We start from the raw sequence: 57,671 nt of genomic DNA on the forward strand, positions 1-57,671 counted from the left end.
GTCGGAGCGCTCGGCGGCGGTGTCGCGGACGGTGCGTGACGGGGGATGCGCGTTTTGCGGGTGTGGGACGCCGCCAGGATGGTGCGATGCGCATCATGTCGTGCCTTGGGCCGGTTGTGCACTCGTATCGGTGGACGCGACGATGGTGGGCCGACGGGTCTCGGCAATGTTGATTCTTCTGTGATGCATCATCATCGGACGGTGCTTCACGGTCAGTGGGTTGTCGCGATCGGGGAGAATCGGTGGCCGGTGTTCTATCCGTCGGTGTCGGTGTCGGTGTCGGTGGACTGCGAGATCACTCTGTTTCGGAAGACCCGGAAATCCCCGAAACTTCCGGTGAGCGCCTGCGAGAGTTCACTGCCGCTCTCCACCCAGGCTGTATCGTCGAGGTCGGGAAGGTCGTCGGGCATGTGGTTGCGATGGGGCACGACATACGTCGGACTACCTTGCGGGTTGACGATCAAGAACCCGGCAGCAACACACAGATCGTAGACGAACTCGCACTCGTCGTTCGTCAGGGTGGCGTGGTCGATGCCGCCGGTCAGCGGCTTGTCCTGTTCGAGCGAGTCGATGAGCAGGTCCGAGTGGTAGCCGTCGAATTTCACGGGCACACCCTCGTTATCGAGGATCGAGCACCCGTGAGGATTGGCTACGACGTGCAAGCCCCGTCGGTCGAGGAAATCGACTATGCCGTCCCGGTCGGCGTCAAGTTGCCGGTCCTGTGCTACCCGCATGAAGTATATCGAAAATCCCATGTCAGAACTCCAGTGTGAGAAGGCCGTTCGCGTCGTGCACACGAACGGTACGCCCGATTGCCGGGGGATTGTCTCCGTGCAACTGAGCCAAGGCGGCCGCCTCGGCAGGCCCGGTGTGGCCGGCCAGTCGTCGACCGTCCGGCGTTGTGGCCACCACGAATCCGGTTTCCGGTTCACCACCTCGACCGTATTCCACTGTTGCAGTGACGATATCCGCACTACCGGAGTAGTCGAGCACCTGATCGGGTGCGGACGAGGACAATGCGCGAGTTTCAGGATCGCCGACGTATCCGTCCGAGTGTGCCGATGACGACAGCAGAAGCGTGTGTTGACAGGTGAGGAAGCCGCCGTTGCCGTGCACCAGCGCCAGATCCGCACCGGCACGTAGACGTCTGGTCACCTCGGCCACGGAATGAAGGGTGTAGCTGTTCAATGGACCGCCGAAGAAGGAGTGCCCACCGGTGACGCTCGGTATCGTGGTGTCGGGCAGGTTCAGTTCGCGGATCAGTAGTTTCGGCACGACGGGGAAGCAACTGTAGGCGTCGACGATGTCGAGGGAGTCCGAGCTGACCCCGGCGCCGTCGAGGGTGCGCCGGACGACGTCGCTCAGAGCGGACGAGGAGTGGAAGTTGCTGCGGCTCAAAACATCGAGTGGATCGGAGGCTCCGGCCCCGCCCCACAGGTACACGAATCTGTCCTCGTCGATACCGGCCTCGCGGGCCTTGTCGAGTGAGCACACCACCACCGCGGCGGCCTGATCGACGAACGGCATGGCATTGAGCATCAGCGGATACGGTTCGCCGATCATCCGATTGCCTGGGCCGACGGTCGAGATCTCCTCGGCGGTATGAACCGTCGACGTCCAGGAAGCTGGATGTGCTGCAGCCAGTTTCGAGAACTCGGCGTACATCCGGGCGGACCAGGCCGGCGACTCGGCGGCGTCGTGTCCTTCGGATGCACTGAAGCTGTTCTCGAACAACGGGTACACGCGAGTGGGCACCATGAGTCCGGTGCGTTGCATCTGCGGGCTACCCAAGTCGGACGGGTTGAAACCGGGCGGTCCACCCGGTGCGTGAGTCCAACCCGCCGAGTCGAGGTCGGTTCCGGCTTTTCGGAGTGCGGCGGTGGTGGCCGAGCATTCCCCGCCGACGAGCAAGGCGACAGAGGACCGCCCGGCTGCGATATCCGCGCCGATGCGGTCGAGAAGGGCGGCGGGCCAGTGCCCGCCGATCGGCGACGTCGAGGTGGTGGCCGGTGCGGCGCCCAAGCGGGCGGCGAGCAGTTCAGGGAGGTTCTCGTACGACCAGCTGACCGTTTTGACGGCGTGTACCGCATCGAGCTGTGACGCGAGTGCCCGGTGGCCGGTGTCGTCGAGGGCCAGCACGGCGGCATCGTGGATGAGGTCCAATGGTTCGCGTACGTCGGCGGGGTCACCTTTCAGATCGCCGATGCCGACGATGACGGGAATTCGCGAAGTGTCAGTCATGATGTGCCTCTCTGCCGGCAAGGAGGTAAGGGGTCACCATGATTGTCCGGGCAACGGGAGAATGCCGAGGTTCGCGTCGAGCCCGCCGTCCACCACGAGGGTGGTTCCGGTGATGTAGGACGCTGCCGGTGACGACAAGAACCAGATCGCTTCGGCTTGCTCGTCGGGTTCAGCGAAGCGTCCCAGGGGAATCCGTCGTTCGATCCTCGACAGCAGAGCCGGATCACCGGTGACGTCGACGGTGATCCCGGACCGTGTCAGACCGGGTGCCAGTGCGTTGATTCGGACGCCCGCGCTTGCATAGTCGACGGCGAATGCGCGTACGAGATTGATCAGCGCACCTTTTGTCGCGTTGTATGCCCAGTTCCCCGGATCGCCTCGCAGCCCAGCCACCGACGCGGTGAATACAGCACTCCCTCTGGTTTCCTTCAACGCCGAGATGGAGGCGCGGAGGCCGTGGATGGGTCCACGGAGATTGACGCCGATGATGTGATCGGCCTTGTCCATGGCTCCCGAGGATTCGAGTGCCGGTGTGCCGCCGATTCCGGCGTTGAGGATCACGGTGTCGACGCGACCGAATTCTTCGAGGGCAACTGCAACGGCCTCTTTGTTGACGGCTTCTTCGGACACGTCGCCCACCACGGTCACGACATGATCGATATCGGCCAAGTCTGCGAGTCCGGGCGCGGAGAGGTCCACGGCGACGACATCGTGGCCTCGCGCGGCGAACAGTTCGACACTTGCGCGCCCGATTCCCGATCCGGCACCGGTCACGACTGCCACCCGCCGCGTTGCGGCTGACGTCGGTGATGCGTCTGTCATGATGCGCCTTTCTCCCGGCCGTGAACGGGGCGTCCCGGCCACGATATCGGCTACCCGAATATCTGTAACGGTGAGATGCAATAAAAAATTGTCGTGTCAGGCTATTTAGGTATGCCTAACCGTGCCTCTATACTCCACCTCATGACAGCTGTGGTGGAGAGAGTGTCTGTGCCGGTGGGTCCACGCGCGATCGACGATCCCTATTCGATGACCACGGTTACGTTGAAAGTTCCCCACAAACGAAGTTGGGTGGCGCACCGGCATCCCGAGCACGAGCTGCTCTGGGGAAGTTCGGGGGGCTTGCTCCGGGTTGTCGTCGACGGTGTCACCTGGGATGTCCCGCCGTCAGCCGGACTGTGGCTCCCGGCGGGGTCGTTGCATCAGGTGACCGCGGGCGCCGGAACCGAATTCTTCTGCACGTATTTCCGGCCGGAGGCGCACGCGGCGCCGTCGCACTGTCCCGGACTGTTCGGGGTCAGCGCGCTCCTACGTGAGGTACTGCTGCACATGCATCGGCGGAACATGCCGGACGAGGCTCGAAGGCGGGCCGAGCAGGTCGCTTTCGACATGCTGCAGCCGCTCGAGGTCGCTGCGGTGGAGGTTCCGATGCCCACCGATCCGCGCGCGCTGTTCGTGGCGCGTGCCCTGGTGGCGAACCCGGCCGATCAACGTTCGCTCTCCGAATGGGCACTGACGGCCGGTGGCAGCGTACGCACCCTGACGCGGGTGTTCGCTCAGGGGACGGGTATGACGTTTGCCCAGTGGAGGATTCAAGTGCGCGTCCGAGCTGCCCTCACGTACCTGGCGGCGGGAATGCCGGTGTCCGTAGTCAGCAGACGGGTCGGGTACGAGACTCCGAGTGCGTTTGTCGCCGTGTTCAGGCGGGTCACGGGGCGCACTCCCGGTGCGGTGATGGGCAGGCCCGGCACCGCACCGGAGCCGTACTTACTGCGCGCCTGAGGACGTCTCCGTCGTGCGGCGTGGCGCAGACCATGCCGTCCACAACGCGGCATAGCGTCCGTCCAGATCGAGGAGTTGTCGATGCGATCCCTGCTCGACCACGCGGCCGTCGTCCATCACGACGATGTGATCGGCAGCAGCGGCTTGGGAGAGGCGATGTGCAACCGTGATCGCGGTGCGGCCGATGGTCAGGGCAAGCGCGGCGTCGTCGAGCATCCGAGCTCCGGCACTTCCGGCCTCGGCGCCGGCTTCGTCGAGGATGAGCAACGGGGGGTCGAGCAATTCGATACGAGCGAGCGCCAGTTGTTGAGCCTGAGTGGCGGTCAGCCGGTGTCCACCCGCGCCGACGACGGTCTCGACACCGTCGGGGAGCGCATGCACCCATCCGGTGGCGCCCACCTTGTCGAGCGCGTCGGCTATCTCGGCGTCGGTGGCGTGGGGGGCAGCCAATCGTAAGTCCTCTGCCACGGTTCCGGCGAAGACGTGCACTTCTTGAGTGAGCAGAGCGACCGCTCTGCGGGAAGTGTTACGAGAGAGCCGATCTCGGTCGACGTTTCCGATGCGCACGGTGCCGGCGGTCGGCTCGTAGATGCCTGCGATCAGTTTCGCGACCGTCGACTTTCCGGCTCCGGTGGCCCCGACGATCGCGGTCGACGTTCCCGCCGCGATTGTCAGGTCCACATCGTGCAGTACCGGCGCGTCGCCTGGCCGGTACGCGAAGGTGACATCGCTCAGTGATGCGGAATTCTCCTGCGGCTCGAGTGGATCGGCCGGCTCGGACGGAACCGGTGCCAGTGTCACGCCGATCAGTCTGGCCAGGGCGATGGTGCCTTCTTGTAGTTCGTCGAAGACGCTCAGTACCGCGCCGACGGGGTCGAACAGGCGGTGGAAGAACAGTGCCGCTGCGGTAGCCGCACCCAGACTGATCCGGCCGTCCTGCACCAGCCAGAATCCGGTGACGAGAACTGCTGCGAGGCCGATGAATTCGGCTATGTTGAGGCGTCCGAAGAATCGCGTCCGTAGCCGGGTGGCCGTCAGGCTCAGTCGAACCGCTGCCAGCGACCTGGATTCGATCTGTCCCAGGTGCGCATTCTCGAGCCGGAGCGAACCGACGGTGTCGGAGTTGGAGAGTGAGTCGAGCAATTGCTGTGCACGTGATCCCTCTGCCTCGCGTTCTTCGCGGTAGACCGGGGCAGATTTCCCGAGATACCAACGCAGCGCTTGGATCTGGATCGGTGCGGCGACTACCGCGGCGACGGCGAATCGCCAATCCAGAGTGCCGAGTCCGACCAGGGTGAGAAGGATGGTCAGCGCGGCGGTGGCGAAGATCGGCAGTGCATCGGACACCGCTCGCGTCACCAACCGGACGTCTCCGGTGATGCGCGAGACGAGGTCGCCGCGGCCTGCCCGCTCGACGTCGCTCTGGGGTAGGTCGAGTACCCGTAGCACTACTTCCTCGCGGAGATCGGCGACCGCCCGCTCTCCCAGGCTCGCAAGTAGATAGTTGCCGACCCCCACCAGTATCGAGGATGCGGCAGCGATAGCGACCAAAGCGATGGTGAGAGAGCCGATTCGGGAGACCGCGTCGTTACCGCCGTCGGTGACGGCGTCCACCATGGCGCCCAGAACGAACGGCGTGAGCAGCGAGATCGCGGTCGACGCGATCAGCGTGATCATCGCTGCGGCTACGCTGCCGCGGTGCGGACGGAGCAGGCGTAGTGCAGCGGTGCGCGACTGTCTCGGCGTCGCGGTGGGCAGCAGGTCGTTCACAGTTCGATCACCCGATCACAAATGGCGAGCAGCGCCGGGCTGCCGGTGAGAATGAGAGTGGCGTGCTCACGCCGAATCTCCGCGATCCCGGCGGCGATGCGGGCTTCGGTGACGGAGTCGACGGCAGTGGTGGGGTTGTGCAGAACCAGCACCGGTGGTTGCCCGGCCAGGGCGCGGGCGAGGGCGATGCGTTGCCGTTGGCCGCCGGAGAGCGAGTTGCCTTGCTCGGTCACTGTGGTCTCGAGTCCTCGGGGGAGAGAGTCGATTACCTGATCTGTTGCCGAGGCCGTGATCGCGGCGTCGACGGACGTGCCGGGCGCGGTCAGGGCTGCGATGTTGTCTCTCACGGTGCCGATGAACAGTGCAGCCTCGTGCGGTGCGGCGAGAAGGTGCTTGCGTAGGTCGCCTATCTCGAGGCGGTCGATTCGGTGCTCACCCAGGTGCATCGTTCCCGAGGTGGGTTCGATTCGGCGGGCGAGGAGGTCCACGAGTCCATCGGCCAGAGCGGAGTTCTCCGTGACGAGTCCGACGGTCTCGCCCGGGCGTACGTCCAGGTCGAACGGATCAGATCCGGCAATCACCACCTGGCGCAGTGTCAGCGAATCGGCCCCGCACACTGCGAGTGGTGTGTCGGGGGCGGTGACGGAACGCTCCGTCGTCAGCAGTGCCGACACACGGTTGGCGGAGGCCCGCGCCCGAGCGAGCCCGGCGCCGAAGTAGCCGACGTCGATCAGGGGCCCACGCAGGAACTGGGCGAGTCCGACCACGGCGACGAACTCGCCGATCGAGATGGAGCCCTGCGCAGTCATGCGGCCGCCGACGTAGGCGATCACGGCGAGGAAGGCCCCGGCGATCGCGACGTTGGCGGCCGAGTACATCGCCTGGTACCGCTGGGCGCGCAGCGTGGCTCCGAGCGAGGTGCGGCTCGCGGTCCGGTATCGCCGAGCCGCGTTGTCGCCGGCGCCGATCCCGGACAGGATTCGGAGCCCGGCCAGCAGATCGGCGGCGAGTGCACCGGCCCGTGCTCCCTGTTGCTGGTCGGTTTCGGCGCGGCGTTCGAGGGGCCGGCTGACCATCTGCATCAGTATCAGCACGGGCGGGGTGCCGAGGATGACGAGCAGTCCGAGCGGCACCGAGATCACCAGCAGTGAGACGGCGGCGGTCAGCACTCCGCAGGCCGCCGCGAGTTTAGTGCTCAACGTATGGGTGAAATCTGCCACCGCGCCGGCGTCGGAGGTGGCGATGGCGTACACCTCGCCGGGGATTCGGCGGGGCGTCATGCCGTGCGGATCGAGACCGCGGCGCGCGATGTCCATCCGCAGCCGATGGGCGCCGTATTCACTGACCGAATCGGCGATGCGTGCCGCGAATCGCCAGCTCAGCAACAGACCCGTGAAGAGAATGCCGAGGACGAGTATCCATTTTCCGAGCGCGGCAGCGTCACTGGTGGCGATGGCGCGGTCGATCACGGCTCCGATCACGACGGGCACGAGAGCTTCGGCGACCTGGTGGCCGGTGAAGCCGACGGAGGCAGTTGCCAGCTTCGCGCCGCGGCCGTCGGCGGTGATCGCGTCGGCCAGCACCTGCCGTGGGGTGGGCCCGTCCCGATAGGGGGCTGATTGTGGTGTTGATGGCACCGTGCCAACGCTAGGGAGGGAGACGCTTGATACAGAAGTCACAGCTGGGACAGACCCTGTCGTGAACTGGCCATACGCCCACTGGTGGCCGAATCGCGACAGGACTTGGCCCCGATACGTCGGTCGATATGCCGACTGGTCTGCCACACTGCAATAAATTAAGGTCCACCTTACTTAGTGCAGGGTATCCATGTTCGGGCGTTTGTGTCCGTGCGTGTTGCGTCGATGTTGGAGATGGTTGTGAGTCTTGTGTTCGGAGAGGTGCTCGAGAAGGAGTACCTGACGCCGGGAATGGTCAGGATCGTGTTCGGCGGGACGGAGCTGGCAGCCTTCGAGTCCAGCGGCATCGGCGACGAGTATCTACGCTTGCACTTCCCCGTTCCCGAGACCGGCAAGTTCGTGTTGCCGGTCGAAGATCCGGACGCGCCTCGTGGTTGGCGATATCCGGAAGGTGTGGCGGTGTCGCCGTGCCAGCCGTACACGGTGCGCCGGTTCGACGCGGATACGAACCACGTCACCATCGACTTCGTCGTTCACGAGGGTGGTGTCGCCAGCGAATGGGCGCAAGCCGCCGTCGTCGGTGACACGCTGGCGCTGACCGAGCCGCGCGGGCTGTACGAGCCGCCCGAGGGCGCACACCGCCAGATATTCGTCGCCGACGCAACCGGGCTCCCGGCCCTGGGCCGGTTGATCGAACAACTACCGTCCGGTACCTCGGTGAAAGCGATCGTCGAGGTGGTGGACGAGTCCCACAAGCAGCAGATCGACTCGGCCGCGGACGTGGAGTTCATCTGGCTGGTCGGCAGTGGCAACGGCGTCGGACCGTCCCAGCTGCCGAACGTGATTCGGGCGATGAATCTGCCTACCGACCTCGGCTACATCTGGGTGGCCGGCGAAAGTTCGATGCTGCGCGACATTCGTAAATACCTGCGCCACGAATTGAAGTTGCCCGCCGCGCGGTACAAGATCATCGGGTACTGGACGTACAAGGCCGAGGCGTGGCTCGCGAAGTACGAGGCGCTCGACGAGAACATTCGCAACGCCATCGACGCGGCGTGGGAGTCCGACCGCGACGAGGAAGAGATCCGCGACGAGGTCGAGAAGACACTCGAGAGTGCCGGGTTGTGAGCACGGATTTCGACAAGACCCGTCTCGAGCAACAGACCGAGGACCTGATCGACCAGTCGATGCAGAAGAAGCTCGAGCAGCCGGACGGGTTGGTCTCGAGCAACTCTCGGCGGGCCGTCGGCTTGGCAGTATGCCTGGGAATCCTGGGTGTCGTCCTGATCGTCAGCATCGCGATCGGTTCCAAGACGATTCCGTTCGGTACCGTCGTGGATGCTCTACTGCATTTCGACGATTCCAACGATCACGTGATCATTCGTGACTTGCGGCTGCCCCGAACAGTTCTCGGCCTCATGGTCGGTATGGCTCTCGGCGTTGCCGGTGCCCTGATTCAGGCCATGACCCGAAACCCGCTGGCCGACCCGGGAATTCTGGGTGTCAACGCTGGTGCCGGCTTCGCGATGGTCGTCGCGGTGGCGGTGTTCGGATTGACGAGCATCTGGTCGTACATCTGGTTCGCCTTCCTCGGAGCGGTGATCACCACGGCGATCGTCTACGCGTTGGGGTCGATCGGGCGCGGGGGAGCGACGCCGATCCGACTGACACTCGCGGGTGTCGCGATAGGTTCGGTGCTCGGCGGAATCTCCTCCGGTATCACCCTTCTCAATCCGACGGCTTTCGATCAGATGCGTCAGTGGAACGCCGGTTCGCTCAGTGGACGGTCGATGGAGATCGTCCTGGCGGTCTCGCCGTTCATCCTGATCGGGCTGTTCCTCGCGCTCGCCCTGGCCCGCCAACTCAACGCGGTGGCGCTCGGTGACGACTTGGCTCGCTCACTCGGCGCCAACATCACCCGTACCCGCATTCTCGGTGTGATCGCGGTGACACTCCTCTGTGGTGCGGCCACCGCAGCCGCAGGCCCTATTGGATTCGTCGGCCTCATGGTGCCGCACGTCGCCCGGTGGTTCGTCGGTCCCGACCAACGCTGGATCCTCCCGTACACCTTGGTGTGTGCCCCGATCCTGCTACTCGCTTCCGACGTGGTCGGCCGGATCGTCCTGCGTCCGGGTGAACTTCAGGTAGGCATCGTCACCGCCTTCATCGGAGCTCCGGTTCTGATTCTGTTGGTGCGACGGAGCAAGGTGAGTGGCCTGTGAGTATCGACTTCGGGCGTCCCACTGCGGTGGTGCGCTCACGCAAAGAGGGCTGGTCGGCTCGCGTCGACGTGCGCACGATCACCGTCTGTCTGGTTCTGACGGCCCTCGCACTGGCTATCGGTGTGATCGCGCTCGCCAGTGGCGACTACCAGGTACCGATTCGAGACGTCGTCGGTGCGCTGTTCGGTGAGGCACCGGCGCGTATCCACATGGTGGTGGTCGAGTGGCGACTGCCGCGCGTGCTGCTGGCGTTGATCCTCGGTGCCGCGCTCGGGATGAGCGGCGCGATCTTCCAGTCGCTGACCCGCAATCCATTGGGCAGCCCCGATATCATCGGCTTCAACTCCGGTGCGTACACCGGAGCGCTCATCGTCATTCTGCTGATCGGCGGCACGTACTACGAGGTTGCGGTGGGAGCTCTAGTCGGCGGTATCGCGACCGCCGCCGTCGTGTACCTGCTGGCGTACAAGCGCGGTGTCCAGGGCTTCCGGTTGATCATCGTCGGTATCGCGATCAGCGCGATGCTGGGTTCGGTCAATACCTGGATGATCCTCAAGGCGAAACTCGCCGACGCCATGGCAGCTGCAGTGTGGGGAGCCGGGTCACTCAACGGCCTCGGCTGGACCCAATTGTGGCCGGTGGTGATCGTGCTGGCCATTCTGATTCCGGTGATCCTCGTTTTGGGTCGGCGTATGCAGATGCTCGAAATGGGCGACGACGCCGCCAAAGCCCTCGGCGTCCGAGCGGAACCCACGCGGTTGTCGCTGGTTGTTCTCGGTGTGGCGCTGACGGCCATCGTGACAGCGGCCGCCGGCCCCATCGGCTTCGTCTCCCTCGCCGCCCCGCAACTGGTGCGGCGCCTGACCGGCAGCGCCGGGGTGAGCCTGTTGCCGTCGGCGGCGATGGGTGGGGCGTTGCTGATGATCAGTGATTGGGTGGCGCAGCGCGCTTTCGCGCCTACCCAGTTGCCGGTGGGCATCGTCACGGTGTCGATCGGTGGCATTTATTTCGTCTGGCTTCTCGCACGTGAGGCCCGCAAGCAGTGACAGAAACGAGGGACGCCGTGAGCGAGACGGACGTGAAATCCGTTGGTACCAGTCGGCTACGGGCCGAGAACGTCACGATCGGGTACGACAAGAGTGTCATCTCGAAAAATCTGAACGTCGAGATCCCGGACGGCGGCTTCACCGTCATCGTCGGGCCCAACGCCTGCGGGAAGTCGACGCTGCTGCGGGCGTTGTCGCGGTTGCTCAAGCCCAGTACCGGCCAGGTGTTGCTCGACGGCAAGGCGATCACGTCGTATCCGGCCAAAGAAGTGGCGCGCCGTCTCGGACTGCTGCCGCAGACGTCGATCGCTCCGGACGGCATCAAGGTCGCCGATCTGGTCGCGCGGGGCCGCTACCCACATCAGAAGCTTATTCGGCAATGGTCACGGGAGGACGAGGCCGCGGTGATCACGGCGATGGCGGCCACCAAGGTCACCGAACTCTCGGCCCGCCCGGTCGACGAGCTGTCGGGCGGGCAGCGCCAGCGTGTCTGGGTGGCCATGGTTCTGGCGCAGCAGACTCCGCTGGTTCTCCTCGACGAGCCCACCACGTTTCTCGACATCGCGCACCAGATCGAATTGCTCGAACTGTGCCGCGATCTCAACGAGAACGACGGCCACACCCTGGTCGCCGTTCTGCATGATCTCAATCATGCGTGCCGCTACGGAACCCACATCATCGCCATGAAGGACGGCGCTGTGGTGGCCGAGGGCCCGCCGGCGGAGATCATCACCGAAGAACTGGTTCACGAGGTGTTCGGCATGGCGTGCCGCATCATCGACGATCCGGTTTCCCATACCCCGCTCGTGATCCCCCTGGGGCGTGAACGCGAGCGGCGAAACGAAGGAGTGACCGCGTGACCCTGATTGTGGATACGAGCGTTCCACAGGCCCACTGGGACGAGTTGGTCGCGTCCATCACCCGCCGCCAGTTCTTCAGTGGGGTAGCGGGAGTCGCTACCGCGGTGGCTCTCACCGCGTGTGGAACATCCGACGGCAGTTCGGCTTCGGGCAATGAGAGGTTGCCGTACACCTGGGGCGAGTTCAGTGCAGACGTGCCACGTGACCCGAAGCGAGTCGTGGTTCTCGACGGCCGGGTAGACCTCGAGTTCGCGATGATGATGGACTATCCCGTCGTCGGGTCGGGCAATTCCTGGTTCCCGGATGCGAAGATCGGGGCGCAGTTCCCGGGCCGGACCATCGAATCGGCCACCGCAGTGAACAACATCGGTGACTACACCATCAATTTCGAGAATCTGTTGGTGCTCGATCCTGACCTGATCGTGATGACGGAGGTCGGGTATCTCAGCGACTGGTACGGCAACGACAGGTTGGCAACCATCGCCCCACTGTTGGTGGTGGGCGACGACAAGCAGAGCACCCCGAGCAGCGCAGTCGACTGGCGTGGCGCGCTACTCGAACAGGCGAACCAGCTCGACCGTAAGTCGGCCGCCGAGGCGATGATCAGCGAGTACGAGACCAAGCTGAACGGTCTGCGCCCGACTCTGGCCGCCGCTCTGGGCGGGAAGAACGTCGTGTTCGGCGTTCTCTCGGACAGCGGGTTCCTCGTTCACCAGCGGAGCTTGCCGCTCAGCGTCTGCCTCGACGCGGGCCTGACGGTTCCGTTCCGCGACGATACCAACGCGGACAACGGTTTCGAGCTCGGTTTCGAACAGCTCGATCAGTTGGCATCCGCCGATGTGATCATCGCGCAGGCGGGCCGGCCGGAGGTGGTCGGCATCGTCGGCGCGCAGCCGACCTGGCAGCGTCTACCTGCAGTCCAGGCAGGCAACGTGGTCACGGTCGACGCTCGGTACAACCAGGGCTTCGCGCTGACCGCCTCGATCTTCCTCGATGTCCTGGTCGAGGCTGCCGAGAAGTTCACTGCGGCATAGGTGCTCGGGAGGCGGTGACCTGCCGAGATTTCCCGACAAGTCACCGCCGGTCGCAGCTCAGACACCGGTAGTGTCGTGGGGGTGACTGAGTTTCGTTGAACGACAAGCGCAAACTTGTGGCCGGTCGTGTGCGCTCAGATCTTCGTGATCGTAGTGCTGTTCGGTGTACTGGACGGTGGTCTCGCTGCGATTCCCATCGTCGTGCTGATCGCGCTGCCGGTCGGGGTCTTTCTCGGCGGAATCGCGGTTGCCGGTGCGTACGCGGCCGGCACTCCTCAACGGCGAACTCGTGGGCCGAAGCCGAGTGGGGCGCGTGCTGGTCTTTGCCGTCGTCACGGTTGTCTCGGTGACGGGAGTCGCGACGTTGGTGTTGCTGTCGGTGGCTCCGCCGGTTTCGTCTGCTCGGACCCCTCTCGGTGTTGTTCGGCGCCGCGGGGATCAGCGTCGGAAAAACCAGCGGGCATGAGCTCCGCTCCAGCGGGATCGAGTGCACAAGCGCGGCTCCGCGCATCGTCCTCGGCCAGTGACCTGATCCGTCGCGCTCGAATGGTGGCGATAATCGCTGCCCTGACAGCGAGCAACCCCACCGCCTGACAGCCCGAGACAACCTGCGAGCTTGGCTGTACCCAGCATCGGGAGCCATGACGGTGGTACGCGGACTTGCGCGGAGTTGGCGTGCACGAATTTCGCGTGGACGTACTCGGCGATGTGACTCTACCGACTCGCAGAAGAGCAACCACATGATCGAAAAAGTCTATCCTACAAGATTGTTCGCAAAATCCGCACTGAAGAGTACGCCGGATGTGAAAACAAGTGCCCTAGGAATTGCGCTAAGTAGCGACGCGGATGGCCGATGCTTCGGGGGGTGTTCCGAAATCCGACCAACCTTCTCGCAGTCGGGTGAATATCTTCGTTAACGTCGATCGTGGTTCCGATCCGTATGTGACGACGAAGTCAGCGTCGAGCACGTACCGGGCCAAGACTGTTGCCAAAATATCGCCCTGTGGTAGTCCGGCGGCGTCGGCAAGGGCTGCGGCGAGAGACGCTTCCCACCGCCGTTGCATCCTCGATGCGTAGTCCAGGAGTGATGGAGTGGAGTTCACCAGACCGACAAGAGCCGCGGCGGTCTCGTCGCTGCCGCGGTGGGGTACCGCGAGGAAGAAGCCCTCGAGCGCGTCAAGAATTGACGCGTTTTGGTCACGTTCCCGAACGGCCGTAACCAACGCCTGCTCGTAGCTGTCGTCCTCGTCGAAGACCAGAGACTCCTTGCTGGGAAAATAAGAGAACAGCGTGCTGACAGCAGCGTCCACTGAACTCGCGACCTCTGCGACCGTGACGTTGTCGAACCCACGCTCACAGAACAGTGAAAGCGCCGCGTCGGCAAGGCGTTTGCGAGTCTGAGCCTTCTTCTTCTCGCGCAGCCCCGTCATCAAGCACACTCCTCCAGTCGTCATACGATAGTCGACTGCAAGTATACAGCGTAATCTTTAAAACAGTGACTCGTTTTTTGTAACTACTCTGGTTTGAGGGAGGGGGGTCGCATGCGCCTGCGGTAGCCCCGTAATCGGAAGGCCCCGGGTCTCGGACTTACAGCATTCTGTCAGGAAATCTAGACATGCACTTTGCACTGTTGTGAGGCGAACCAGTCACGGTTAGCTTCACGTCGGGACAGATTTTCGCATCTCGTGTAGATACTTGTGATGCTGATATGTGATTCTTTTCTTGTGTACGAGCGCACGTAAGCAGTGTCGGCTCTATTTGATAACCCGCTCGAGCTTGCACGATTCCTGACTTTGGTGCGCATCGTCTAGCCGCCGCCGATGTTCAGGTCGGAGATGTTCTCGTTAAGAAGGGTGAAGCTGTAATTGCATCAACATTTTCCGCAAATCGGGACCCCGCAGCATTCGAGAATCCTGAGAACATGAATATCAATCGGACGGCAGTCCACCCGCCGAAGTCGGTCAAATCCGCTGGCGTTCGGAAGAAGTGAGTCGACCGGTCATCTGGTGCCAAGCGGGCGATCCGCGATGACAATTACCGACCCAGCTACTGGCATGCCGCTATCCCCAGGCCCTGAGAAAATTGTTGTTGCATCATCTGAGGCGGAGGTTGAGCGTGTACACCTGCAGACCAGTGCCGGCGTACTTTCCGCTTTGTTCGTTGCTCCGATCGGTCCGCCCCGCGCAACTATCGTCGCGCTTCACGGGGCGGGGATGACCGCGCGATAATTCCACGGACGCTTGTTGCCAGGGCAGTCGTTAGTGGCACTCGCCGTCCAGTTGGGTTACAACGTCCTCTGCGTCGACCGCCCAGGCTACGGAGCGTCGGCCATCCAATTCAGCGAGGGACTACTTGTCGATGAACAGGCTGATGTCATATGGGATGGCGTACAACACTTTTTGTCGTCCCGGTCGAAAGGCCGGGGGATAGTGCTCGCCGCGCATTCCTTCGGCGGCAAAATCGCGATGGTGATGGGTGCGCGTCAGTTGGTCCCGAACTTGTTGGGAATCGAGATATCGGGGTGCGGCTACCGGTTCGCCGATTCGGGATACTCCGCGATCTCGCCACAACGTAACTGGGGGCCGCTTCGCCTGTACCCACCCCACACCTTCACGACGTCCAAGGAAATCGTCACTCTCGCGCCTGCACGCGAACTGAACGAGACTGCGATCTGGGCGACAAGAATGCCCGATGTCGCTGCGCGGCTTAGTATTCCAGTTCGGATGACCTTCGCCGAGTATGAGGGATGGTGGCAGCACGACGAGAGAGCAATCGGCGAGATACGTGAGTTGCTCGTTGGTTCTCCTCGTGTGCAAATCGAGCACCATCGCCACGCCGGCCATGACATCAGCCTAGGGCGGCCCGCCCGTGCTTATCACCTCAAGGAGCTGGTCTTCGCTGATGAATGCGCTGCAGCCTGACCAAACCCGACATCAGGCCCGCGCTTCAAGAGCGGCAATCCGACCCTTGTGGGGTCGGGCCTAGCTTGTCTGGCTGCGGGGCCGAAATTCTGTGCACTACCTCACCGGTCGAACCCTTGTCAGTCCGATTCGAGGATCGGAGTGCGGCAAGGCAGGCAGCTCCTCAAGAAATTCTGTAGTTATTGCAATATTGTAGTCACTACGGATATCGTTGGTGATGCCGCACTCGAGAATGAAGGAGGCCACTGATGGGCTCGACCGTTCAGACAGCCGCACCCAGTGCACCGCAAGAAGCAAGTAGTCGAAGCCTCAATCTGACAATCCTGGCTCTAGGAATCGGTGCAATCGCCAGCATCCTCGACTCGACGATCGTCAACGTCGCTGTGGACCACCTGTCGCAGGTGTTCGGGGCAAGCCTTACTCACACCCAATGGGTGATCACAGGTTTTCTGCTGGCGATGGCCGCAATCGTTCCGCTGTCGGGGTGGATGATCGATCGACTCGGTGGTCGCACCACCTGGATGATCGCTCTTTCGACCTTCCTTGCCGGTTCAATTGCCTGCGGACTGGCATGGAATCTTAATTCTCTCATTGTGTTCCGAATTGTCCAGGGCCTCGGCGCCGGCCTTATCATCCCCGTGCTCATGACTCTCATGACGCAGGTTGCCGGACCAGCCAGGCTAATGACAGCCATGGGAAGCTTTTCACTGCTCGTACAGGTCGGGCCCATCCTAGGGCCTGTGATCGGCGGCGTGCTGGTGCAAGGCGCCACCTGGAGATGGCTTTTCCTCGTGAATATCCCCTTCTGTGTAGTGGGGCTAATTTTGGCTCAACTCATACTCCCGCCCCGGGACCGGGCAACACAGAAAAGGTCGCTCGATGTGGTAGGTCTCGTGCTACTCGCGCCGTCACTGGCCGCCCTGGTATACGCACTGAGCAACATCACCGCCGACCACGGCCTCGGGCCTGCCAATGTTTGGATACCGCTTGCGCTCGGTGTCGTCGGAATCCTCGGATTTATCGGCTGGTCGCTACACGACGGCGCCAGAGCCCTCATTGACGTCCGCCTCTACTCGGACCGCGGTTTCAGCGTGGCCAACGGACTCAGCGTCTTATCCGGGTTCACGATGTTCGCCGGCATGCTTCTGCTGCCCTTGTACTTTCAGGCCGTCCATGGTTCCTCGATCGTAGAGGCAGGCTTGTTCCTCGTTCCCCAAGGTCTCGGCGCGGCAGCACTAATCGTCGGGGGCAAAAAGCTGACCAAGAAAATATCTGCCCGTACGAAAGTCATCGCGGGCTTCATGCTGATGGCGATCGGAACCCTGCCCTTCGTGTTCCCCGAGCTGCGCGATATGACATGGCTATTGATTGTCGCGCTCTTCGTCCGCGGCGTCGGCATCGGAGCTAGTACGCCCTCTCTCAACGCTGTTGCCATGATCGGCCTTCCAAAGGATCAACTTGCGCGGGGTACCACGGCATTCAATATTGTTCAGCGTATTGGCGCCCCGTTCGGAACTACAGTCGTAGCAGTGATCCTTGCTCGCGCCACCGCGAGCGCACCGCACACTGATCTCGGCACTGCGCAGGCATTCGGAACAGCATTTTGGTGGACTATCGCATTTACTGTGCTGCCGGTTGTCGTGGCCTTGCTGCTGCCGCGCGCGAAGACGTCGAGCCCCGCTGCAACAAAACAACCAGTCGACGCCGTGAAGTAGCGTTGCGGCGGCTGGAGATATACAGCGTCGACATCCTGCACTCAGCGCCCGACCTGGGTCAGGCTTCGTGCGAGATTGCCGCCTTGGGCAGAACTGGTTCACCGACTGATCACATTCGTCCGAGAAACAACTCTGGCAGCCCAAGGTCGAAGATTGCTTCGGCGATTGTGGATCAGGGCTGGCGCTCCGACACGCTGCCGAGCGATCTCGGTGTTCGGCGCGAATGTGAAGAAATGGTTGATACCGTTGGGTCGACATTCATCACGATCCGGACCTTGTAGTTCTGGATCTGGACCTTCCTGACCTCGACGGTCCAGAGGTCTGTCGGGTAATTCGATCTTCTTGTGACACTCCTGTTGTCGTTGTCACATCGCGTGACACAGAAGTGGATTGCGTGTTGGCGCTACAGGCCGGCGCCGACTACTACACTACGAATCCATACGGCCGCCGTGAGCTCATCGCGCGACTTGAAGCGATAATGCGTAGAGTCACCCATGAGTGGGCCCGACCTCCCGATAGCGTTGTGGACTGCGGACCATCACCATCGACGGCGTGAAATGGGTTGTCTACCAAGCCCAGTGACGACGGCGGTGCGAGGCCGAAGCAGCATCTCGACCCCGCACCGCGCTGTGCGGGTATGCCGTACCGGCATACCCGCGCCATCTCTTCTATTCCGCTCGACCACCTGACGCTGTCAAGATCGGCATCATGTCGGACGGACTGGAGCAGCGATTGTCTCAATGACTGTATATATGTGGTTTGCACATAATGCGCATTTGACGACGCTTAGGGCTATCCTGTAGCCACACCAGCGGGTCTGTGCTGTACCACCGAGAGGCGAGCACGATGGATCTCGAAGCGATTATCCGTATCGAACAGCTCAAACATCGGTACACGCGTGCATTGGACAGCAAGTCGTGGGTCGAGTTCGCCGATACCCTCACCGAGGACGCCACGGCGATCTACGGCGAGCAACTCAGTTTCGACTCCCGCGATTCCTTCGTCTCGTTTCTCGAGAACACCCTGGGCTCGCACGTCATTTCCGAGCATCAGTGCGGTCAACCGGAAATCGAGGTGAACGGTGCCACCGCCACCGGAACCTGGCGCTTGTCGGACACAGTCGTGATCCCGGAGGACGGGATGATGCTCCGAGGTTCGGCGTTCTACCACGACCGGTACGTGCTCTGCAGTGACGGTCGATGGAGAATCGCACATACCGGTTACGAGCGTCTCTGGGAGTCCGCGGTCGCGTTGTCGGACATCCCCAGCTTCCAGCTGACTTCGAATCCGTGGGCGGTTGCGGCCCAGAATTCGGTGATACGTAACGCGTCCTGACGTAAGCGAGTTGGCAGGTTTCGACACGGCATCCGGTCTCGACATGACATCCGGTCTCGACATGACATGGGATTAGAGTCGAAGCATGGCTGAGACGAACCGGATACACGACACACGGCGCTGGATCAGGGCGCTCCCCACGCTGACGGGCACCCCACCTCCTGCGCCCGCCACCTTTCCCGCGACACCGGCCGAGCTGTTTCTGGATTGGCTTGCCCGAGCCGTCGACGACGCAGTCGTCGAACCCCACGTGTGTGCCCTGTCGACCGTCGACGACGCCGGTCTACCCGATTCCCGGTATCTGATCCTGAAAGATGTCGATACCGCCGGATTCTGGTTTTCGGGATCGGCTCGGTCACCGAAAGGCGTCGAACTCCAAGCCTCTCCGCGAGCCGCTCTGGCGTTCTACTGGCGTGAAACCGGCCAACAGGTCCGGGTGCGCGGGACCGTCTCCGAGGGTGACGAGTCGGTGCGCAGCCGGGATTTTCTCGAACGCTCCGTCACTGCGCGGGCAGTGGCGACTGCCAGCGAACAAAGTCGAATACTCACCGATCCATCCGAATACGACGCCGCAGTCAGTTCAGCCATCGAAATGTTCGAGGGCGATCCTGACCACATGTCTTCGGACTGGCGGGCGTGGTGCCTCGAGCCGGAGTCGGTGGAGTTCTGGCAGGCTGACTCCGGTCGCCGGCATCAACGGTGGTTGTATCGGCGTGATCCAGAGGGGTTGTGGACGACGTCCGTCCTCTGGCCGTGATTCAACTGGCGCTGATCTCCGGCGACACCAGGTTGACCACGATCGACTGACCACCGAGCTTGGCATGGATCTCGGGGTGCTCGAATCCGGAAGACAGAAGGTAGCTGCCGAGCATTGTGAGGAGCTCGTCCAGATCCGTGGTCGGATCGGACGAATGTGTACTCGACGCGGTGGCATGATTGCCGATCAACTCGGTATGGGTGAGTCGCCCGGCCACCCGTACCGCGGCTACACCCATTGCGTCGCGACGAACGACGGTGTGGCTGCGGGTCTCGAGATTTCTGGACGACTCACGAGTCGGTGTGGGCATTGAAATGTCCTCTCCACTGCTGTGTGCGGCCGAACTGCGGGCTGGCGGCGGAAAAGTGAACGAGTCCGACGGCTTGGGCACGTTCGAGCTCGGTCCACCGTCCGTCGTTGTAGTGCTGCCACCCGTACGAAGCGAGGTGGAGCTGGAGCCTCCGGTACTCGACCCCGTCGTGAATCCGCTGCTGGTCCCGTTGGTTCCAGCTGCGCCGTGCGAAGTTGCGTTTTCCATCGTTTCGCTCCTGATGCCCGTAAACAGACCACTGGTTTGCTCAATCGAGGCAAACATACCAGTAGTTGGTTTCAGATCACACCGATAGCGGGGGAAGGCCGACTGACGTCCCGATCAGTCCGCGGCGGCGACGAGCGGTTCGAGAGTGAGCTCGGGGAGTTCTTTCTGGATGTACTGCAGGCGCCATTTGTCACTGACCAGAGCCAGGAGAACCCCGTCGGATCGGGTGAACACCTCGACGCCGCGCTGCCGATTCAGTTCGACCTCGGACTCGGCATCGGTACGGCGAGCGAGCGCGTAACCGAGCGGCTCCATCTTGGCTTCGACGTTGAACTCGGCCTTCATCCGGGCGGCCACCACCTCGAACTGCATAGGGCCGACGGCCGCCATCACCGGTGAGGCGTCGCCGCGGATGTCGTTGCGCAGAATCTGCACCACGCCTTCGGAATCCAACTGATCGACGGCGCGGCGAAACTGCTTGTACTTGCCGGCGCTCTCGGCCCGCAGGATCGAGAAGTGTTCCGGTGCAAAGGACGGGATCGGAGGGAACTCCACCTTCTTCTCGGTGTACAGGGTGTGGCCGGGAGCCAGCGCGGTGGCGTTGACGAGACCGACGACGTCGCCGGGGAACGCGGATTCGACGGTGGACCGCTCCCGGCCGAAAACAGTCTGGGCGTATTTGGTGGTGAACGGCTTTCCGGTCTGAGCGTGCGTGACCACCATGCCGCGCTCGAAAACGCCGGAGACGATCCGCATGAACGCGAGGCGGTCACGGTGGGCAGTGTCCATTCCGGCCTGCACCTTGAACACCACGGCGCTGAACGGATCGGTGACCTCCCGAGCCTTACCGCCCAGGTCGTCGCGGCCACGCGGCGCCGGCGCCAATTCGACCAGGGTGTCGAGGATTTGGCGCACCCCGAAGTTGAGCATCGCGGATGCGAAGATCACCGGTGACGTCTGACCGGCGAGGAACATCTCCTGATCGTGATCCTGGCCGGTGGCCGAGAGCAGTTCGCTCTCCTCCGCTGCGGTCTCCCATTCGGAGCCCTCCTTGGCCAGGGCCGAATCGGCGTCCATGACCTCTTCGGGGGCGATCTTCGCGCCGCCTGCTGTGCGGGTGAAGCGGATGTACTCGCGCGCTGCACCGTCCTCGCCGCGTCGGAGCAGGCCGCGGAAATCGCCGGCGATGCCGACGGGCCAGTACAGGGGCGTGGGGGTCAGCCCGATACGTTCGCTGATCTCGTCGAGAAGTTCGAGCGGCGTCTGGCCAGGTCGGTCCCACTTGTTGATCACCGTGATCACCGGGATTCCGCGGTGGCGGCACACCTGGAACAGCTTCAGGGTCTGCGGCTCGAGGCCCTTGGCCGCGTCGATGAGCATCACCGCCGCGTCGACAGCCGTCAGGACGCGGTAGGTGTCCTCGGAGAAGTCGGAGTGACCGGGGGTGTCGACGAGGTTGATCACGTTGATCGTCTCGTCGGGCGTCTCGGACGAGTGGTAGTTGAACTGCAAAGCCGTGGAACTGACGGAAATGCCGCGTGCCTTCTCCATTTCCATCCAGTCCGAGACCGTCGACTTGCGCCCGGCTTTACCGTGTACGGCGCCGGCCTCGGAAATCTTCTTCGCGTGCAGTGCGAGCGCCTCGGTGAGAGTGGACTTACCCGCGTCGGGGTGCGAGATGACTGCGAACGTACGCCGACGGTCGGCCTCGGCTGCCACACCCTTCGGTGTAGCGGCGACCGACACCGGATCGATGACCGCCGTGTCGGACTGGACGGTCGGCTCGGTGGGGACTGTCGCGTCGGACGGGGTAGTCAACGAAGAACCTCTCGCAGTGGGTATTGCGCGGTGATGCGCAGGTCGGGGGCCTGAGCGCTGGCGCTCTCGGGTGTGTCGAGTATCGCGAGACACCCGGTCAAGGATACTCGGCGTCCGGCTGGCCGTAACACTCGGCGAACAGTCTCTGATTATCACTTTGTGTGTACGTCCGCCCCGACGGCGCTCGAACGCCCGTGGTGACGGAAACCCGAATGTTCCGAGGAGTTGCTGTGAGCAGGTTTACCGACGAGATGTACGAGACTGCACTGGTCAGCGACCGAGGGCTGGTGACCGGGGAACCCGAAACCGCGCTTCGCCAGAGCTGGGGTGAGATCCATGACGAAGCCCGTCGGATGGCGGGTGGGCTTGCGGCGGCAGGCATCGACCACGGCGCCGCGATCGGCGTACTCGCCGGGCAACCTGTCGACATTGCTCCGGCGTGCCAGGCCACGTGGATGCGCGGCGCGTCGGTGACGATGCTGCACCAGCCGACCCCCCGTACCGATCTTGCCGTATGGGCGCAGGACACCGAGACAGTGATCGAGATGATCGCGGCGAAAGCCGTGATCTTGGGGGCTCCGTTCGACGCGGCCAAGCCGCTTCTCGAAGAGCGGGGCATCACCGTGGTGACGGTGGACGAACTTCGGCGGGGTACCGCAATCGACCCGGTGGAGACGGTAGAGTCCGATATTGCGTTGCAGCAGTTGACGTCCGGCTCTACCGGGTCGCCCAAAGCGGTACAGATCACGCATCAGAACTTCTTCACCAACGCCTACGCGATGATCAATCGGATCAAGTTCTCGGTCGACGACGACGTCATGGTCAGTTGGCTACCGCTCTTCCACGACATGGGAATGGTCGGCTTCCTGACCGTGCCCATGCAGGTCGGCGCCGAAGTCGTCAGCATCACGCCGATGGACTTCCTGCGCAGCCCGATGTTGTGGGCGGAATTGATGGACAAGTACGGCGGAACCGTGACGGCCGCGCCGAACTTCGCGTACTCGCTGTTGGCGCGGCGTCTTGCCCAAGCGGACGACGGAGTGGTCGATCTCTCGCGAGTTCGGTACATGTGGAACGGTGCCGAACCCGTGGATCCCGAGACGATGAACACGCTCGCCGCGGCCGGTGCGCGCTTCGGACTCGATCCGACGGCGTTGGCGCCGGTGTACGGCATGGCCGAAACCACACTGGCAGTGTCGATTCCCGATCCGAGCAAGGGACAGGTTCTCGACCACGTCGACCCGGACTTCCTCGAGTCGATGTCTCGCGCCGTACCGTCGAACCGGCCCAATGCGCGTGCTCTCGCGACTCTGGGAAAGCTGGTCGACGATCTGGAAGGGCGCGTCGTCGATGCAGACCGAAACGTTCTACCCGCGCGCGGAGTGGGAATCATCGAGGTGCGTGGCAAAGCGGTCACCCCTGGCTACGTGACCGTCGACGGCCACGTGAGCGCGCAGGACGCCGACGGGTGGCTCGACACCGGAGACGTCGGGTATTTCACCGAAGAAGACCTGGTGGTGATCTGTGGTCGGGTCAAGGACGTCATCATCATGGGCGGACGCAACGTCTATCCCACTGACATCGAACGCGCCGCGGGCACGATCACCGGGGTGCGGCCGGGCAACGCCGTCGCGATCCGGTTGGACGCCGGTCAGAAGCGGGAGAGTTTTGCCGTCGCGGTGGAGACCAACGCGTACGAGGATCCTGCCGAGGTCAAGCGTATCGAGAGGGAAGTGGTGCGCGCGGTACTGGCCGACATCGGTGTGCGCCCGCGCGTGGTGGCAGTACTCGGCCCCGGAAGTATCCCGAAGACCTCGTCCGGAAAGCTGCGCCGCGCCAATTCCGCCGCCCTGATCGGACGCTGACAGCGGTAGATCAGTGCAGTCGGTTCTGGGCTGCCTCGAGGCCCAGGTGCAGGAGTAGTTCGACCGCGTCGGCTGCTTGCTCGCAGACCAGGTCGAGTTCCTTGCGTTCGGGTGTGGAGAACGGCTTGAGTACGTAGTCCGCCGGGTCCTGACGGCCCGGCGGGCGGCCGATCCCGACGCGGGTGCGCAGATAGTCCTTGGTGGTCAGGGAACTCGAGATCGAACGCAAACCGTTGTGGCCGCCCTCACCGCCACCGAGCTTGAGCCGGATGGTCCCGAAATCGAGATCGAGTTCGTCGTGGACTACGACGATGTTTGCCGGCTCGACAGAGAAGAACCGGGCCAGCCCGGCAACGGCGCCACCGGAGAGATTCATGTAGGAGCGCGGCTTACCCAGGATCACCCGTCGGCCGGCCAGTCGCCCTTCGACTGTCTCGGCTCCGCTTTTCTTGTGCACGTTGAACTTTCCCCCCATCCGGCCCGCGAGTGTGCCGGCTACCATGAAGCCGACGTTGTGCCGGGTCTTCTCGTATTGAGTGCCGGGGTTGCCGAGCCCGATCACGAGGGCGGTATCTGTGCTCACGGGTGTGTTCCTTCCGGGCAAAGCTGTCAGAGGTGAAAACGATTCCTACGCGGAAACGGCGCGTCACCTCCGGGAATCGGAAGTGACGCGCCGTCCGGCGGGGAACGCTTCGAGGATCAGGCCTCGGCGGCGTCCTCGGCTGCTTCGTCTTCGGAAGCCTCGGAGGTTGCGGCGACGACGTTGACGATCAGCGTGTCGACGTCAGCCTGAAGGGTCGAGCCTGCAGGCAGCTCGAGCTGGCTCGCGAGGATCTGAGTACCGACCTCGAGGCCCTCGACCGAAACCTCGATCGACTCGGGAATGTGCAGTGCGTCGGCTTCGAGGGAGATGGTGGCGGCGTCCTGAGCGACCATGGTGCCCGGAGCTGCGTCACCGACGACGACGACGGGAACGTCGATGGTGACCTTCTCGCCCTTCTTGATGACGAGGAGGTCGGCGTGCTCGATGTAGTTGCGGATGGGGTGCACGACGACCGACTTGGTCAGTGCAACCTGCTCGGTGCCCTCGATGTCGAGGGTGAGGATCGCGTTGGTGCCGTGTGCGCGCAGGATGGCGGCGAACTGGCGAGCCGGCACGTTGAGGTGGCGGGGATCTTCGCCGTGGCCGTACAGAACCGCGGGGACCTGGCCGTCGCGGCGTGCGCGGCGAGCTGCGCCCTTGCCGAATTCGGTACGGGTGACGGCGACGAGGTTGTTCTCTTCAGACATGTGAAACGGCTCCTACAACTCACGGGTGCGTGCTCGGGTACTGGTGTGGTTCTTCGCTCCGACGAGGACGGACGCGCACACGGCCAGGAGCGAATCGCTCGAGCTGAGCCGTAGCCGCGTCGATCACGGTGAACGTGCGATCGTGTGGTGCCCGTTATGTCCGGACATCGATCGCTGCTCACCCTCGCCGAGACAACTCGGGACACGTTACCGGATTTCGGGCGCTGCTGCTAATCCCGGCGGCTGTCGGTCCGATCGATCGGACGTGGTTCGCGTCACACTCCACGCGGTAGCCTGAGGGGGTGACATCCGTACGGAGCGCACCGGAGAGCGGTCGGCTGGGCGCTGTGATGCCCGGAACCGACCTGTCGCAGCACGCTCGACTGCTCAGCCGGGTTCACGACGCCGTCCTGTCCGGCCAGGAACCGCCCGCGCAACCGCGCACGGTGGTCGCCCGATCGTGGTCGAGGGTGGCGGCAGGCGGGTTGAGCCCCGATCATTGTGACGGATTCTCGCCTACCGATTTCTCGGAGCTCGAGTCCCGACGCAGTCGGACGGCCTTGCGCGCCGTGCTTCCGGAACTACGGACCACACTCACCGAAGTGGCGGAGGACGCGAATTTCATCGTAGTGGTCGCCGACGCCGATGGTGTGCTGCTGTGGCGCGAGGGCGCGCGGTCGGTCAAGCGGGCAGCCGACGCCCTGGGGTTCAGCGAGGGGGCACGCTGGTCCGAGCAGTCGGTGGGTACCAACGCGATAGGGACGGCGCTGGTCGAAGACTCTGCGGTGCAACTCTTCTCGGCCGAGCACTATGCGCCTGCCCATCACAACTGGTCGTGTACCGGTTCCCCCGTGCACGATCCACGGACCGGCGAGATCCTGGGGGTGGTGGACATCAGCGGATCCGCCGCGTCCGTGCACCCGACTACCGTCGCGCTGGTGCGTACTGCAGTGCGTCTGGCCGAGGCGACGCTGTGGCGTGAGCACGGTGAGCAACTCGAGCGGCTGCGATCGCGGGCGGCCCCGCTGTTCGCGGCAGGTACCGGCCCGACATTGGTGGTCGACGAGTTCGGGTGGGTAGCGGGCGCGAGTGGTATCGCAGCCCCCGATCGGGTGGCGGCCCCGGTCCTCGGTAAGCCGGTCATCGTGCCGGGGCTGGGTATGTGCCTGCCGGAACCGCTGGGCGGTGGATGGCTGCTTCGGACCGGTATGGGCGGCCCGATCATCGAGCTCGAACTTGCTCTCGGCTCGTCGCCCCAGGTCACCGTCCGCGGTGACGCCAACTGGACGCGGCCGCTGTCGCCGCGTCACGCACAGATCCTGCGCGCGTTGGCGAGCGTGGGATCGAGCGGTGTGGACGCTGCCGCCCTGAGTGAGATGCTCTTCGGCGACCGCGAACACGTGGTCGCAGTACGCGCCGAGGTGTCACGGCTACGTAAGCATCTGGGTGCGGTTCTGCAGACGCAGCCCTATCGGTTCGCCGACGGCGTTCGAGTGACCCAGGTGTGAACACGGTTCGGCTCTGACCTTCGCTCGGCTGGGTCTTTCGCTCGGCTGGGATTTCGCTCAGCTCGCCAGTTCTCTCACCGCAACGACGAAGGTATCGAGGTCGGCGTCGTCGACGAAGTAGTGGGGAGAGGCGCGAACCACGGCGTCGAGTCCACGTGCCGTCATGTCCACAAGTGTGGAGCTCCGGTTGCTCACGGTCACGGTGATTCGTTGGGCGGCAAGGCGATCGCGAACCTCGGTGGCAGGTAGGCAGTGGACGGTGAACGAGACGATTCCGGCCAGCGGAGCGCCCCGGTCGTGAACCGACACCCCCCGCATCGACGACAGTTCGATGCGGAGTCGTTCAGCTCGTACCCGAATCTGCTCGGCTGCGACATCGACACCGATGTCGAGGAGATAGTCCGCTGCGGCGCCGAGCCCGAGGCGCGCGGCGACACTGGTCTCCCACAGTTCGAATCGGGTGGCATCGGTTGCCGGAACATACGAGTTCGGTGCGGTCCACTCGGCGCCGCGCAGGTCGAGGGTGGCCGGTTGCACGGCGTCGGGGAGGCCGGGCCGGATGTACAGGAATCCCGTTCCCCGCGGTGCCCGTAGCCATTTGCGTCCCGTCGCACTGAGCGCGTCGACGCCGAGGTCGTTCACGTCGACGCAGAGCTGACCGACGGACTGGCAGGCATCGAGCAGCACCAACGCCCCGTGCAGGTGTGCCAGTTCGACCACTTCGCGTACCGGATTGACGAGCCCGCCGTTGGTCGGAACGTGGACGACCGAGACCAGTCGAACTCGGTCGTCGATCAGATCCTCGAGTGCCTCCAGATCGATCCGGCCGGTGTTGTCGCTCGGGACCACCTCGACGCTCACACCCAGGGACGAGGCGCGGCGCAGCGCAGCTATCGCGTTACTGGCGTACTCGACTCCGCAGATCAGGATTCGGTCCCCGGCGCAGAGCGGCACCGCGCCGAAGAAGTCGTTCCATGCCCGGGTGGCGCTCTCGGTCAAGGCGATGTCGGTGGCCTGCGCACCGATCACCCGTGCCACCGAATGCCGCACCGATGCCAGTGCGGAGGTCTGCTCGGCCGCCGCGAGATATCCACCGATTTCGGCCTCGCGTCGCACATGCGTGATCATCGTGGTGAGGACTTGTTCCGGCGGTAGGGACGAGCCTGCGCTGTCGAGAAACACCGTGTCCCGGGAGCCGGGAGTGTCGAGGCGGATCGCGTCGAGATCGAACATGGCACCTTCCGTCCGGTTTGGGGAATTCCCACCATACTGCTGTGCGCAATGAAACTTTCGGCACCGATTTCCCGTCAGGGGGTGCATGTCGGGCAGGTCCGTTCTATGGTCGAGAAGGGTGAAGGGGTTGACGCGCTGAGCACCGAGACGAGCGCAGCAACATCGAGTGCACGACGTGAGTTCGCACGAGGGGATACCGAATGACGACCGCACCGAGCTCCACCCATCTGGATTCGCGTCCGGCAGCCGAGGCGTTCGTCGGCGGGGTGTGTTTCAAACTCGGCCCACCGCGCCTGATCGGTGCCGAACTCGAGTGGCTGACGACGGCCGGCCCCGGGGGATCGAGACCGGCCCTCGACGACCTTGCCCAGGCGTTGGGGCCGTACGCACCGACTAGCATCGCCGACGATTCCCCGGCTCGGCCGCTACCGGGCGGCAGCCTGGTCTCGGTGGAACCCGGCGGGCAGATCGAACTGTCGTCCGCTCCGTACACCTCGGCGGGTGCAGTATGTGAGTTTCTCGAAGCGGACCGCCGTGTTCTGGCGGAACTTCTGGCATCACGATCGATTCGGATGCGATCAGCCGCCGCGGATGATCGCCGTCCGGCCCAGCGGATTCTCCGACTACCGCGCTACTGCGCGATGGAAGACCGATTTTCCGGCATCGGCCCGTACGGGCTGCTGATGATGTGCAACACCGCCGCCGTCCAGGTGAGCGTCGACGCCGGCAACAGCGCCGATGCGGTGGCCCGCCGATGGAGTCTGCTCACCGATATGGGCCCGGCGTTGACGGCAGCGTTCGCCTGCTCGCCTCATCTGGCCGGAGTCCCCCGCGGCGACTGGGCTTCTCAGCGAATGCGCACCTGGCTCGAACTCGATCCACGACGAACCGTTGCGGTGCCGGACCCGGCGGACTACCCACGGTGGGTGCTCGACGTGCCGCTGCTGTGCGTGCGTAACGGCTCGGACGACTGGACTGCGCCCCGCGACGGTACGTTCGGCGATTGGATAGACGGAGCCCTGGACGAGGAGATCGGGAGATCGCCGACCTGTGACGATCTGAAATATCATCTGTCCACGTTGTTTCCGCCGGTCCGAGCGAACGGTCACGTCGAGGTGCGTTACCTCGACGCGCAGCCCGGCGATCTGTGGCGGGTTCCGATCGCCGCGCTGGACGCGCTGTTGTCCGGACCGGCTGTGATGCGTGAGGCAGCCGCGGCGGCGGGTGCGACGGCCGGAAGATGGCGTGACGCCGCGGAATACGGATTGATCGATCTCGAGCTTCGTTCGGCGGCGGTGTCGCTGCTCTCGCTCGCCGCGTCGTACACCCCCGATCCCGGTTTCGTACGGATTCTCGACGACGCCGCCGAACGATGTTGTCGGGGAGTAGCACCGGGGGAGGGCGCGGCATGACAGGGCAGGTCACCAAAGAGTCGATCGAGGCGGTACTGCAGCGGGCGCGGGAGCGGACGATGCTGCTCACCGACTCCGTCGACGACCGCGAGTTGATCGCGCAGCATTCGCCGTTGATGAGTCCGCTGGTCTGGGACCTGGCACACATCGGTAATCAGGAAGAGCTGTGGTTGGTGCGTGACGTCGGCGGCCGCGTCGCCGTCCGGCCGGACATCGACGAGTTGTACGACGCCTTCAAGCATTCGCGATCGTCCCGGCCGGCCCTACCACTGCTCGATCCCACGCAGGCGCGACGCTATGTGCGCAGCGTCCGCGGGAAGGTGTGGGACGTGCTCGCGGACGTCCGTTTCGAAGGTCGCGAACTCGAAGTCGACGGCTTCGCGTTCGGCATGATCGCGCAGCACGAGCAGCAACACGCCGAGACGATGCTGGCAACCCACCAATTGCGTTCCGGCCCTGCCGCCTTGGTGGCACTGCCACCGCCTGCAGCTGTCGGGGTCCACAAACTCGACGAGGTGACCATCGAGGCCGGTCCGTTTCTGATGGGCACCGACGACGAACCCTGGGCTCTCGACAACGAGCGGGGGGCACACGTGGTGAATGTAGGTACCTTCGCCATCGACCGATTCCCGGTGACCAACGGGCAGTTTCTCGAGTTCGTCGACGACGGCGGGTACTCGCGCCCCGAACTCTGGTCCCGGACCGGGTGGCGACATCGTGTCGAGGCCGGTCTGCGAGCGCCACAGTTCTGGGAGTACGACGGATCACGGTGGTGGCAAAGAGTGTTCGGCTTGGATGAACCTCTCCACGAGCGCCGACCGGTGGTGCACGTCGGTTACTTCGAAGCCGAAGCATACGCGCGGTGGGCAGGTAAGCGGTTGCCCAGCGAGGCGGAGTGGGAGAAGGCCGCGCGCTGGGATCCCCGCGAGCAGCGGTCGCGTCGATACCCGTGGGGTGATGCCGAACCCGACGAGACGACGGCCAATCTGGGGCAACGGCATCTCGCTCCTGCCGAGGTGGGAGCGTATCCGGCGGGAGCGTCGGCCACGGGAGTGCATCAGATGACAGGTGACGTGTGGGAGTGGACGTCCTCCGGGTTCCACCCCTATCCGGGCTTCCGCGCATTTCCCTACCGTGAGTACTCGGAGGTGTTCTTCGGCGGCGACTACAAGATGTTGCGCGGTGGATCGTTCGGGACCGACAGCGTGGCCGCCAGGGCGACATTTCGAAACTGGGATCATCCGATCCGGCGTCAGATATTCTCCGGTTTCCGTTGCGCAAGAACGATATCAGAGAGATCGTGACGTGTGTCGACATCTCGGTTACATCGGTCCGATCACCTCGGTGCGTGACCTGCTGGTGGGCGGGACTCATTCGCTGGTGACGCAGTCCTGGGCGCCGCGCGAGATGCGCGGAGGTGGAACGATCAACGCCGACGGCTTCGGGGTCGCCTGGTGGGATCGCGTCGATGTCGGCCGATACCGGAGTGTGTCGCCGATCTGGTCCGATCCGACGGTCGACGAGACGTTGGCGTACGTGCGTTCCGGATCGGTTGTCGCTGCAGTACGTTCTGCGACCGAGGGGATGGCCGTCGAGGTGGGGGCCTGTGCACCGTTCCTCGACGGTGGCTTCGCCTTCAGTCACAACGGTGCGGTGCGTGGCTGGCCTGGATCGGTTTCGGCTCTGGCCGAAGAGATTCCCGCCGTCGACGTCCTGGCGATGTCGGCGCCCACGGACGCGGTGTGGTTGTGGACGCTGGTTTGCCGACGCCTACGGTCGGTAACGGTGGCGGCTGCTCTGACCGGTGTGATTCGCGACGTGGCCGCGGCGTCACCTGATTCGCGACTCAACCTGCTGCTGAGCGACGGCACTGAGCTGTGGGCGAGCGCATGGGGACACAGTCTGTACGTCCTCGTCGACGACACGCGCGCCGTGGTCGCTTCGGAACCGTTCGACGACTCACCCGGATGGGAGCAGGTGCCGGACCGGCATCTGGTCTGCGCGCGCCCGGGGCACGTGAGTATCACTGCGATCCTGACGGGAGAAACATGAGCACCACGACGATCGAGGAATACCTGACACCGGGCGAGCTGGTCGACGCCCTCCGCGCCGACGCTCGCGCCGGACTGACGTCGAACCCGAAATGGCTTTCACCCAAATGGTTCTACGACGCCAGGGGCAGCGAACTCTTCGAACGCATCACGGAACTGCCGGAATATTATCCCACCCGAACCGAGCGAGCCCTGCTTGCCGACTGCGCCGACGAGATCGCCGCGTTGACCGCTCCCGAGGTGCTGATCGAACTGGGGTCGGGTTCTTCGGAGAAGACCAGGCTGCTTCTCGACGCGATGACCACTCAGGGCTCGTTGCGAACTTATGTGCCACAGGATGTCTCGGTTACGGCACTCGAGAGTGCATCCAGGCAGATCGGATCGGAGTTTCCCGGCGTCGCGGTCACCGGGGTGGTCAGCGACTTCACCGGATCGCTGAATCATCTGCCTGCGGGCGGTCGACGCGCGATCGCATTTCTCGGCGGTACCCTCGGTAACCTGATCCCCGACGAACGTGCGGACTTCCTCTCGGCGATAGCCGGTGTCCTGGATCCGGGGGAGAATCTGATCCTGGGCGTGGGGTTGGTGACAGACCCGGCTGTACTCGTGCCGGCCTACGACGATGCGGCGGGGGTGACGGCGCAGTTCAACCTCAACGTCCTCCGGGTACTCAACGGTCAACTCGGTGCGAACTTTCCCCTCGATGCGTTCCGGCACGTAGCACTCTGGGACGCCGAACACGAGTGGATCGAAATGCGTCTCGAGGCAACGCGTGAGGTGTCGGTACGAGTCGAAGATCTGAATCTGAACGTCGAGTTCCACTCCGGTGAGCAACTGCGCACGGAGATCTCGGCGAAGTTCACCGAGACCGGGATCTCGGCTGAACTCGAGGCCGCGCGGTTTCGGTGTGCGGAAGACGTGGTCGGACCCCGACTCCCGATTCGCCCTGATGTGCGCAGAGCGCGCATGACCGCGAGAGAGGTGCATCGCCGGTAACTCGGGTCCGGCAGATCGATCTGGGCACCGCACGTCCACTGCCCGGTGATAAGACTGCGCGGTGACAGGACCGCAACCGATTGCTCGGAGTTCACCGGTCCGGCCAGGCGGTGCTCTCACGCCGATTGGCCACCCGGAGTGCAGCATTGGAGACCGAGCGGTCCGATCGCTGCAGCAGAACGGCCCTGCCGCACGATGGAGGCAAGGCCGTGAGGTGGACCTCGCCGCGAGGTGGGTCCGACAAACGAGATCAGTTCGACGCGGCGATCCGTGCCTTTTCGAGAGCGGCCAAGGTGCGCAGGATCGTCGCGCGTTGCTTGTTCAGATCACTGAGCCGTGCGCGCGCGGGCAGCCCCTGGGCCAACTCGGCGACCTTGATCTGCTCGTCGATGGAGCCGAGCTGATCCAGTAGCCCCAGAACGCGTGTCTGCAGCGTCTCCATGTCCACCGTGTCGGTTTTCACCGGGGCGGCGACGCGGGTGGCCTTGGGCGCACTTGCGGGGCGCGCCGACGTGTTCTGGGTCGTGTCGGCGACCACGGTCGCAGCACGCGGGCGGATCGCCTTGCGAACAGCTGCGGCGTCGGGCAGTTCGTCCATGCGGATCTCGTTCAACACCCGGCGTGCTTCACGGGCATTGACGCGGTACTCACGCTCTTCGTCGTCGTCGGACTGCAGCGTTCCGCCGAGCGGGCGTAGGCCGTACATTCCGAGGAAGCGTTTGGCATCGTCGATGATGCCTTCGTTCTCGCGACACTTCCCGCATCGAGGTTCGTTGCGGAACATGTCCACCGCGTCGTCGTCTCCGCACCAGACACACGATCCCGGGCGCCACCGCCGGATCGTCGGGACGGTTGAATTCACGGAATGAGATTCAGGTCGGGATTCTGGTCGAGATTCCAGGGTTTGCGCGTCGATCACGACGAGCCACACTAGGCGAATATTGCGTGGCGGTGAACACCAGTCCAACTTCGACCTGGGATTCTTCGGCTCAGCGTGACGAAAATCATGTTATTTGTTTTAAATGTCGGTATCTGCATGGCGCGCAATTGGTTTCGTGACGACCGTGTGGTCTGTTTTCGATCCCGCACGTCCACGATCGACTGCGCTCGTGAAACGCCGGAGGGCACGTATTCGACGATCGCGAAATCGTGAACACGTGCCCTTCGGCGGTCGGAACTAGGCGCTGCCGTTGAACAGCGAAGTCACAGAACCGTTCTCGAAAACTTCCTTGATGGTCCGAGCCAACAACGGTGCGATGGAGAGCACCGTCAGGGTCGGGAACTTCTTCGACTCGTCGATCGGAAGCGTGTTGGTGACCACGACCTCCTTCGCCCCGCAGGTCGACAGGCGTTCGGCGGCGGGATCGGAGAGCACGCCGTGCGTGGCGGCGATGACGACGTCACCGGCACCGGCCTCCTTGAGAACCTTGACCGCGCCGGCAATGGTTCCACCGGTGTCGATCATGTCGTCGATCAGTATGCAGGTACGACCCTCGACGTCACCGACTACGCGGTTCGATTTGACCTGGTTGGGTACCAATGGATCTCGGGTCTTGTGAATGAAGGCCAACGGGGCGCCACCGAGTGAATCCGCCCACTTCTCGGCAACCCGGACGCGGCCCGAATCGGGGGAGACCACGGTGATGTTCTCGAGGTTGTAGCCCGCCCGGATATGGTCGGCCAGCTGACTGTGCGCGTGCATGTGATCGACGGGACCGTCGAAGAAACCCTGGATCTGATCGGTGTGCAGGTCGACGGTGATGATGCGATCGGCACCTGCGGTCTTGAGCAGGTCCGCGATCAGGCGAGCCGAGATCGGCTCGCGGCCGCGGTGCTTCTTGTCCTGGCGCGCGTACGGGTAGAAGGGCAGAACGGCGGTGATGCGCTTGGCAGATCCACGCTTGAGAGCGTCGATCATGATGAGCTGCTCCATGACCCACGTGTTCAGCGGTGCCGGATGGCTCTGCAGAACGAACGCGTCCGATCCGCGAACCGACTCCTCGAAGCGAACGAAGATCTCACCGTTCGCGAAATCGCGTGCAGTCTGGGGAGTGACCCGGATGTCGAGTTCCTTGGCCACCTGCTCAGCCAACTCGGGATGCGCGCGACCCGAGAACAACATCAAGTTCTTGTGGTTGTCGATCCAATTCGCCGTCACTGGTTCATGCCATCCTTTTGTACTTGCTGATCGATCTGGTGGTGATCATTACTGTCCGGTTCGGCCGCGGCAGCAGCGGGTGTTCCCGGACGGTTCTTGGCAACCCAGCCCTCGATGTTGCGCTGTGGGCCGGCGGAGACGGCCAGCGCCCCGGGCGGTACGTCGACACGAAGGACGGTTCCGGCGCCGGTGTAGGCGCCGTCCCCGACCCGGACCGGCGCGATGAACATCGTGTCCGAGCCGGTTCGTACGTGCGACCCCACCACAGTACGGGTCTTCTTCACGCCGTCGTAATTGACGAAAACGCTGGACGCACCGATGTTGCTGTGATGTCCGATGGTCGCGTCCCCGACGTAGGTCAGGTGCGGGACCTTCGAATGCGCACCGATGTCGGCGTTCTTGGTCTCCACGTACGCACCGAGTTTGCCGTGCTCACCCAACCGGGTGCCGGGTCGGAGGTACGCGAACGGCCCCACAGTGGCATCGGCGCCGATGAGCGACTCACTGGCATGGGAACGGACGACGGTGGCGCGGGGGCCGACGGTGACGTCGGTCAACGTGGTGTCGGGCCCGATCACGGCATCCTCGCCGACACTCGTGGTGCCGGTCAGATGCACGCCGGGTAGCAATGTGACGTCCTGTTCGAGGGTCACCCCGCAATCGATCCAGGTGTTGGACGGGTCGACGATCGTGACGCCGGCACGCATCCACGCTTCGAGGATCCGTCGGTTCTTCTCGCGGGCGAGGTTCGACAGCTGTACGCGGTCGTTGGCGCCGGCGACGAGGTACGAATCGGCTATGTGTTGGGCACGCACTCGCTTACCGGCCCGTCGGGCGATCTTGATCACGTCGGTGAGATAGAACTCGTGCTGTGCGTTGTTGGTGTCGAGAGAAGCGAGGGCAGAACGCAGATTCGTGTGGTCGAAGGCATACACGCCCGAGTTGACCTCGGTGATCGACCGTTGGGACTCGGTTGCTTCCTTCTCCTCGACTATCGCGTTCACCTCACCGTCCGTGGTGCGCAGGATGCGCCCGTATCCGGTCGGGTCGGTGGCGGTCGAGGTCAGAACGGTCACGGCGGCCGCAGGTTCGGCGGTGTGCCGACCGAGCAGGTCGGCGATCGTGTCGCCGTCGAGGAGCGGGACGTCGGCTGCGGTGACCAGGACGGTGCCGTCGAAATCGTCGGGCAGCCCCTCGAGGCCGCAACCGACAGCATGTCCGGTGCCTTTCTGTTCTGCCTGCACGGTGATCGTGATGGACCGTCCGAGTTCTTCCCCCACGGCCACGACGGCCTCGGTGACTCGTTCACGGTCGTGGCCCACCACTACCACCAGATGGGAAGGGTTCAGGGCGGCTGCGGCATGAAGGGAGTGTCCGAGCATGGTGCGACCGGCGAGGGTGTGCAGAACTTTGGGAGTCTTCGACTTCATCCGAGTACCGGCACCCGCTGCGAGAACGATCACGGCGGTTTGCACTGGTTTGAGCTCCCTCTTGTCGATCAACGCATGTAACTCGACTGGAATCCCATGCTGTTCACAAGCTCCGCCGCCAGGACTCGAACCTGAACTATCTGAACCAAAATCAGAGGTGCTGCCATTACACCACGGCGGATTGCCACGCCCCCGCCGGATCAAGTGCGGTACGCGCGAGAGAATAATCGCATGCCGACCCGCCGTAGGTCGAACCGCTACTCCGATCGAGGGTCGGCGACCCCGATAGGCTGACTGCGGACGCAGTGCTGGGATCGGACGCCCGATGGGGGATCGTCGCAGGAAAACCCGCATATTCGCCCACCGGTGTGAGAGTGAGGAAGAGTCATGGCAACGACGGCAGGTCCGACCGACGGTGAGTCCGCCGCAGGACGAGCCCCCCGTATTCGAATGACCGGAACTCAGCGTCGGCAGCAGTTGATCGAGATCGGTCGGGCCTTGTTCGCCGAACGTGGTTACGAAGCGACCTCCATCGAGGAGATCGCGCAGCGGGCCGCGGTCTCCAAGCCTGTGGTGTACGAGCACTTCGGCGGCAAGGAGGGCTTGTATGCCGTGGTCGTCGATCGCGAGATGTCACGACTCCTGGAGATGATCACCTCGTCTCTGGCACAGAATCGCTCGCGAGTTCGGCTCGAGCGAGTTGCGCTGGCGCTGCTCACCTATGTCGAAGAGCACACGGACGGATTTCGCATTCTGGTTCGGGATTCGTCGGTGGTGGCACCGAGCGGTACCTACTCGAGCCTGCTCAACGACGCGATCAGTCAGGTCGGCTACCTGCTGGCCGGGGATTTTTCCCGCCGTGGCTTCGATCCTGATCTGGCGACGATGTACGCCCAGGCTCTCGTCGGTATGGTCTCGACCACAGCGACCTGGTGGCTCGACGAGCGGTCGCCGTCCAAGGAAGTGGTGGCTGCGCACCTGGTCAATCTGTGCTGGAACGGACTGACGAATCTCGAGGCGGACCCCCAGTTGGAGGGTTGACCCAGCGCGTTTGCCACGTAGTGGTCATGCGCGGTCTAAGCTGTGCAGGCTGTATCACTATCGTTTGATGGGCAAATATATACATGTTTGTCGTAAGGGTCGGGTGCCAGATCCGAGCCTTGCATGTCAACGCTGTGACCGGGGGCGGGTGACCACCCGCTCGATGTGTGTGATGGGAGACCGGATCGATGGTGAGGCAGGAACGGGCGGAAGCCACCCGGGATTCGGTGCTGCGCGGCGCCGCAGGGGTGTTTTTGCGCTTAGGGTATGCCAACGCCAGCCTGAGCGAGATCATTGCCGAGTCGCAAGTGACGAAGGGCGCACTCTACTTCCATTTCGGTTCGAAGGAAGAGTTGGCCAGGGCGGTGATCGACGAAGGGTCCGCGCGGTTCGACGTGAAATGCGAACTGTGGTTGGACCGCCGCACACCGGCGCTCGAGGCGTTGATCGGGATTTCGTCCGTGATAGTCGATGTCGGAGCGCACGACGATCTGGTTCGAGCGACCTTCAGGCTGCTGGTGGAGATCGGCGACTACAAGGGTTCGGGTCCGGCGACCCTGGACGTCTGGTTCGACATCTACCGTGAATTGGCCAGTCGGGCCGCCGAGGAAGGCGATCTCCGATCCGGCGTCGACTCGGCCGACATCGCCAGGCTCTTGCTGCAAGTGGCTGCCGGCGTTCGATTGTTGGCGGCGGGTACCAAGACCGTTCGTGAACTGTCGGAGTCCATGAAGTCGTCGTGGAATCTGATTCTGCCGGTTGTCGTGCCCGATTCGAAGGTCGAGTATTTCCGGCAGTTCGCGGACCGGCGGCTCGCCAGCGAGCACTGAACGGCACCCAGCGAGCACTGAACGGGCGTTGAACGGCAGCTGAGCCGCTGCCGAAGCGCACCGCAACCGTAATGGTCGGCTCACGCTCGCGCAGATGAAGAGTTACCCGGAGCTTTAGCATCCCTTTGGTTGGTATATCCGGTTTTAACGCGCGTTTGAAACATACCTATAGTATGTTTACAGTGGTGTTGCGCGTCGAAAAGTCCGCTCTTGCTGTCCACTGTCGTACTACGGTATGTTCTAGTGGTAGCTGGGCAATTGCTAGGCGAGCACTCAGGCGGTAGAGCGGTGACGGAACCGGCGCACCGGACAGCGTAGGGGGCTGCCCGGCGTGTGCGGGGACGAAGGGGAGTGGTGATGGGTGAAGCGGTGAAGACTTCGATGCCGGACCTCGTACCCCGGATCGGATGCGATGTCGTCAATGTCGTGGACGTCAGTCGCAGTATCGACCTGTTCGGTCAGCGGTATCTCGAAAGAACGTTCACATCCCACGAGCTCCAGACGTGTGCCGGGCCATCCCGAGACCAGCGGTTGGCCGCGCGGTTCGCGGCCAAAGAGGCGGTGGTCAAGGTTCTCCGGCCCGACGACGTCGCAATTCCGTGGAATTCGATCGAGATACGCCGCGAGCTCTGGGGCGGCTGTGGAGTGATTCTGTCCGGCGCGGCCGCGGAGCTGGCGCGGGCTCAGGACCTGCAAGATTTTCAAGTATCCATCTCGCACGAAGCGGATGTCGCGATCGCCATGGTGATCGCGACTCGTTCGGGCTCGCGCACAGACAAGAAGGACGACATCGCAGATGACTGATCAGGCAATTCGGAAGGTACTCGAGGAGCACGGTCGGCTCGCGGTGGACGTCGGAACTCTCGACGTCGACGCCGATCTGTACGAGCTCGGGCTGACGTCTCATGCCAGCGTCAACGTCATGCTCGCCCTGGAAGACTCGTTCGACATCGAATTCCCCGACCAGCTGCTTCGTAAGAGCACGTTCGCCAGCGTCACATCCATTCAATCCGCCCTGGCGGAACTCGGTGCTGCGTGAGTGCGTCGCATTCGCCGGTCTCCACCGGATCTCCGCTGGAGAGGGCGGTACGGATAGCCGACGAGGTCGCCGCAGTGTGGGCCGACGACGTCGATGTCAAGGCACGTTTTCCCGGTGAATCCGTCCAAGCCTTGCAGGGGGAGCGATTGCTGTCGGTAGCGGTACCGAAAGAACTGGGGGGTGAGGGTCTCTCGCTCGCCGAGGTCTCCGAGATAGCCCGGGCTCTCGGTATGCGCTGTGCCGCAACGGGAATGATCTTCGCGATGCATCAGACTCAGATCTACTCGTTGATCCGGCACGGCAACACCGACGCGCTACGCTCGTTCGTCGAGGAGACCGCCGATCGGCAGTTGCTTCTCGCGTCCGCCACCACCGAGCTGGGAATCGGTGGCGATGTGAGCCGAAGCTATTGCGCGGTAGACGATCTCGGTGGTCACCTGCTTCTCATCAAGAACGCTCCGGTCATCTCGTACGGGGAATACGCCGATGCGATAGTCGTGACGGCCCGACGGACACCGGAGAGTCAACCAAACGATCAGGTGCTGGTCGTCTGTCGATCATCGGACCTGACGCTCGAACGCACTACCGACTGGGATACGTTGGGGCTGCGGGGAACTTGCAGCCTGGGATACATATTGCGCGCTACGTCCACGCCCGACATGGTGGCGCACACCCCGTACGACGACATCTCCACCCACACCATGCTCCCCGTTTCGCATGTCGTGTGGAGTTCGGTCTGGCTCGGGATCGCCGACGCGGCATTGGCGAAGGCCCGGAAATACGTGCGAACTGCTGCGCGTAAGCAGCCGGGAGTATCCACTCCGGGCGCGCTCCGACTTGCCGAAGTCGCCGCAGATGCACAACAATTCGCCGATCTGGTCGAGGCGTCGGCCCGCCGCTACGATCGCGCCGCCGCCGAGAACGAACGATCTTCCGACTTCGAGGCCTCCGCTGGAGTCGGGTTCTCGCTCGCGATGAACAACCTGAAGGTGACGGCGTCGAGATCGGTGGTCGACATAGTGGGTCAGGCCATGTTGATCTGCGGAATCTCCGGCTACCGCCAGGACAGCGAATACTCGCTGGGACGGCATCTGCGCGATGCTCATGGTGCGGCAGTGATGGTCAACAACGACCGAGTCATGGCCGGCTCGGCCAATCTCGCGATCGGATACCGAGGGACGATATGACAGGGACGATATGACATCCGAGTCCGTCGCCGACGCGAGTGGCAAAGACGTGTCACCGCTCGATCTGTCCAGGGCTGCGTTTCAACGTGATCTACTCGAAGCCGGACTGTTGGTGGACAGCGGGGTATCCGGCTTGTACGGCCGCAGCGGTGCCTTCGAGGACATCGTGGACGGTATCGATCGTGTCGTCGTTGCCGCAGGCCCGGGTACCGCGGCGACCAGACTTCGTTTTCCCCCGGTCTTTCCGCGGAGCAGTTTCGAGCGCACCGACTACATCGCTTCGTTTCCCAATCTGACCGGAGCCGTCAACACCTTCACCGGAACGAATCGAGAGCATGCCCGGCTGTTGGCCGATCGTGCCGACGGCCTGCCGTGGGACAGTTACCTCGAGCCCACCGAGACGGTGATGGTTCCTGCGGCATGCCATCCGGCATATTCGCTGTACACCGGTGTGCTTCCCGACGCGGGAGTGCTTCTCGACATCTACGGGTTCTGCTTTCGCCACGAACCCGCTCTCGATCCCGCCCGAATGCAAGCATTCCGGATGCACGAATTCGTCTCCATCGGCGACGCGGCCGCGGCTCGGACACATCGCGCATCCTGGATCGAACGGGGACTGGGCGTCCTCGGCGAACTCGAACTCGACGCGACACCGGTGATTGCCAACGATCCGTTCTTCGGCCGCGCCGGGAAGCTGCTGGCCGCAAATCAGCGGGAGGAGAACCTGAAAACCGAGTTGACCGTGCGGTTGTACGGTGACCTCGACGAGGGTACGGCGATAGTGTCCTCCAACAATCATCTCGACCATTTCGGTCGGACCTTCGACATCGAAACCGCTCAGGGCGAGGTTGCCCACAGTTCGTGCGTCGGATTCGGCATGGAGCGAATTGCTTTGGCGATGCTTCGGACTCACGGTTTGGACGTCACACGGTGGCCGTTGCGGGTTCGCGAACGAATGGGCTTGTGATGTCGCGCCTGATCGACGTCACGCCGGACGGCTACCAGCCCCATGCGTTGCACCGGGACGATCGCGTGTGGGCGCAGACCAACTGCTACATGGATTTGTGGATCGAAGTCCTTCATTCGCTCGATCTCGATCCCGTACCAGGATTGGTATGTGCGTTCGCCTCACGGTTCGACGGTAAGCAGTGGACGTTCTTGAAGTACAAGGCCGAGGACATCTTCGCGTTGTACGGGATCGACGTCGCCGAGATGAATGTCTGGCGGGCACCGCTGGTGCACGTCGAAGACAACCTCGAAGTGGGCATGCTCTCGACGGTGGAGGTCGACGGATTCTGGTTACCCGACACCCTCGGGGCGGGCTACCACGAAACCCGTTCCAAGACGACCATCGTGCCCAATCGCGTCGATCGCGGCGCGCGCGAACTGGAGTACTTCCACAACAGTGGGTATCACCTGTTGCGTGGCGACGATTTTGCGGGAGTCTTCGATCTGGATCGAGCATCACTCCCGCAGTTCGTGCCGTACGTAGAGCAGATTCGGCTGGCGCCGACCCCGGCGATCAACGTGGGAAACGTCGCCGAGGTGGCCAGACGGAACATCGCAGTGCGCGCGCCGGGTAACCCCGTCCGTGATCTGGGGCATCGGGTGATCGAAGACCTCGAATGGGTGCGGAGTGCCGGAATGGGTGCGTTCCATCTGTGGTCCTTCGGATTGCTTCGCCAATGCGGAGCAACCGCTGAACTGGCAGCGGATGCCAGTGAATACCTCGACACGGCAGGATTCCCCGGAACTGCCGGTGCGGCAGCCGGATTCCGTGCGGTGGCCGCCGGAGCGAAGAGCGTTCAGTTCCAGATGGCACGCGCGGCGCGCGGGCGGTCGGTGAATCCGCGCGAACAACTCGACGAGATGGCGCGCTCGTGGGAAGAGTCCATGGACGTGGTTTCGGAGATCATCGGGATCGAGTCGCAGCGACATCTGCGACTGGTCTAGTAGTGGGCACTTTGCCGAACCTCCTCGTCGACGCCGACTGGCGTCTGCTGTCGACGACGCCAGGGACGGTCACCGACCCGGCAGATCTCCGCGACGCCACCGGGTGGCGCCCCGCCACCGTGCCGGGAACTGTCGCCGGAGCGCTTCTCGACGCCGGGGAGAGACTCACGTCGAATCCTGATGCCGTCGACAGCTCGGATTGGTGGTTCGTCGCCACCGTCGACGTCGACGGGCCTCGGTCGTTGCTGTTGATCTTCGAAGGACTGGCAGTGCTTGCCGACGTGTGGGTGAACGGTGCTCTGTTGGTGTCCTCGTCCTCGATGTTCCTTCCAGGACAGGCACGGGTGTCCGTCGAAGGCGGCGACACCACGGTGGCCCTGCATTTCCGTTCCGTGGCAGCGCAATTGAAAGCGCGTCGGCCACGCGGACGCTGGCGCAGTTCGCTGGTGCGTGAACAGGGTCTGCGATGGATCAGAACTACGGTGTTGGGACGTGCACCGGTGTTCTCCGGCGTGCACCCGCCGATCGGGCCGTGGCGCGGCATCGAACTCCTCGATCTCGAATCCACCGCGGTGGTCTCCGGTGAAACGCGGGCAGTGCTGGACGGCTCGAAAGCCCTGGTGACCGTTATCGCTCGGCTGAGCGGTCGACCGTCGTCGGCGGGGCAGGTTCTCGCGCGCGTCGGTGAACACGAAGTGGCGCTCGATGTTCGTGAACTCGACGACGGGCTGTTCGAGGGTGTCGGCGTGGTGCAGGTGCCCGACGTCAGGTTGTGGTGGCCGCACACGCACGGTGCGGCGAATCTGTATCAGGTGTCGGTCGAGGTGGACGGAAACGCAACGGATCTCGGATCTGTGGGTGTGCGAGTTCTCGATGTCGACCGATCCGGTGACGGGTTTCGTCTCTCCGTCAACGGGGTTCCGATCTACTGTCGCGGAGCGGTGTGGGTTCCGGTGGATCCGACGTCCTTTCAAGGTGACCACGAAACGACGCGCGTCCTCGAGCGCGTGCGTGAAGCCGGACTCAACATGATCCGCGTGCCCGGAACCATGGTGTACGAGAGCGGGCATTTCTGGGAAGAGTGTGCGCGCCTGGGAATTCTGGTGTGGCAGGACGCGATCCTGGCAACGCTGGACCCGCCGGACACCGACGAATTCCGCAGGTTGGTCGCCGCCGAGACAACCGCCTTTCTGCGTGCCACAGCCGGAAATCCGGCACTGGTCGTCTATTGCGGAGGTAGCGAAACCGAGCAGCAACCCACGATGCTCGGGCTGGCGAACCAGCAGATCGCGACCGTGCACGAGCTACTTCCGGCGCTGACCGAGGAACTGGCCCCGCACGTCGCCTACGTGAGCTCGTCACCGTCGGCGCCACCGAACAGTACGATGCTCGCCACCCATGTCGGAACCGGTGTGGCGCACTATTTCGGGGTGGGCGGGTACCGACGCCCGCTCACGGATGTGCGAAGCGCACGCGTCCGGTTCGCGACCGAGTCGCTGGCGTTCGCCGTCCCGCCGTCGAATTCGGTGATCGAGCGGGAGTTCGGTTCCCTCAACGTGGTCGGGCATCATCCCGACTGGAAGGCTGCAGTTCCCCGTGACCACGGGTCGACCTGGGACTTCGAAGACGTCCGTGACCACTACGTGCAGGCAATCTTCGGCGTGGATCCCAGAGAAGTGCGCTGGTCGGATCCCGAACGGTATCTCGATCTCGGACGTGCGGCGGTGTGCGAGGCGTTCGCCGCCACCCTCGCCTACTGGCGCCGATCGGATTCGGGCTGTGACGGTGCGCTGGTACTCGCTCTGCGCGATCTCGAGGCCGGTCCGGGCTGGGGCGTCCTCGACTGGCAGGGGACACCGAAAGCTCCGTGGTACGTGCTGCGCAGAAATTCTCGACCGATTTCAGTGCTGGTCACCGACGACGGAATGGACGGCTTGCGGCTCGACGCGTTCAACGAGACCGCCGAACCGGTACTCGGCGAAATCCGGGTGCGCGCCCACAATCGACTCGGCGTCGTTCCGATCGACGCGTTCACCCCGGTGCGGCTCGACGCTCACGGACACGCGAGCTGGTCGGTCGACGACGTGGTCGGTCGATTCACGGACCTGACGCACGTCTTCCGGTTCGGGGGACAGACGTACGACACGGTCACCGTGACACTCGCGGACGAGGGCGGTGACGTGCTCGACGAGGTAGTCCACCTGCTCGGAACCGCAGCGAGGCCCTTGGAGCGATCAGTGGGTCTGACGGCCACTGCCCGGAACCTGGGTGCCGACGGGTGGGTGATCGACGTGGCGACCGACGGCGCCGCGCAATATGTGGTGTTGGAATTGCAGGGATTCGAGCCGGAGGATTCGTGGTTCCATCTCGCACCGGGTGGGCGCCGAAGTATCCGACTGACACCGATCGCCCCCGCGAAGACCGTGGTCGGTCGAGTGCGTGCCCTCAACTCCCAGGCCAGCGCCGCCGTCACGCCCCAACCTTCGTAGCCGGAATTTCCGGCGGATAGAATCGAGCGGGCGGGCGTTCGCCTATGTTCAGACGTGCCGCTCGGATTGTGTATCGCAATTCGTCATGACCGCTCAGGAGCGCCCTCGTTGACTGCATCGTCCTCTACCCAGACTGCGCTCTCGGGACTCGCCGAGGTGGCTCTCGCGGACGCGGCATTCGCTCCCGTCGTCGAGGCTCTCGGTTCTGCCGCCGTCGACATCGTCGCACCCAAGGCCGCTCGACCGTTTGTCGCGGCGGCAATCGCCGCCCGTGCACCGGTGTTGTTGGTGACGGCCACCGGCCGTGAGGCCGACGATCTGACGTCGGAACTGACGGAAATGCTCGGCGGATCGGTAGCCCAGTTCCCGTCCTGGGAGACTCTGCCCCACGAACGACTTTCGCCCAGCGCCGATACCGTCGGCCGCCGCGTCGAGGTGCTTCGGCGGCTGGCCCGACCCGATGATCCGTCGTACGGCGTGGCGCTGCGGATCGTGGTCACCACGGTGCGATCTCTCGTGCAGCCGATGGCGCCAGGGCTCGGGGAGATAGAGCCGATCACCTTGCGCGTGGGTACCGAGATCGATTTCGACTCGGTGTTGGTCCGCCTGGTGGAGATGGCGTACTCGCGGGTGGACATGGTCGGAAAGCGTGGCGAGTTCGCGGTGCGCGGCGGGATCCTCGATCTTTTCTCGCCCACCGCCGATCATCCGGTTCGTATCGAGTTCTGGGGCGACGAGGTCTCCGAGCTTCGGTACTTTTCGGTGGCCGATCAGCGTTCGCTTCCCGAACTGGAGGTCGCCGCCGTCATCGCGCCGCCGTGTCGCGAACTTCTGTTGACCGAGGCCGTGCGAGATCGTGCGGCTACGCTCGCCACCGAGAACCAGGCGGATGCTTCGCTGGTGGAGATGTTGGACAAGATTTCCGCCGGCATCCCGGTCGAGGGAATGGAAGCGCTCCTTCCGGTTCTCGAACCGGGTGACCTGCAGCTGCTGTCCGACGTCCTGCCGGACGAGACGCATGTCGTGATCTGTGATCCGGAGAAGGTCCGGACTCGCGCCACCGATCTGGTTCGCACGGGCCAGGAGTTCCTCGAAGCTTCGTGGACCGCGGCGTCGATCGGCGGTGCCGTACCGCTGGACACTTCCATACTCAACGGTGGGGGCGTCGATCTCGGGGCTTCCGCGTACCGATCTCTGCGGCAGGTTCGCGAATCCGCCGAGGCGGCCGGGCGACCGTGGTGGACGATCAGTCCGCTGGCGTCCGGCAGCGGTGCGGAACTCGAACTTCCGATCTCGGTGGCACCGCAGATCCGTGGCTCCGAGGACCTGATGGCCGAGCTGTTCGTCAGCCTTCGAGCGCACGTGAGCACCGGTGGCCGCGCGGCAGTGGTGGTAGCGGGTGCCGGCACCGCGGGTCGGGTGGTCGATCGACTCGGCGAGGCCGAGGTTCCGGCGGTTCAGCTCGACCCGACCGGTGTCCCTGCGCGCGGGCAGGTGTCGGTCATCCGCGGATCACTGCACGACGGGCTCGTGTTGGCAGGGGACAGTTCCACGCCGGGCCTGGTCGTGGTCACCGAAGCCGATCTGACCGGCAATCGTGTCGCGACGGTCGGTGACGGGAAGCGGTTGCCCGCCAAGCGGCGCAACCAGGTCGATCCGTTGGCGCTGTCGGCGGGGGACATGGTCGTACACGATCAGCACGGTATCGGCCGGTTCGTGGAAATGGTGGAACGTACCATCGGCGGCGCCCGCCGCGAATATCTCGTCATCGAGTATGCGGCAAGCAAGCGTGGCCACCCCGGTGATCGTCTGTTCGTTCCGATGGAATCACTCGACCAGCTCTCGCGCTACGTCGGTGGTGAACTGCCGGCATTGAGCAAGCTCGGTGGCTCGGACTGGACCAATACCAAACGCAAGGCGCGCAAGGCTGTTCGCGAAATTGCCGGCGAATTGGTGCAACTGTACGCGGCGCGGCAGGCCGCACCGGGACACGCGTTCGGCCCGGACACTCCGTGGCAGAAGGAACTCGAGGACGCATTCGCGTTCACCGAGACCGTCGACCAGCTGACGGTGATCAGCGAGGTCAAAGGCGACATGGAGAAGGCGGTACCGATGGACCGTGTCGTCATCGGTGACGTGGGATACGGAAAGACGGAGATCGCGGTCCGCGCGGCGTTCAAGGCAGTGCAGGACGGCAAGCAGGTGGCCGTGCTCGTACCCACGACGCTGCTGGCCCAGCAGCATCTACAGACATTCACCGAGCGGATGGCGTCGTTCCCGGTGAAAGTGCGTGGACTCTCGCGGTTCACCGACGCCAAGGACTCCAAGGAAATCGTCACCGGCATGGCGGAGGGCGAGATCGACATCGTCGTCGGTACCCACCGACTCCTCCAGACCGGGATCCGGTGGAAAGATCTGGGCCTGGTGATCGTCGACGAGGAACAGCGGTTCGGCGTCGAACACAAGGAACACATCAAGGCCCTGCGTACTCACGTCGACGTGCTGACCATGTCGGCGACGCCCATTCCTCGTACTCTCGAGATGAGTATGGCCGGCATCCGTGAGATGTCGACCATACTCACTCCGCCCGAGGAGCGGCACCCGATCCTGACGTACGTCGGTGCATATGCGGACAAACAAGTGGCGGCGGCCATCCGGCGTGAGCTTCTGCGTGACGGCCAGGTCTTCTACGTGCACAATCGCGTCAGCTCGATCGACAAGGCAGCCAAACGGATTCGTGATCTGGTCCCCGAAGCGCGGGTGGTCGTGGCGCACGGACAGATGAACGAGGACACCCTCGAAAAGACCGTGCAAGGATTCTGGGAGCGCGATTTCGACGTGTTGGTCTGTACCACCATCATCGAAACCGGCCTGGACATCTCCAACGCGAACACGCTGATCGTCGAACGCGCGGATTCCCTCGGGCTCTCGCAGTTGCACCAGCTACGTGGCCGCGTGGGCCGAAGTCGTGAACGCGGATACGCCTACTTCCTGTATCCGCCGGAGAAGCCGCTGACGGAAACCGCCTACGACCGCCTCGCGACCATCTCGCAGAACTCCGACCTCGGTGCCGGAATGGCCGTGGCGATGAAGGATCTCGAGATTCGAGGTGCAGGCAACGTACTCGGGGCCGAGCAGTCCGGGCACGTCGCGGGCGTCGGATTCGATCTGTACGTGCGGCTGGTCGGCGAGGCTGTCGAAGCGTTCCGGGCCGCCGCCGACGGTACGCCGATCACTGCGGACGAAACGATCAAGGAAGTGCGCATCGATCTGCCGGTCGACGCACATATCCCGCCGGACTACGTCACCAGTGACCGGCTCCGTCTCGAGGGCTACCGGAAGCTGGCGGCAGCCACGAACGCCGACGAGATCGCCGCGGTGGCGGAGGAGTTGGTCGATCGCTACGGACCGCTGCCAGAGGAGGTCCGACGGTTGATCTCGGTCGCGAAGTTGCGACTGCTGGCTCGGGAGTACCACCTCGAGGAGATCACACTCACCGGGACGCAACTCAAGATCGCCCCGATGCCGCTGCCGGATTCCAAACAGTTGCGGCTCAAGCGGATCTATCCGAGTGCGCAGTATCGGGCGACGACCGGGATGGTGCAGTTGCCGTTGCCCCGAACCGGTGGGGTCGGTTCCGATCGCGTTCGCGACGTCGAACTCCTCCAGTACGTAGCTGACTTCATCCTCGCCCTCGACGGTCGCGCCGCCGGTGCGGTCGTGATGGAGGCGTGAGGAGCAGTTGAGCGATCCGTCAGTCGTCGTACTTCTCGACCCGCTGCGTCCACTGGTCTTTCCGGCCGAGGCGCTGCCGTACCTGGCCGGGCCGGTGGAGGTGAGCTCGGACGTGCCCGAGGAGGTTCGTCGATGCCTGCCGCGGATCGTGCCCGGGTCCGATGTTCTGGTAGCGATGGACGGCGATTGTCCTCCGGTCGGCCGAGAGAGAGTGATCCGCGCGGCGCCGGTCCAGGGTGATCGTCTGGTGGAGGCGGTCTCGATCATGGACCGGTTGTTCCGTCGCGGTGGCTGGGAAGCCCGTCAGACCCACGAGAGTTTGTCGGCCTATCTGGTGGAGGAAACCTACGAGGTCCTCGATGCGATACGCAGCCAGGACACGGTCGAACTTCGCGAGGAGCTTGGTGACCTGCTTTTGCAGGTACTGTTCCACGCTCGTATTTCGCAGGGGATCGGCGGATTCGACGTGGATGCGGTAGCCGAAGCCCTGATCGAGAAATTGGTGCACCGAAGCCCGCATCTGAAGAGTTCCGGGGTAGTGGACATCGCCGAGCAGGAACGCGCGTGGGAGCGTCTGAAATCCATCGAGAAGGCCCGAGCGTCGGCGATGGACGGTATTGCGCGGTCTCAGCCGCCGTTGCTGCTCGCCGAGAAGGTGCGGGTCCGGGCGAGTCGGCCGGAACTCGCCAAAATTGTCGAGGCGGCAGATCTCGGTGCGGCAATCGAAGAATGTTGCCGCGCTGATGCTGCACTCGCGGCTCGACTCGATGTCCTGATCGATCGGATCAGATCGTACGAATCGGGTAGCTGAGCCTTGGAGCCGACCGTGCATCAACCGCCCGAGACGCACTAATTGTCCGGTAACTGATCGGCAACCATCGACACTCCGACGTCAAACAAGTGCACAAAAAACAAACCTAAGGTATGTTTGTGTTCGGATTGAGCAACAAGAAGTCCTCTCGACGTAAAATTGGCCCGTTCACCGGCGGTTTTACATCGAAGTACAGGGATGTTAGTTTCGATATCGTGATCGATCGGATAGGGCGAACCGCGGGGAGTCGCTGAATTCGGGCCACGGTGTTGGTTAACAATCAGCGATTTCCATCACACCGGTTTCGATCCAGCTAACGGATTCGATGACAGAAAGACTGATGGCCATGACTGTTCGAGCCGATATGGGGATTCAGTCGCAGGCGTTGCTGGACTCGGCGGATATTCGTAGCGACTGGCGCCAGGTGTATCACCGGCGAATTGCTGCAACCGACTCGATCATCGTCGTCGTAGTCATTGCGCTGGCCCAGGTGGGCAGTATGTGGCCGAACCCGATCGGATGGCTCACTCCGTGGAAGGTGCTGGCATCGGTCGCCCTCGCGAGTTTGTGGATGATTGCTCTCGCCCGTGCACGCAGCCGTCACAAGTCCATGCTGGGAGAAGGTGTGGACGAGTACGAACGCGTCGTCCTCGCCACCGGTCAGGTCTTCGGGCTCGGTGCCCTCGCGGGAATCGTCGTCGGCATCGGGATTGCCAGAAGCTACATCATGATCGCCTTGCCGCTCGGCATCGGAGCGCTGCTGTTGGCCAGGTACCTCTGGCGACGTGACATGCGCAACAAACGAGCATCGGGTAAGTGCCGTAACTCCGTGCTGTTGGTGGGCGGACACGCGTCGGTGGTGGCCACAACTCGTTCATTCGTCCGAGAGTCCACCGCGGGCTACCACGTCGTCGGCGCCTGCATCCCTCGTCGGGCCACCTCCGTCGAAGATCAAATCGTCGTGGACGGCACGCACGTTCCCGTTCTGGGTAACGAGTTCGAGGTCGTCGAGGCAATGCGCCTCAGTAATGCAGACACGGTGATCGTCACCGGCACGGAAGATCTCGGCCAGGTCGGTATCCGCAAGCTCATGTGGGACCTCGAGGCCGAGGGCGTCGACATGGTGATCTCACCGGTGGTGGCGGACGTGTCCAAGGCTCGGCTGATGTTCCGGCCGGTAGCCGGACTGCCGTTGATTCACATTGCTCGACCCCGCTACGAGGGTGCAAACCGCTGGGCCCCTGCCGTGTTCGACATGTTCTTCGCGCTACTGATGCTGGTGCTGGTCTCGCCGGTCATGGTGGTGGCAGCGGTGGCGGTCAAGGCGACCTCCAAAGGCTCGGTGTTCTACAAGGCCGAACGAATTGGTCGTGGCGGCAAGCCGTTCCCGATGTACAAGTTCCGGACCATGGTCGACGGTGCCGACCAGCAGGTCGCCGACCTCATGGGTGACAACGAAGGAGCCGGTGGAGTTCTGTTCAAGATGCGGGAGGATCCTCGGATCACGCCGATCGGCAAGATCCTACGTCGATTCAGCATCGACGAGCTTCCCCAGTTCTTCAACGTGCTGCGCGGCGAGATGAGCATCGTCGGGCCCCGCCCCCCACTGCGCCGCGAGGTCGAGATGTACGACGACGAAGTATCTCGACGGCTGTTCGTCAAGCCCGGAATCACCGGACTGTGGCAGGTCAGTGGCCGAAGTGATCTGTCGTGGGAAGACTCGGTTCGTCTCGACTCGTCGTACGTCGAGAACTGGTCGGTGTCACAGAACATCACGATCATCGCCAGAACTGCTTCCGCAGTAGTGCGTAGCGACGGAGCCTACTGACCTGACGGTCCGGGTGCGATTGCACCCGGACCGCATCGAAACGGCGCATCCAACCCGGCGAACATCGTTCCGGTGCAGAAGTACCCACCCAGACTGCTGTCAGCACTGCTGGAACTGAGCGCGGACGTAGCCCGCTGTCTGCCAGACGTAGTTGGCCGCCCACACCCAAACCGGTAGAGGTTTCCGATCGGCGACCACGTCGATCTCACCGTCCCAGCACCGACTGATGATGTACCGACTCCGCGAGACGTGAGGCACGAAGGTGACCACGATGATCCGTGTCCAACCCTGAGCTTGCGCGCGGCGCCGGATCTCCTGCCCTTCACCGCGAGTGGTGGACGGATCAGGTTTGAAGCAGCTCAGCTCGAAATCGTACGTTCCTCCGCAGATCGCATTCATCTTCGCGTCAGTGCTGCGGTAGGGGTTCGAGAAGATGATCTGTGGAGCGTAGCCCTGCTCCGCAAGGGAAAGCCCGTACTCTTCGCGACCGTCGTGATCTCCGCCGAGAACGATGATCGCGTCGGCTTTTTCGGGTACGTCGATGACGGGATTGACGTAGACGGGCCAACCGGCAGCGGTGGCGGCCACAACGAGGGCAGCGGGTCCTGCGAGGAGTAGCGTCCGTCGCCGGGTCTTCTTGGAAGTGGGTTTCACAGCCGTGTCCTGTACGCCGGAGGCGGGAACCCGATCACCGGGCGTATTGGGTTTCGAGCACTCTGCGAACAGAGGACATGCCGAGACGTTCACGAACGACTTCGCGGGCGCGGGCGCCCATGTCTGCCGCGCCCGACGGATCTTCCAACAGCGACGTCACAGCCGCCGTCAGCGACTCGACGGCGTCGTCGATCACCAGACCGCAACGGCCCTCGCGGATGAGCGGAGCCAGCCCGCAGGTATCGGTGACCACCACAGGCAGGCCTGCTGCCATTGCTTCGAGCACCGACATCGGAAACGGTTCGTCGACGGAAGGCAAGACGTACACCGATGCTCGCTGAAAGCGTGCAGCCGATTTGTCGAACGGCAACGGACCCTCGTAGCGAATAGCGTCGTGATGCCCGGAGCTCTCGATCATCTGGTTGACAGCGGCGGCCTCGCCTTCGTCGGGTCCGACGATGGAGAACGAGGCTTCGATTCCGCTGTCCAGTATCGCCCGAGCGGCTGCGACGAAGACCTGAGGACGTTTACGTGCTTGCAGGCGAGCCAGATAGAGCACCTCGGGACGCCCGGTACTCGGCTGCGGTGCCGGATGATCCACGTCGGGAATTCCGTTGTTCAACTCGACCAGGTTCACGTCGTTGCTGCCGACGACGGCGAGAAGATCGGCTCGTTCCCGTTCGGTGAGATAGAACACCGTACGGGCTCGTTTGAGCACCGGCACCGTGAGCGCGGCGTCCAGCGGCTTTGCCAACAGCTTGTCGGTCTCGTCGATCATTCCGTGGGTTTGCGCCAGCACGGGAACACCCTGGGCCAGAGCGAGTTTTGCCACCGGAAGAGTGACCAGGTCACGGGCGAGGTGAATGTGAACCACGTCGAAATCGCGAAGGTGCGTGCGGAGCCACCGGAGCATGGCAGGCGCGCCGATGCCCGCATAACCGATCTTGGGAATCAGTGTTCGGGCCGGAAACAGTTTGAGAGCGATACCCTGCTCACTGGTGGGGGTGACGTCGTATCCGCGCATGCCTGCTGCGATCGTGACCTCGTGTCCGCTGTCCTGTAGCGCTCGAGACTGATTGAGTGCCACTCGGATCGGCCCTCCGTACGCGGCGTCCGGCGAGAACAGGGTGACCACCTGCAAGATCTTCATCGACCGACACTCGCCCGCGGCGCCAGTACGGTGGTCCCGCCTGCAACGTCCTTGGTGACGAGAGCGGTTGCGCCGACGATCGCGTCGTCTCCGACGCGTACACCCCGCAGAATTGTGGCACGCGCAGCGATCCAGGCGCGGTCACCGATCACGATGGGAGCATTGTCGAATTCGAAGGTGGGGCTTCGATGATCATGACTGCCCGTACACAGCAGTACGTCCTGGGAGATGGCAGTATTCGAGCCGATCGTCACGGGCTCGAGATTCAGAATCCACGTTCCCTCCCCGATCCACGAATGCGCGCCGATCTTCAGTTTCCACGGCCAGTGGATACGAACGCGGTGCCGCACCAGCGCACCGTCGCCGATGTCGGCGCCGAAGCGTCGAAGCACGGCCACGCGAACTCCGTTGGGGCACCACCACTGTGACAGTACCGATCCAGAGACGATCAGCCACGCGATCTGAACGAGCGGACCACGTCCCTTGTCGTATCCGGCGCCGGTGAACCCGGCCAGATCACGTATTCGGGTACTCACAGGCGCACCGGGGCGGAGGCGTCCTGGACGTGTTCGCGATACCAGGCCACCGTCGACTCGATACCTTCCTTGGTCGAGATCGTGGGCCGCCAGCCGGTCGCGGCGAGTGTGGAGATGTCGAGCAGCTTCCGCGGTGCGCCGTCGGGCTTGTTCGTGTCCCACTCCATTCGGCCCTCGTAGCCGACCGCTTCGGCGACGATGTCCGCCAAATCCTTGATCGTTTCGTCGCGTCCGGTGCCGACATTGACGTGCCCGGAACCGTCGAAGGTGTCGAGTAAGTGCAGAAGTGCGTCGGCGAGATCGTCGACGTGCATGAATTCTCGACGAGGACTGCCGGATCCCCAGTTGGTCACCGATTCGAGTCCGTCGCGCTTGGCTTGGTCGAGGCGTCGGATCATGGCGGGGAGTACGTGCGAGACGTTCTCGGTGAAGTTGTCCCCCGGCCCGTACAAGCTGGTGGGCATCGCCGAGATCCACGGAAGCCCGTACTGTCTACGAACCGACTGCACGTGGATGATCCCGGCGATCTTCGCAATGGCGTAGGCGTCGTTGGTCGGTTCCAGGTGTCCGTTCAACAACTGGTCTTCGGTGATCGGCTGCGGAGCCAGCCGGGGGTAGATGCACGACGATCCGAGGAACAGCAGCCGCCGCACCCCATGTTCCAACGCCGCGTCGAGCACATTGGTCTGGATCTGCAGGTTGTCCGAGATGAAGTCGACCGGGTAGGTGTTGTTGGCGACGATGCCGCCGACCTTGGCCGCTGCCAGGACAACGCACGCCGGCCGGTTGGCCGCGAAGAACGCGAAGACGGCCGCCCGGTCGCGTAGGTCGAGCTCTGCAGACGTCCGGCCGATCAGATCGGTGAAATCACTGCGTTCGAATTTGCGCCAGACAGCGGAACCCACGAGTCCCTTGTGTCCGGCGATGTAGGTCGGAGCGTTGCGATCCAGGGGTGCAATCGAAGTGGGCGTATTCATGCGACCGAGATTTTCCAATCGGGGAGATTCGGGGAGTCGATCCACGGCGTTCCCGCGTGGGTCAGAGCGGCGATGTCGGCGTCCATCATGATCCGAGCAAGTTCGGGTGTGTGCACGGTGGCCTTCCACCCCAGCTTCTTCTCGGCTTTGCCTGCGTCGCCGACAAGAGCGTCCACTTCGGTCGGGCGAAGATACCGGGGATCGAATTTGACGTATTTCTGCCAATCGAGCCCAGCGTGTTCGAACGAGGCCACCACAAAATCCTTGACGGTGAAGTTTCCGCCGGTCGCCAGGACGTAGTCGTCCGGTTCGTCTACCTGAAGCATCCGCCACATACCCTCGACGTATTCGGGTGCGTAACCCCAGTCCCGGACTGCGTCGAGATTGCCCAGATACAGCGAATCCTCGATACCGGCTTGGATGCGGGCAACGGCCCGGGTGATCTTCCTGGTGACGAAAGTTTCTCCACGGCGCGGAGATTCGTGGTTGAAGAGGATCCCGTTCACGGCGTGAATGCCGTAGGCCTCGCGGTAGTTCTTGGTGATCCAGTAGGAGTAGACCTTGGCTGCGCCGTAGGGGCTGCGGGGGTAGAACGGAGTGTCCTCGTTCTGCGGCGGCGGGCTCGCGCCGAACATCTCCGAGCTCGACGCCTGGTAGAACCGGCACTGCAGTCCGGTCATCCGGACTGCCTCCAACAGCCGAGTCGAACCGATGCCCGTGGTGTTTCCGGTGTGTTCGGGCTCGTCGAAGCTGACGCGTACGTGGGACTGTGCTGCAAGGTTGTACACCTCGTGCGGCGCGATCTTCGACAGCAAGGTGACCAGCCGTGCGCCGTCGGAGAGATCGCCGTAGTGCAGGAACAGTCTGGCGTTCTCCTCGTGCGGATCTTGATACAGGTGATCGATCCGGGAGGTGTTGAATGTCGAAGCACGCCTGATCAATCCGTGTACTTCGTACCCTTTGGACAGCAACAGTTCGGCTAGGTAGGAACCGTCTTGTCCGGTGATCCCGGTGATGAGTGCGCGTTTGGTCATCGAGCGTCAGCTGCCTTGTCTGTGTTCGTCATCGGGTGATCCGGGTGAGAATCGTCTGCCGGTTCCAGCGTTCCGGAGTGGCGAGAAACCAACTCGTGAATCCACTTTTCGCACTTGTCGATCGATGCGGTCTTACCCACCGACGTTGCGCAGTACCGGACACCTGCAGCGCCGAGCTGTGCCGATCTGTCCGCATCGGCTGCCAACGCGAGGACGGTGTCCAGCAGTCCGGCCGGATCACCGTTCGGAGTGACGACGCCGGCTCCGGAAGCTCGAATCTCGTCGGCGGTCGTGGATTCCACGTCGGTTGCGGCGACGATGGGGGTTCCGCTGCTGAAATACGATGTGAGTTTGCTCGGTACCGCCATGCCGACGATTCCGGGCGCCTCGTTGACGAGGAGTACGTCGGCGGCAGCCATCGCGGTTCGGAAGTTCTCGTCGTCCAACGGGCGGACGAAGTCGATTCGGCTCACCCCCACCGATGCGGCCTCCAAGGTGGGGCGCTGGTTACCGTCGCCGACCAGAACGAATCTGACCGGCAGCTCACGCTGATCGGCGAGTCGCGCGGCGTCCACGACGTTCTCGAGCCCCTGCTTGACACCCATGTTTCCGGTGTGCAGAACTACCGTCTCACCCGGCGCCCAGCCGAACCGAAGTCGTGCCGCAGCCAGGTCGTCCACTGCGATCGGCGCTACGTGCGTCCAGTTCCGCACAACGGTCACCTGATCCCGCGGCACACCGAACTGTTCGACGACGTGGTCGACGAACCTGTCGTGAACCACCGCGACGCCGTCGGCGGATTTGACGACGGTAGCTTCCAGTTTGGCCGTTGCGCGTGCCCCGCGTCCGGTCATCGCCCCGGTCTCCACCACACCTTGCCCGTACAGATCGTGTACCCACACCCCGATGGCTGGTCGATGGCGCGTCAGCTTCGCTCGGCCGATGGCCATCGCGGTGGCGAGCAACGCGGGACTGGTACAGACGATCACGTCCGGGGAGTTCCACCCGGATCTGGCCGCGCGGAGTCCGTAACTGAGCTCCATCTTCACTCGACCGAGCGCGTTGGGCGGACTCGGTACGAAGTGCCGACGGCGGTGTACGTGCACACCGTTGATCACTTCGTCGATGGAGCGTCCCTCGAAGGACGAATCGATTTCCCACGCTGGATAGTGCGGATATCCGGTCACGACGTGGACGCGGTGCCCCCGTTCGCTGAGCGACTCGGCCAGATCCGTCATGTACGGGGCGATCCCCGTCGTCTCCGGCGCGTAGTTGATGCCGAGCATTGTGATGTTGAGTGTGCCGGTCGAGAGATCGGCTGGTAGCTCATTGCTTGCGGCTTCGTCGTTTCGGCGGCTCAACCCCCGGGCGGCCTGCGTGCTGATGACGAACCTCCAGTTTGAAAAGCTCAGAGAAAACATGCATGAAGTTTGTTTCACATATTTAACCGGCATCGCGAGGGTTAATCAACTGGATCCTGTCCGAATATTCCGTAATCGGTCAATTGTCGACGACTAGTGATGCACTTAACGTCCCTCCGGTGCTGCTTGCCGCGAAGTTGCCACGTTGCGACCCCTGTCGGCGCTCGGGGCATTCTCGGCTCGGACGGTGTAAGTCGTGGCCGGCCTGCCCCGCCTCCAGCCGTCCTCATGGCTGTTATGCCGATGTGTGAAAGTCGCCGCACATGCTTTAACGTCTATTGACAAACTTATGGTTTGTTTCAACAGTCGGGCGACGAACGCTCCGGCTTGAGTGATTTACGCCACAGCCGTGACCGTCTTGGAAAGTTAACGGCGAGGTGGCCCGGGCGAGGGGTGAAGATGCGGACTGATCCGTGGGAGAACGTGTACTGCTGCAGTACGCAACGAGCATTCGGCACGATTGTGCCGTCCACAGTGCCGTCGGTGGTGGCGGCTTGGATTGCCGATGCGTTCGGCCCCGGGGAGGCTGTCACGGTGCGCGTCGCGGCTGTTCGCCGCGTGAGGGATGCAGTGGCCGAGGCCGACCGCTTCGTGCTGGACGAGTTCGGCACCGCGGGTTCCGGCGAATCCAGCTCGGTGATGCCCGACGAATTCGACTCCGTCGACATCGAGGACTTCACGCGGGTGCTCGTCGGTTACTTCCACGGGAACCTGCACGTCGACTCGACCACTGTTCTCGTGGTGCTCTCCGCTGATCTGGTCGGATTGATCTATTCACACCGATTCGGCGACGAAACTGTTTTCTGGCCGAAATCCGAGCGCTTGAATCTGGGATTGTCGGGTTGTGACGTGGACCTCGCCCCTGAGTTGGTGGACCGACTGCCGTTGACTCGACGCCGCATCGTCGAAGGCGGTCTCCGTCTGTCGATCGGTCACCCCAGGACGTCGCTCGGCGCGGTGCGGCGCATCGTCGAGACGTCCCGCGATCGGGTGTCACTCCCGGCGACGGCCGAGAGCGGTCGTGTACTGGATACTCGCGGCTGGTGGTCCACGGTTCGGCTCGAAGGCGCTTCCGATCGAAAGTTGCCGTCGGTGTACTTCTATTGCGCGTTGTTGGCGGCGCTGGGGCGCGGTGCACACGAGAGCCATCACGTGGTGGCGGATCTTCGCTCCTATTCACGAGTGCTCACCGGAACAGGTGGAAACGCATTCAGCCACATTCCGTTTCGGGCGAACTGGGCTGTCGATGATCCGGCCGAGGTCGCCGGTCGGCTTGCGAGACGAATCCGCTCTGGCGAGGCGTTGATTCGCCGCTCGATCGGTGAACTGATCTCCCGACCGAGCCGGCCGGCGTCCGAGTCGTCGGA

50 protein-coding genes, 1 tRNA gene and 2 pseudogenes (1 of these 53 running past the window's edge) are annotated in these 57,671 nt (G+C 63.4%); 31 read left to right on the forward strand and 22 right to left on the reverse strand.

Annotated elements, in window-relative coordinates; genetic code table 11:
* Positions 1-254 precede the first annotated feature (254 nt).
* Genes ABH922_RS03795 through ABH922_RS03805 form a run of 3 tightly spaced genes read right to left on the reverse strand, consistent with a single transcriptional unit; the run spans position 255 to position 3,063 of the window.
* On the reverse strand, positions 255-755 hold the full coding sequence (locus ABH922_RS03795) for a hypothetical protein (RefSeq protein WP_424805659.1): 501 nt from the start codon (positions 753-755) through the stop codon (positions 255-257).
* Between the two features lies 1 nt (position 756).
* Positions 757-2,241, reverse strand: coding sequence for an acetyl-CoA acetyltransferase (locus tag ABH922_RS03800; RefSeq protein ID WP_424805660.1), 1,485 nt, complete (start codon positions 2,239-2,241; stop codon positions 757-759).
* Positions 2,242-2,274: 33 nt separating this feature from the next.
* Positions 2,275-3,063, reverse strand: coding sequence for an SDR family NAD(P)-dependent oxidoreductase (locus ABH922_RS03805; protein WP_424805661.1), 789 nt, complete (start codon positions 3,061-3,063; stop codon positions 2,275-2,277).
* Between the two features lie 141 nt (positions 3,064-3,204).
* Between ABH922_RS03805 and ABH922_RS03810 the strand changes: the two genes are divergently transcribed.
* Positions 3,205-4,023, forward strand: coding sequence for a helix-turn-helix domain-containing protein (locus tag ABH922_RS03810; protein WP_424805662.1), 819 nt, complete (start codon positions 3,205-3,207; stop codon positions 4,021-4,023).
* On the opposite strand, the gene ABH922_RS03815 is transcribed toward ABH922_RS03810, so the two are convergent.
* Both ABH922_RS03815 and ABH922_RS03820 read right to left on the reverse strand, forming a co-directional pair.
* Positions 4,009-5,793 (reverse strand): ABC transporter ATP-binding protein, encoded by a 1,785-nt coding sequence (locus ABH922_RS03815; protein ID WP_424805663.1) that lies wholly within the window; start codon positions 5,791-5,793, stop codon positions 4,009-4,011. The two genes, ABH922_RS03810 and ABH922_RS03815, sit on opposite strands and share 15 nt — an antisense overlap.
* Complete coding sequence (locus ABH922_RS03820) at positions 5,790-7,430, reverse strand: ABC transporter ATP-binding protein (protein WP_424805664.1); 1,641 nt, start codon at positions 7,428-7,430, stop codon at positions 5,790-5,792. Before ABH922_RS03820 ends, ABH922_RS03815 begins: the two co-directional genes overlap by 4 nt.
* Before the next feature lie 234 nt (positions 7,431-7,664).
* On the opposite strand from ABH922_RS03820, the gene ABH922_RS03825 reads away from it, so the two are divergent.
* From ABH922_RS03825 to ABH922_RS03850, 6 genes are all read left to right on the forward strand, one after another.
* Positions 7,665-8,558, forward strand: coding sequence for a siderophore-interacting protein (locus ABH922_RS03825; RefSeq protein WP_424805665.1), 894 nt, complete (start codon positions 7,665-7,667; stop codon positions 8,556-8,558).
* Positions 8,559-8,617: 59 nt separating this feature from the next.
* The gene (locus tag ABH922_RS03830) at positions 8,618-9,652 is read left to right on the forward strand and encodes a Fe(3+)-siderophore ABC transporter permease (protein ID WP_424809554.1); all 1,035 of its coding nucleotides are present in this window, start codon (positions 8,618-8,620) and stop codon (positions 9,650-9,652) included.
* Entirely contained in the window at positions 9,649-10,698 is a 1,050-nt protein-coding gene (fepG, locus tag ABH922_RS03835) for an iron-enterobactin ABC transporter permease (protein WP_424805666.1), read from the forward strand. The genes ABH922_RS03830 and fepG overlap by 4 nt, the downstream gene beginning before the upstream one ends.
* Positions 10,699-10,715: 17 nt before the next feature.
* Positions 10,716-11,558 carry an ABC transporter ATP-binding protein gene (locus ABH922_RS03840; RefSeq protein WP_424805667.1) on the forward strand — a complete coding sequence of 281 codons (843 nt, stop codon included), beginning with the start codon at positions 10,716-10,718 and terminating at the stop codon, positions 11,556-11,558.
* Positions 11,555-12,592, forward strand: a complete 1,038-nt coding sequence (locus ABH922_RS03845) for an ABC transporter substrate-binding protein (protein ID WP_424805668.1) — start codon at positions 11,555-11,557, stop codon at positions 12,590-12,592. The genes ABH922_RS03840 and ABH922_RS03845 overlap by 4 nt, the downstream gene beginning before the upstream one ends.
* 253 nt (positions 12,593-12,845) lie before the next feature.
* Positions 12,846-13,058 carry a hypothetical protein gene (locus tag ABH922_RS03850; protein WP_424805669.1) on the forward strand — a complete coding sequence of 71 codons (213 nt, stop codon included), beginning with the start codon at positions 12,846-12,848 and terminating at the stop codon, positions 13,056-13,058.
* A 119-nt stretch (positions 13,059-13,177) separates the two neighbouring features.
* Here ABH922_RS03850 and ABH922_RS03855 read toward each other — a convergent pair.
* A pseudogene (locus ABH922_RS03855) lies at positions 13,178-13,300 on the reverse strand (DoxX family protein); the annotation flags it as partial.
* A 122-nt stretch (positions 13,301-13,422) separates the two neighbouring features.
* Entirely contained in the window at positions 13,423-14,022 is a 600-nt protein-coding gene (locus ABH922_RS03860; protein ID WP_424805670.1) for a TetR/AcrR family transcriptional regulator, read from the reverse strand.
* A 353-nt stretch (positions 14,023-14,375) separates the two neighbouring features.
* On the opposite strand from ABH922_RS03860, the gene ABH922_RS03865 reads away from it, so the two are divergent.
* The 6 genes from ABH922_RS03865 to ABH922_RS03890 all read left to right on the forward strand — a co-directional run bounded on the left by ABH922_RS03865 (position 14,376) and on the right by ABH922_RS03890 (position 19,320).
* Positions 14,376-14,582: a cytochrome P450 gene (locus tag ABH922_RS03865; RefSeq protein ID WP_424809555.1), complete on the forward strand. Its 207-nt coding sequence runs from the start codon at positions 14,376-14,378 to the stop codon at positions 14,580-14,582.
* Between the two features lie 271 nt (positions 14,583-14,853).
* Complete coding sequence (locus ABH922_RS03870) at positions 14,854-15,513, forward strand: alpha/beta hydrolase (protein ID WP_424805671.1); 660 nt, start codon at positions 14,854-14,856, stop codon at positions 15,511-15,513.
* Between the two features lie 248 nt (positions 15,514-15,761).
* Positions 15,762-17,228, forward strand: a complete 1,467-nt coding sequence (locus ABH922_RS03875; RefSeq protein WP_424805672.1) for a DHA2 family efflux MFS transporter permease subunit — start codon at positions 15,762-15,764, stop codon at positions 17,226-17,228.
* A gap of 256 nt (positions 17,229-17,484) precedes the next feature.
* Positions 17,485-17,784 carry a response regulator gene (locus ABH922_RS03880; RefSeq protein ID WP_424809556.1) on the forward strand — a complete coding sequence of 100 codons (300 nt, stop codon included), beginning with the start codon at positions 17,485-17,487 and terminating at the stop codon, positions 17,782-17,784.
* Positions 17,785-18,074: 290 nt separating this feature from the next.
* Complete coding sequence (locus ABH922_RS03885; protein ID WP_424805673.1) at positions 18,075-18,563, forward strand: nuclear transport factor 2 family protein; 489 nt, start codon at positions 18,075-18,077, stop codon at positions 18,561-18,563.
* 85 nt (positions 18,564-18,648) lie between these two features.
* Positions 18,649-19,320 (forward strand): pyridoxine/pyridoxamine 5'-phosphate oxidase, encoded by a 672-nt coding sequence (locus ABH922_RS03890; protein WP_424805674.1) that lies wholly within the window; start codon positions 18,649-18,651, stop codon positions 19,318-19,320.
* 1 nt (position 19,321) lies between these two features.
* Here the strand turns inward: ABH922_RS03890 and ABH922_RS03895 are convergent, their stop codons facing one another.
* Both ABH922_RS03895 and ABH922_RS03900 read right to left on the reverse strand, forming a co-directional pair.
* Positions 19,322-19,630, reverse strand: coding sequence for a hypothetical protein (locus ABH922_RS03895; protein WP_424805675.1), 309 nt, complete (start codon positions 19,628-19,630; stop codon positions 19,322-19,324).
* 342 nt (positions 19,631-19,972) lie between these two features.
* The gene (locus tag ABH922_RS03900) at positions 19,973-21,613 is read right to left on the reverse strand and encodes a peptide chain release factor 3 (protein ID WP_424809557.1); all 1,641 of its coding nucleotides are present in this window, start codon (positions 21,611-21,613) and stop codon (positions 19,973-19,975) included.
* 293 nt (positions 21,614-21,906) lie between these two features.
* Here ABH922_RS03900 and ABH922_RS03905 point away from each other — a divergent pair, with 293 nt between their 5' ends.
* A complete protein-coding gene (locus ABH922_RS03905; protein WP_424805676.1) occupies positions 21,907-23,541 on the forward strand; it encodes a fatty acyl-AMP ligase in 1,635 nt (544 codons plus the stop codon).
* 10 nt (positions 23,542-23,551) lie between these two features.
* Here the strand turns inward: ABH922_RS03905 and pth are convergent, their stop codons facing one another.
* Positions 23,552-24,124, reverse strand: a complete 573-nt coding sequence (pth, locus tag ABH922_RS03910) for an aminoacyl-tRNA hydrolase (RefSeq protein WP_424805677.1) — start codon at positions 24,122-24,124, stop codon at positions 23,552-23,554.
* A gap of 116 nt (positions 24,125-24,240) precedes the next feature.
* Positions 24,241-24,831: a 50S ribosomal protein L25/general stress protein Ctc gene (locus ABH922_RS03915; protein WP_424805678.1), complete on the reverse strand. Its 591-nt coding sequence runs from the start codon at positions 24,829-24,831 to the stop codon at positions 24,241-24,243.
* 350 nt (positions 24,832-25,181) lie between these two features.
* On the opposite strand from ABH922_RS03915, the gene ABH922_RS03920 reads away from it, so the two are divergent.
* Positions 25,182-26,339: a GAF domain-containing protein gene (locus ABH922_RS03920; protein ID WP_424809558.1), complete on the forward strand. Its 1,158-nt coding sequence runs from the start codon at positions 25,182-25,184 to the stop codon at positions 26,337-26,339.
* 57 nt (positions 26,340-26,396) lie between these two features.
* On the opposite strand, the gene ABH922_RS03925 is transcribed toward ABH922_RS03920, so the two are convergent.
* Positions 26,397-27,572, reverse strand: coding sequence for an aminotransferase class V-fold PLP-dependent enzyme (locus ABH922_RS03925; protein WP_424805679.1), 1,176 nt, complete (start codon positions 27,570-27,572; stop codon positions 26,397-26,399).
* 200 nt (positions 27,573-27,772) lie between these two features.
* Here ABH922_RS03925 and egtA point away from each other — a divergent pair, with 200 nt between their 5' ends.
* From egtA to egtD, 4 genes and pseudogenes are all read left to right on the forward strand, one after another.
* The gene (gene egtA, locus ABH922_RS03930) at positions 27,773-28,984 is read left to right on the forward strand and encodes an ergothioneine biosynthesis glutamate--cysteine ligase EgtA (RefSeq protein WP_424805680.1); all 1,212 of its coding nucleotides are present in this window, start codon (positions 27,773-27,775) and stop codon (positions 28,982-28,984) included.
* Positions 28,981-30,288 (forward strand): ergothioneine biosynthesis protein EgtB, encoded by a 1,308-nt coding sequence (gene egtB, locus ABH922_RS03935; protein WP_424805681.1) that lies wholly within the window; start codon positions 28,981-28,983, stop codon positions 30,286-30,288. The genes egtA and egtB overlap by 4 nt, the downstream gene beginning before the upstream one ends.
* A 1-nt stretch (position 30,289) precedes the next feature.
* Positions 30,290-31,036, forward strand: coding sequence for an ergothioneine biosynthesis protein EgtC (gene egtC / locus ABH922_RS03940; RefSeq protein WP_424805682.1), 747 nt, complete (start codon positions 30,290-30,292; stop codon positions 31,034-31,036).
* Positions 31,033-32,005: pseudogene (gene egtD, locus ABH922_RS03945) on the forward strand (L-histidine N(alpha)-methyltransferase). The gene egtC and the pseudogene egtD overlap by 4 nt, the downstream one beginning before the upstream one ends.
* A gap of 276 nt (positions 32,006-32,281) precedes the next feature.
* Here egtD and ABH922_RS03950 read toward each other — a convergent pair.
* From ABH922_RS03950 to ABH922_RS03965, 4 genes are all read right to left on the reverse strand, one after another.
* Positions 32,282-32,950: a hypothetical protein gene (locus tag ABH922_RS03950; RefSeq protein WP_424805683.1), complete on the reverse strand. Its 669-nt coding sequence runs from the start codon at positions 32,948-32,950 to the stop codon at positions 32,282-32,284.
* Positions 32,951-33,208: 258 nt separating this feature from the next.
* Positions 33,209-34,189 (reverse strand): ribose-phosphate diphosphokinase, encoded by a 981-nt coding sequence (locus tag ABH922_RS03955; RefSeq protein WP_424805684.1) that lies wholly within the window; start codon positions 34,187-34,189, stop codon positions 33,209-33,211.
* Positions 34,186-35,664 carry a bifunctional UDP-N-acetylglucosamine diphosphorylase/glucosamine-1-phosphate N-acetyltransferase GlmU gene (gene glmU / locus ABH922_RS03960; RefSeq protein WP_424805685.1) on the reverse strand — a complete coding sequence of 493 codons (1,479 nt, stop codon included), beginning with the start codon at positions 35,662-35,664 and terminating at the stop codon, positions 34,186-34,188. Before glmU ends, ABH922_RS03955 begins: the two co-directional genes overlap by 4 nt.
* 65 nt (positions 35,665-35,729) lie before the next feature.
* A tRNA-Gln gene (locus ABH922_RS03965) sits at positions 35,730-35,800 on the reverse strand.
* Positions 35,801-36,069: 269 nt separating this feature from the next.
* Between ABH922_RS03965 and ABH922_RS03970 the strand changes: the two genes are divergently transcribed.
* The 11 genes from ABH922_RS03970 to ABH922_RS04020 all read left to right on the forward strand — a co-directional run bounded on the left by ABH922_RS03970 (position 36,070) and on the right by ABH922_RS04020 (position 50,532).
* Positions 36,070-36,660 carry a TetR family transcriptional regulator gene (locus ABH922_RS03970; protein ID WP_424809559.1) on the forward strand — a complete coding sequence of 197 codons (591 nt, stop codon included), beginning with the start codon at positions 36,070-36,072 and terminating at the stop codon, positions 36,658-36,660.
* A gap of 188 nt (positions 36,661-36,848) precedes the next feature.
* Positions 36,849-37,490 carry a ScbR family autoregulator-binding transcription factor gene (locus tag ABH922_RS03975; protein WP_424805686.1) on the forward strand — a complete coding sequence of 214 codons (642 nt, stop codon included), beginning with the start codon at positions 36,849-36,851 and terminating at the stop codon, positions 37,488-37,490.
* 357 nt (positions 37,491-37,847) lie between these two features.
* Positions 37,848-38,294 (forward strand): holo-ACP synthase, encoded by a 447-nt coding sequence (locus ABH922_RS03980; protein WP_424805687.1) that lies wholly within the window; start codon positions 37,848-37,850, stop codon positions 38,292-38,294.
* Complete coding sequence (locus ABH922_RS03985) at positions 38,287-38,529, forward strand: acyl carrier protein (RefSeq protein ID WP_424805688.1); 243 nt, start codon at positions 38,287-38,289, stop codon at positions 38,527-38,529. The genes ABH922_RS03980 and ABH922_RS03985 overlap by 8 nt, the downstream gene beginning before the upstream one ends.
* A complete protein-coding gene (locus tag ABH922_RS03990) occupies positions 38,526-39,716 on the forward strand; it encodes an acyl-CoA dehydrogenase family protein (RefSeq protein ID WP_424805689.1) in 1,191 nt (396 codons plus the stop codon). Before ABH922_RS03985 ends, ABH922_RS03990 begins: the two co-directional genes overlap by 4 nt.
* Before the next feature lie 10 nt (positions 39,717-39,726).
* Entirely contained in the window at positions 39,727-40,683 is a 957-nt protein-coding gene (locus ABH922_RS03995) for an amino acid--[acyl-carrier-protein] ligase (RefSeq protein WP_424805690.1), read from the forward strand.
* On the forward strand, positions 40,683-41,669 hold the full coding sequence (locus tag ABH922_RS04000) for a DUF1839 family protein (protein ID WP_424805691.1): 987 nt from the start codon (positions 40,683-40,685) through the stop codon (positions 41,667-41,669). Before ABH922_RS03995 ends, ABH922_RS04000 begins: the two co-directional genes overlap by 1 nt.
* 2 nt (positions 41,670-41,671) lie before the next feature.
* Positions 41,672-44,158, forward strand: a complete 2,487-nt coding sequence (locus ABH922_RS04005; protein WP_424805692.1) for a glycosyl hydrolase 2 galactose-binding domain-containing protein — start codon at positions 41,672-41,674, stop codon at positions 44,156-44,158.
* Between the two features lie 108 nt (positions 44,159-44,266).
* Positions 44,267-47,893 (forward strand): transcription-repair coupling factor, encoded by a 3,627-nt coding sequence (gene mfd / locus ABH922_RS04010; RefSeq protein ID WP_424805693.1) that lies wholly within the window; start codon positions 44,267-44,269, stop codon positions 47,891-47,893.
* A 7-nt stretch (positions 47,894-47,900) separates the two neighbouring features.
* Positions 47,901-48,704: a MazG family protein gene (locus tag ABH922_RS04015; protein WP_424805694.1), complete on the forward strand. Its 804-nt coding sequence runs from the start codon at positions 47,901-47,903 to the stop codon at positions 48,702-48,704.
* A gap of 346 nt (positions 48,705-49,050) precedes the next feature.
* Complete coding sequence (locus tag ABH922_RS04020) at positions 49,051-50,532, forward strand: sugar transferase (protein WP_424805695.1); 1,482 nt, start codon at positions 49,051-49,053, stop codon at positions 50,530-50,532.
* Positions 50,533-50,631: 99 nt separating this feature from the next.
* On the opposite strand, the gene ABH922_RS04025 is transcribed toward ABH922_RS04020, so the two are convergent.
* The 6 genes from ABH922_RS04025 to ABH922_RS04050 are packed head-to-tail and all read right to left on the reverse strand — an operon-like array spanning position 50,632 to position 56,304.
* Positions 50,632-51,186: a YdcF family protein gene (locus tag ABH922_RS04025; RefSeq protein ID WP_424805696.1), complete on the reverse strand. Its 555-nt coding sequence runs from the start codon at positions 51,184-51,186 to the stop codon at positions 50,632-50,634.
* Between the two features lie 34 nt (positions 51,187-51,220).
* Positions 51,221-52,336, reverse strand: coding sequence for a glycosyltransferase (locus tag ABH922_RS04030; RefSeq protein ID WP_424805697.1), 1,116 nt, complete (start codon positions 52,334-52,336; stop codon positions 51,221-51,223).
* Positions 52,333-52,872: a DapH/DapD/GlmU-related protein gene (locus ABH922_RS04035; protein ID WP_424805698.1), complete on the reverse strand. Its 540-nt coding sequence runs from the start codon at positions 52,870-52,872 to the stop codon at positions 52,333-52,335. Before ABH922_RS04035 ends, ABH922_RS04030 begins: the two co-directional genes overlap by 4 nt.
* On the reverse strand, positions 52,869-53,849 hold the full coding sequence (locus tag ABH922_RS04040; RefSeq protein ID WP_424805699.1) for a GDP-L-fucose synthase family protein: 981 nt from the start codon (positions 53,847-53,849) through the stop codon (positions 52,869-52,871). Before ABH922_RS04040 ends, ABH922_RS04035 begins: the two co-directional genes overlap by 4 nt.
* The gene (gmd, locus tag ABH922_RS04045; protein ID WP_424805700.1) at positions 53,846-54,883 is read right to left on the reverse strand and encodes a GDP-mannose 4,6-dehydratase; all 1,038 of its coding nucleotides are present in this window, start codon (positions 54,881-54,883) and stop codon (positions 53,846-53,848) included. Before gmd ends, ABH922_RS04040 begins: the two co-directional genes overlap by 4 nt.
* Positions 54,880-56,304 (reverse strand): glycosyltransferase family 4 protein, encoded by a 1,425-nt coding sequence (locus ABH922_RS04050; protein ID WP_424805701.1) that lies wholly within the window; start codon positions 56,302-56,304, stop codon positions 54,880-54,882. The genes gmd and ABH922_RS04050 overlap by 4 nt, the downstream gene beginning before the upstream one ends.
* 399 nt (positions 56,305-56,703) lie before the next feature.
* Here ABH922_RS04050 and ABH922_RS04055 point away from each other — a divergent pair, with 399 nt between their 5' ends.
* Positions 56,704-57,671, forward strand: the 5' portion of a protein-coding gene (locus tag ABH922_RS04055; RefSeq protein ID WP_424805702.1) for a hypothetical protein. 310 nt of this gene lie beyond the right edge of the window; the window shows 968 of its 1,278 coding nt (coding positions 1-968); its start codon is at positions 56,704-56,706; its stop codon lies beyond the right edge, outside the window.

The organism is Rhodococcus sp. 27YEA15 (genome assembly GCF_049739425.1).
Lineage (GTDB): Bacteria > Actinomycetota > Actinomycetes > Mycobacteriales > Mycobacteriaceae > Rhodococcus_F.

Bases quoted from the DNA above. Each gene is read 5' to 3' on its own strand.
- ABH922_RS03890 (WP_424805674.1), top strand. From the start codon at position 18,649: ATGGCTGAGACGAACCGGATACACGACACACGGCGCTGGATCAGGGCG.
- ABH922_RS04000 (WP_424805691.1), top strand. From the start codon at position 40,683: ATGTCGCGCCTGATCGACGTCACGCCGGACGGCTACCAGCCCCATGCG.
- egtA (WP_424805680.1), top strand. From the start codon at position 27,773: ATGACGACCGCACCGAGCTCCACCCATCTGGATTCGCGTCCGGCAGCC.
- ABH922_RS03805 (WP_424805661.1), bottom strand. From the start codon at position 3,063: ATGACAGACGCATCACCGACGTCAGCCGCAACGCGGCGGGTGGCAGTC.
- gmd (WP_424805700.1), bottom strand. From the start codon at position 54,883: ATGACCAAACGCGCACTCATCACCGGGATCACCGGACAAGACGGTTCC.
- egtB (WP_424805681.1), top strand. From the start codon at position 28,981: ATGACAGGGCAGGTCACCAAAGAGTCGATCGAGGCGGTACTGCAGCGG.
- ABH922_RS03800 (WP_424805660.1), bottom strand. From the start codon at position 2,241: ATGACTGACACTTCGCGAATTCCCGTCATCGTCGGCATCGGCGATCTG.
- ABH922_RS03915 (WP_424805678.1), bottom strand. From the start codon at position 24,831: ATGTCTGAAGAGAACAACCTCGTCGCCGTCACCCGTACCGAATTCGGC.
- ABH922_RS03795 (WP_424805659.1), bottom strand. From the start codon at position 755: ATGGGATTTTCGATATACTTCATGCGGGTAGCACAGGACCGGCAACTT.
- ABH922_RS03825 (WP_424805665.1), top strand. From the start codon at position 7,665: ATGGTTGTGAGTCTTGTGTTCGGAGAGGTGCTCGAGAAGGAGTACCTG.
- ABH922_RS03860 (WP_424805670.1), bottom strand. From the start codon at position 14,022: ATGACGGGGCTGCGCGAGAAGAAGAAGGCTCAGACTCGCAAACGCCTT.
- ABH922_RS03810 (WP_424805662.1), top strand. From the start codon at position 3,205: ATGACAGCTGTGGTGGAGAGAGTGTCTGTGCCGGTGGGTCCACGCGCG.
- ABH922_RS04040 (WP_424805699.1), bottom strand. From the start codon at position 53,849: ATGAATACGCCCACTTCGATTGCACCCCTGGATCGCAACGCTCCGACC.
- ABH922_RS03895 (WP_424805675.1), bottom strand. From the start codon at position 19,630: ATGCCCACACCGACTCGTGAGTCGTCCAGAAATCTCGAGACCCGCAGC.
- ABH922_RS03995 (WP_424805690.1), top strand. From the start codon at position 39,727: ATGACATCCGAGTCCGTCGCCGACGCGAGTGGCAAAGACGTGTCACCG.
- ABH922_RS04020 (WP_424805695.1), top strand. From the start codon at position 49,051: ATGACTGTTCGAGCCGATATGGGGATTCAGTCGCAGGCGTTGCTGGAC.
- ABH922_RS03970 (WP_424809559.1), top strand. From the start codon at position 36,070: ATGACCGGAACTCAGCGTCGGCAGCAGTTGATCGAGATCGGTCGGGCC.
- ABH922_RS03975 (WP_424805686.1), top strand. From the start codon at position 36,849: ATGGTGAGGCAGGAACGGGCGGAAGCCACCCGGGATTCGGTGCTGCGC.
- ABH922_RS03830 (WP_424809554.1), top strand. From the start codon at position 8,618: ATGCAGAAGAAGCTCGAGCAGCCGGACGGGTTGGTCTCGAGCAACTCT.
- ABH922_RS03875 (WP_424805672.1), top strand. From the start codon at position 15,762: ATGGGCTCGACCGTTCAGACAGCCGCACCCAGTGCACCGCAAGAAGCA.
- ABH922_RS03925 (WP_424805679.1), bottom strand. From the start codon at position 27,572: ATGTTCGATCTCGACGCGATCCGCCTCGACACTCCCGGCTCCCGGGAC.
- ABH922_RS04050 (WP_424805701.1), bottom strand. From the start codon at position 56,304: ATGTTTTCTCTGAGCTTTTCAAACTGGAGGTTCGTCATCAGCACGCAG.
- ABH922_RS03885 (WP_424805673.1), top strand. From the start codon at position 18,075: ATGGATCTCGAAGCGATTATCCGTATCGAACAGCTCAAACATCGGTAC.
- ABH922_RS03985 (WP_424805688.1), top strand. From the start codon at position 38,287: ATGACTGATCAGGCAATTCGGAAGGTACTCGAGGAGCACGGTCGGCTC.
- ABH922_RS03980 (WP_424805687.1), top strand. From the start codon at position 37,848: ATGGGTGAAGCGGTGAAGACTTCGATGCCGGACCTCGTACCCCGGATC.
- ABH922_RS03920 (WP_424809558.1), top strand. From the start codon at position 25,182: ATGCCCGGAACCGACCTGTCGCAGCACGCTCGACTGCTCAGCCGGGTT.
- ABH922_RS04030 (WP_424805697.1), bottom strand. From the start codon at position 52,336: ATGAAGATCTTGCAGGTGGTCACCCTGTTCTCGCCGGACGCCGCGTAC.